The organism is Acinetobacter sp. ANC 4470 (genome assembly GCF_002135335.1).
Taxonomy (GTDB): domain Bacteria; phylum Pseudomonadota; class Gammaproteobacteria; order Pseudomonadales; family Moraxellaceae; genus Acinetobacter.
In genome coordinates this window covers 1-57,671 of record NZ_NEGC01000011.1, presented here as the reverse complement: position 1 = coordinate 57,671, position 57,671 = coordinate 1, and the positions used below count along the sequence as shown (strand labels likewise).

56 protein-coding genes and 1 pseudogene (1 of these 57 running past the window's edge) are annotated in these 57,671 nt (G+C 38.8%); 29 read left to right on the top strand and 28 right to left on the bottom strand.

The features are described from left to right. Together B9T25_RS13570 and gmtY are read right to left on the bottom strand one after the other, a co-directional pair. Positions 1 to 770: the start of an integrase family protein gene (locus B9T25_RS13570; RefSeq protein WP_086188949.1), read on the bottom strand. The gene continues 1,849 nt to the left of window position 1, outside the view; only the first 770 of its 2,619 coding nucleotides appear in the window; it begins with the start codon at positions 768 to 770; the stop codon falls past the left edge of the window. A 13-nt stretch (positions 771 to 783) separates the two neighbouring features. After that, positions 784 to 2,235 carry a gamma-mobile-trio recombinase GmtY gene (gene gmtY, locus B9T25_RS13565; protein ID WP_086188943.1) on the bottom strand — a complete coding sequence of 484 codons (1,452 nt, stop codon included), beginning with the start codon at positions 2,233 to 2,235 and terminating at the stop codon, positions 784 to 786. Positions 2,236 to 2,508: 273 nt separating this feature from the next. Here gmtY and B9T25_RS13560 point away from each other — a divergent pair, with 273 nt between their 5' ends. From B9T25_RS13560 to htpG, 7 genes are all read left to right on the top strand, one after another. Next, positions 2,509 to 3,051, top strand: coding sequence for a hypothetical protein (locus B9T25_RS13560; RefSeq protein ID WP_086188942.1), 543 nt, complete (start codon positions 2,509 to 2,511; stop codon positions 3,049 to 3,051). 152 nt (positions 3,052 to 3,203) lie between these two features. Continuing rightward, on the top strand, positions 3,204 to 3,560 hold the full coding sequence (locus B9T25_RS13555; RefSeq protein ID WP_086188941.1) for a DNA transfer protein p32: 357 nt from the start codon (positions 3,204 to 3,206) through the stop codon (positions 3,558 to 3,560). Positions 3,561 to 3,921: 361 nt separating this feature from the next. Next, the gene (locus B9T25_RS13550) at positions 3,922 to 4,794 is read left to right on the top strand and encodes an alpha/beta fold hydrolase (RefSeq protein WP_086188940.1); all 873 of its coding nucleotides are present in this window, start codon (positions 3,922 to 3,924) and stop codon (positions 4,792 to 4,794) included. Between the two features lie 129 nt (positions 4,795 to 4,923). Continuing rightward, on the top strand, positions 4,924 to 6,336 hold the full coding sequence (locus B9T25_RS13545; protein WP_086188939.1) for a Na+/H+ antiporter family protein: 1,413 nt from the start codon (positions 4,924 to 4,926) through the stop codon (positions 6,334 to 6,336). 321 nt (positions 6,337 to 6,657) lie between these two features. Next, the gene (locus tag B9T25_RS13540; protein WP_086188938.1) at positions 6,658 to 7,257 is read left to right on the top strand and encodes an OmpW/AlkL family protein; all 600 of its coding nucleotides are present in this window, start codon (positions 6,658 to 6,660) and stop codon (positions 7,255 to 7,257) included. Between the two features lie 166 nt (positions 7,258 to 7,423). Beyond that, a complete protein-coding gene (locus B9T25_RS13535) occupies positions 7,424 to 7,768 on the top strand; it encodes a lysozyme inhibitor LprI family protein (protein WP_086188937.1) in 345 nt (114 codons plus the stop codon). 92 nt (positions 7,769 to 7,860) lie between these two features. Continuing rightward, positions 7,861 to 9,780, top strand: coding sequence for a molecular chaperone HtpG (gene htpG, locus B9T25_RS13530; protein WP_086188936.1), 1,920 nt, complete (start codon positions 7,861 to 7,863; stop codon positions 9,778 to 9,780). A 79-nt stretch (positions 9,781 to 9,859) separates the two neighbouring features. Here the strand turns inward: htpG and B9T25_RS13525 are convergent, their stop codons facing one another. The 5 genes from B9T25_RS13525 to B9T25_RS13505 form a co-directional block, all read right to left on the bottom strand. After that, positions 9,860 to 10,984: a hypothetical protein gene (locus B9T25_RS13525; RefSeq protein ID WP_086188935.1), complete on the bottom strand. Its 1,125-nt coding sequence runs from the start codon at positions 10,982 to 10,984 to the stop codon at positions 9,860 to 9,862. 83 nt (positions 10,985 to 11,067) lie between these two features. Further along, positions 11,068 to 12,669, bottom strand: coding sequence for a hypothetical protein (locus B9T25_RS13520; protein WP_086188934.1), 1,602 nt, complete (start codon positions 12,667 to 12,669; stop codon positions 11,068 to 11,070). Between the two features lie 10 nt (positions 12,670 to 12,679). After that, positions 12,680 to 12,859 (bottom strand): hypothetical protein, encoded by a 180-nt coding sequence (locus B9T25_RS13515; RefSeq protein WP_086188933.1) that lies wholly within the window; start codon positions 12,857 to 12,859, stop codon positions 12,680 to 12,682. A 343-nt stretch (positions 12,860 to 13,202) separates the two neighbouring features. Then, on the bottom strand, positions 13,203 to 13,388 hold the full coding sequence (locus B9T25_RS13510; RefSeq protein WP_086188932.1) for a hypothetical protein: 186 nt from the start codon (positions 13,386 to 13,388) through the stop codon (positions 13,203 to 13,205). 227 nt (positions 13,389 to 13,615) lie between these two features. After that, positions 13,616 to 13,831 carry a hypothetical protein gene (locus tag B9T25_RS13505; protein WP_086188931.1) on the bottom strand — a complete coding sequence of 72 codons (216 nt, stop codon included), beginning with the start codon at positions 13,829 to 13,831 and terminating at the stop codon, positions 13,616 to 13,618. A 240-nt stretch (positions 13,832 to 14,071) separates the two neighbouring features. Between B9T25_RS13505 and B9T25_RS13500 the strand changes: the two genes are divergently transcribed. Beyond that, on the top strand, positions 14,072 to 14,272 hold the full coding sequence (locus B9T25_RS13500) for a dodecin family protein (protein WP_086188930.1): 201 nt from the start codon (positions 14,072 to 14,074) through the stop codon (positions 14,270 to 14,272). A 74-nt stretch (positions 14,273 to 14,346) separates the two neighbouring features. On the opposite strand, the gene B9T25_RS13495 is transcribed toward B9T25_RS13500, so the two are convergent. Further along, positions 14,347 to 15,048 (bottom strand): DsbA family oxidoreductase, encoded by a 702-nt coding sequence (locus B9T25_RS13495; protein ID WP_086188929.1) that lies wholly within the window; start codon positions 15,046 to 15,048, stop codon positions 14,347 to 14,349. 181 nt (positions 15,049 to 15,229) lie between these two features. Between B9T25_RS13495 and B9T25_RS13490 the strand changes: the two genes are divergently transcribed. Continuing rightward, positions 15,230 to 15,979: a hypothetical protein gene (locus B9T25_RS13490; RefSeq protein WP_086188928.1), complete on the top strand. Its 750-nt coding sequence runs from the start codon at positions 15,230 to 15,232 to the stop codon at positions 15,977 to 15,979. A gap of 150 nt (positions 15,980 to 16,129) precedes the next feature. Here B9T25_RS13490 and B9T25_RS13485 read toward each other — a convergent pair whose 3' ends face one another. The 3 genes from B9T25_RS13485 to ompR all read right to left on the bottom strand — a co-directional run bounded on the left by B9T25_RS13485 (position 16,130) and on the right by ompR (position 20,378). Continuing rightward, positions 16,130 to 17,653 carry an acetyl-CoA hydrolase/transferase family protein gene (locus B9T25_RS13485; RefSeq protein ID WP_086188927.1) on the bottom strand — a complete coding sequence of 508 codons (1,524 nt, stop codon included), beginning with the start codon at positions 17,651 to 17,653 and terminating at the stop codon, positions 16,130 to 16,132. A gap of 203 nt (positions 17,654 to 17,856) precedes the next feature. Continuing rightward, on the bottom strand, positions 17,857 to 19,317 hold the full coding sequence (locus B9T25_RS13480) for an ATP-binding protein (RefSeq protein ID WP_086188926.1): 1,461 nt from the start codon (positions 19,315 to 19,317) through the stop codon (positions 17,857 to 17,859). A 296-nt stretch (positions 19,318 to 19,613) separates the two neighbouring features. After that, positions 19,614 to 20,378, bottom strand: a complete 765-nt coding sequence (gene ompR, locus B9T25_RS13475; RefSeq protein ID WP_004650626.1) for a two-component system response regulator OmpR — start codon at positions 20,376 to 20,378, stop codon at positions 19,614 to 19,616. Positions 20,379 to 20,714: 336 nt separating this feature from the next. Here ompR and B9T25_RS13470 point away from each other — a divergent pair, with 336 nt between their 5' ends. Then, on the top strand, positions 20,715 to 23,078 hold the full coding sequence (locus B9T25_RS13470; protein ID WP_086188925.1) for a Tex family protein: 2,364 nt from the start codon (positions 20,715 to 20,717) through the stop codon (positions 23,076 to 23,078). Between the two features lie 42 nt (positions 23,079 to 23,120). Here B9T25_RS13470 and B9T25_RS13465 read toward each other — a convergent pair whose 3' ends face one another. The 3 genes from B9T25_RS13465 to B9T25_RS13455 form a co-directional block, all read right to left on the bottom strand. Further along, positions 23,121 to 23,435 carry a hypothetical protein gene (locus tag B9T25_RS13465; protein ID WP_086188924.1) on the bottom strand — a complete coding sequence of 105 codons (315 nt, stop codon included), beginning with the start codon at positions 23,433 to 23,435 and terminating at the stop codon, positions 23,121 to 23,123. A 79-nt stretch (positions 23,436 to 23,514) separates the two neighbouring features. After that, positions 23,515 to 24,402 (bottom strand): SDR family NAD(P)-dependent oxidoreductase, encoded by an 888-nt coding sequence (locus B9T25_RS13460; protein ID WP_086188923.1) that lies wholly within the window; start codon positions 24,400 to 24,402, stop codon positions 23,515 to 23,517. A gap of 327 nt (positions 24,403 to 24,729) precedes the next feature. Further along, entirely contained in the window at positions 24,730 to 26,007 is a 1,278-nt protein-coding gene (locus B9T25_RS13455; protein WP_086188922.1) for an O-acetylhomoserine aminocarboxypropyltransferase/cysteine synthase family protein, read from the bottom strand. A 310-nt stretch (positions 26,008 to 26,317) separates the two neighbouring features. On the opposite strand from B9T25_RS13455, the gene ettA reads away from it, so the two are divergent. Beyond that, positions 26,318 to 27,979: an energy-dependent translational throttle protein EttA gene (gene ettA / locus B9T25_RS13450; protein WP_086188921.1), complete on the top strand. Its 1,662-nt coding sequence runs from the start codon at positions 26,318 to 26,320 to the stop codon at positions 27,977 to 27,979. A gap of 73 nt (positions 27,980 to 28,052) precedes the next feature. Here ettA and B9T25_RS13445 read toward each other — a convergent pair whose 3' ends face one another. Next, a complete protein-coding gene (locus tag B9T25_RS13445) occupies positions 28,053 to 28,853 on the bottom strand; it encodes a DUF4198 domain-containing protein (protein ID WP_086188920.1) in 801 nt (266 codons plus the stop codon). Positions 28,854 to 29,024: 171 nt separating this feature from the next. On the opposite strand from B9T25_RS13445, the gene B9T25_RS13440 reads away from it, so the two are divergent. Beyond that, on the top strand, positions 29,025 to 29,984 hold the full coding sequence (locus tag B9T25_RS13440; RefSeq protein WP_086188919.1) for a cation diffusion facilitator family transporter: 960 nt from the start codon (positions 29,025 to 29,027) through the stop codon (positions 29,982 to 29,984). A 31-nt stretch (positions 29,985 to 30,015) separates the two neighbouring features. Here the strand turns inward: B9T25_RS13440 and B9T25_RS13435 are convergent, their stop codons facing one another. Further along, a complete protein-coding gene (locus B9T25_RS13435) occupies positions 30,016 to 30,357 on the bottom strand; it encodes a hypothetical protein (RefSeq protein ID WP_086188918.1) in 342 nt (113 codons plus the stop codon). 251 nt (positions 30,358 to 30,608) lie between these two features. Between B9T25_RS13435 and B9T25_RS13430 the strand changes: the two are divergent. Beyond that, positions 30,609 to 31,371, top strand: a pseudogene (locus B9T25_RS13430) (IS5 family transposase). Here B9T25_RS13430 and bfr read toward each other — a convergent pair. The 6 genes from bfr to gmk form a co-directional block, all read right to left on the bottom strand. Then, positions 31,368 to 31,832: a heteropolymeric bacterioferritin subunit Bfr gene (gene bfr, locus B9T25_RS13425; RefSeq protein ID WP_086188917.1), complete on the bottom strand. Its 465-nt coding sequence runs from the start codon at positions 31,830 to 31,832 to the stop codon at positions 31,368 to 31,370. The pseudogene B9T25_RS13430 and the gene bfr sit on opposite strands and share 4 nt — an antisense overlap. Positions 31,833 to 32,081: 249 nt before the next feature. Further along, positions 32,082 to 32,276, bottom strand: a complete 195-nt coding sequence (locus tag B9T25_RS13420) for a bacterioferritin-associated ferredoxin (protein ID WP_004650582.1) — start codon at positions 32,274 to 32,276, stop codon at positions 32,082 to 32,084. A 165-nt stretch (positions 32,277 to 32,441) separates the two neighbouring features. After that, positions 32,442 to 32,825: a RidA family protein gene (locus tag B9T25_RS13415; protein ID WP_086188916.1), complete on the bottom strand. Its 384-nt coding sequence runs from the start codon at positions 32,823 to 32,825 to the stop codon at positions 32,442 to 32,444. 67 nt (positions 32,826 to 32,892) lie between these two features. Beyond that, positions 32,893 to 34,998 carry a RelA/SpoT family protein gene (locus B9T25_RS13410; RefSeq protein WP_086188915.1) on the bottom strand — a complete coding sequence of 702 codons (2,106 nt, stop codon included), beginning with the start codon at positions 34,996 to 34,998 and terminating at the stop codon, positions 32,893 to 32,895. Positions 34,999 to 35,220: 222 nt separating this feature from the next. Next, the gene (rpoZ, locus tag B9T25_RS13405) at positions 35,221 to 35,502 is read right to left on the bottom strand and encodes a DNA-directed RNA polymerase subunit omega (protein WP_086188914.1); all 282 of its coding nucleotides are present in this window, start codon (positions 35,500 to 35,502) and stop codon (positions 35,221 to 35,223) included. Positions 35,503 to 35,581: 79 nt separating this feature from the next. After that, positions 35,582 to 36,202 (bottom strand): guanylate kinase, encoded by a 621-nt coding sequence (gmk, locus tag B9T25_RS13400; RefSeq protein WP_086188913.1) that lies wholly within the window; start codon positions 36,200 to 36,202, stop codon positions 35,582 to 35,584. Positions 36,203 to 36,336: 134 nt separating this feature from the next. On the opposite strand from gmk, the gene ispH reads away from it, so the two are divergent. The 12 genes from ispH to rplS all read left to right on the top strand — a co-directional run bounded on the left by ispH (position 36,337) and on the right by rplS (position 47,364). Next, positions 36,337 to 37,287 carry a 4-hydroxy-3-methylbut-2-enyl diphosphate reductase gene (gene ispH / locus B9T25_RS13395; RefSeq protein ID WP_086188912.1) on the top strand — a complete coding sequence of 317 codons (951 nt, stop codon included), beginning with the start codon at positions 36,337 to 36,339 and terminating at the stop codon, positions 37,285 to 37,287. Positions 37,288 to 37,447: 160 nt separating this feature from the next. After that, positions 37,448 to 37,900 (top strand): pilus assembly FimT family protein, encoded by a 453-nt coding sequence (locus B9T25_RS13390; protein WP_086188911.1) that lies wholly within the window; start codon positions 37,448 to 37,450, stop codon positions 37,898 to 37,900. Next, positions 37,900 to 38,403, top strand: a complete 504-nt coding sequence (gene pilV / locus B9T25_RS13385; protein ID WP_171262795.1) for a type IV pilus modification protein PilV — start codon at positions 37,900 to 37,902, stop codon at positions 38,401 to 38,403. Before B9T25_RS13390 ends, pilV begins: the two co-directional genes overlap by 1 nt. A gap of 1 nt (position 38,404) precedes the next feature. After that, entirely contained in the window at positions 38,405 to 39,493 is a 1,089-nt protein-coding gene (locus B9T25_RS13380; protein ID WP_086188909.1) for a PilW family protein, read from the top strand. Beyond that, a complete protein-coding gene (locus B9T25_RS13375; RefSeq protein WP_086188908.1) occupies positions 39,490 to 40,278 on the top strand; it encodes a pilus assembly PilX family protein in 789 nt (262 codons plus the stop codon). Before B9T25_RS13380 ends, B9T25_RS13375 begins: the two co-directional genes overlap by 4 nt. A gap of 14 nt (positions 40,279 to 40,292) precedes the next feature. Further along, positions 40,293 to 44,102, top strand: a complete 3,810-nt coding sequence (locus B9T25_RS13370) for a PilC/PilY family type IV pilus protein (protein WP_086188907.1) — start codon at positions 40,293 to 40,295, stop codon at positions 44,100 to 44,102. Positions 44,103 to 44,111: 9 nt separating this feature from the next. Next, positions 44,112 to 44,615: a type IV pilin protein gene (locus tag B9T25_RS13365; protein WP_086188906.1), complete on the top strand. Its 504-nt coding sequence runs from the start codon at positions 44,112 to 44,114 to the stop codon at positions 44,613 to 44,615. Continuing rightward, complete coding sequence (locus B9T25_RS13360) at positions 44,609 to 45,073, top strand: type IV pilin protein (protein WP_086188905.1); 465 nt, start codon at positions 44,609 to 44,611, stop codon at positions 45,071 to 45,073. Before B9T25_RS13365 ends, B9T25_RS13360 begins: the two co-directional genes overlap by 7 nt. A 145-nt stretch (positions 45,074 to 45,218) precedes the next feature. Beyond that, on the top strand, positions 45,219 to 45,476 hold the full coding sequence (gene rpsP / locus B9T25_RS13355) for a 30S ribosomal protein S16 (protein ID WP_086188904.1): 258 nt from the start codon (positions 45,219 to 45,221) through the stop codon (positions 45,474 to 45,476). Positions 45,477 to 45,506: 30 nt separating this feature from the next. Next, positions 45,507 to 46,055, top strand: a complete 549-nt coding sequence (gene rimM / locus B9T25_RS13350) for a ribosome maturation factor RimM (protein WP_086188903.1) — start codon at positions 45,507 to 45,509, stop codon at positions 46,053 to 46,055. Between the two features lie 42 nt (positions 46,056 to 46,097). Beyond that, positions 46,098 to 46,838 carry a tRNA (guanosine(37)-N1)-methyltransferase TrmD gene (gene trmD, locus B9T25_RS13345; RefSeq protein ID WP_086188902.1) on the top strand — a complete coding sequence of 247 codons (741 nt, stop codon included), beginning with the start codon at positions 46,098 to 46,100 and terminating at the stop codon, positions 46,836 to 46,838. Positions 46,839 to 46,989: 151 nt separating this feature from the next. Continuing rightward, on the top strand, positions 46,990 to 47,364 hold the full coding sequence (gene rplS / locus B9T25_RS13340) for a 50S ribosomal protein L19 (protein ID WP_086188901.1): 375 nt from the start codon (positions 46,990 to 46,992) through the stop codon (positions 47,362 to 47,364). Between the two features lie 70 nt (positions 47,365 to 47,434). On the opposite strand, the gene B9T25_RS13335 is transcribed toward rplS, so the two are convergent. From B9T25_RS13335 to B9T25_RS13325, 3 genes are all read right to left on the bottom strand, one after another. Beyond that, positions 47,435 to 48,406, bottom strand: a complete 972-nt coding sequence (locus tag B9T25_RS13335; RefSeq protein WP_086188900.1) for a lipase family alpha/beta hydrolase — start codon at positions 48,404 to 48,406, stop codon at positions 47,435 to 47,437. Between the two features lie 179 nt (positions 48,407 to 48,585). Next, positions 48,586 to 49,572, bottom strand: a complete 987-nt coding sequence (locus B9T25_RS13330) for an esterase/lipase family protein (protein ID WP_086188899.1) — start codon at positions 49,570 to 49,572, stop codon at positions 48,586 to 48,588. Between the two features lie 175 nt (positions 49,573 to 49,747). After that, positions 49,748 to 50,776: a lipase secretion chaperone gene (locus B9T25_RS13325; RefSeq protein ID WP_086188898.1), complete on the bottom strand. Its 1,029-nt coding sequence runs from the start codon at positions 50,774 to 50,776 to the stop codon at positions 49,748 to 49,750. 148 nt (positions 50,777 to 50,924) lie between these two features. Here B9T25_RS13325 and truB point away from each other — a divergent pair, with 148 nt between their 5' ends. The 3 genes from truB to B9T25_RS13310 all read left to right on the top strand — a co-directional run bounded on the left by truB (position 50,925) and on the right by B9T25_RS13310 (position 53,227). Then, on the top strand, positions 50,925 to 51,830 hold the full coding sequence (gene truB, locus B9T25_RS13320) for a tRNA pseudouridine(55) synthase TruB (RefSeq protein WP_086188897.1): 906 nt from the start codon (positions 50,925 to 50,927) through the stop codon (positions 51,828 to 51,830). Positions 51,831 to 51,869: 39 nt separating this feature from the next. Next, on the top strand, positions 51,870 to 52,640 hold the full coding sequence (locus B9T25_RS13315; RefSeq protein WP_086188896.1) for a sulfite exporter TauE/SafE family protein: 771 nt from the start codon (positions 51,870 to 51,872) through the stop codon (positions 52,638 to 52,640). Between the two features lie 128 nt (positions 52,641 to 52,768). Next, a complete protein-coding gene (locus B9T25_RS13310; RefSeq protein WP_086188895.1) occupies positions 52,769 to 53,227 on the top strand; it encodes a hemerythrin domain-containing protein in 459 nt (152 codons plus the stop codon). 47 nt (positions 53,228 to 53,274) lie between these two features. On the opposite strand, the gene B9T25_RS13305 is transcribed toward B9T25_RS13310, so the two are convergent. The 3 genes from B9T25_RS13305 to serA form a co-directional block, all read right to left on the bottom strand. After that, a complete protein-coding gene (locus tag B9T25_RS13305; protein WP_086188894.1) occupies positions 53,275 to 54,150 on the bottom strand; it encodes an EamA family transporter in 876 nt (291 codons plus the stop codon). 169 nt (positions 54,151 to 54,319) lie between these two features. Beyond that, positions 54,320 to 55,210 carry an EamA family transporter gene (locus B9T25_RS13300; RefSeq protein ID WP_086188893.1) on the bottom strand — a complete coding sequence of 297 codons (891 nt, stop codon included), beginning with the start codon at positions 55,208 to 55,210 and terminating at the stop codon, positions 54,320 to 54,322. 252 nt (positions 55,211 to 55,462) lie between these two features. Continuing rightward, positions 55,463 to 56,695, bottom strand: a complete 1,233-nt coding sequence (serA, locus tag B9T25_RS13295) for a phosphoglycerate dehydrogenase (protein ID WP_086188892.1) — start codon at positions 56,693 to 56,695, stop codon at positions 55,463 to 55,465. Positions 56,696 to 57,048: 353 nt separating this feature from the next. Between serA and B9T25_RS13290 the strand changes: the two genes are divergently transcribed. Continuing rightward, a partial coding sequence (locus B9T25_RS13290; RefSeq protein WP_143222480.1) for an FAD-binding oxidoreductase occupies positions 57,049 to 57,671 on the top strand: 623 nt, incomplete at its 3' end.

Sequence of the window (57,671 nt, the reverse complement as noted above, 5' to 3'; positions counted from 1 at the left end):
TGATAAGTACGAAGTGGAAGGTGTAGTTTTATAAAAATTAGCATTGCTTTGACGGGAGACCATATTTGAAAAATCTCTACCTTTTTTCCTTTTTTCATTACTTCTTTTGATCGCCATACACAATCAGGATCGCTTTTATCAATTTGATGGGTATCTACTTCAAACCAGTCTCCATTATAGCTTGATTGTTGTTGTGCCCAAATCCAATGTTTAAAGTGACAGTAGGAATAAGCTGCTTGAGCTGTTTCACTATTGGATAAGTTAGGTAGAGGGCAAAGAATTTGCCTTAACTCTTGAATATAACGATAAGGTAATGGTGTTCTAACCGTTTCTGTTAAGGAAGTTGATTTACTCAATCTAGTGAAGGGATTAAGAACTATTGGATAAAAGTGTCCTTCATTTGATTGAGTTAGAAAATAATTCTGAATTATCCAATCTATAAAATCATAAATGTAATTCATACGTTTAACTAAATGAACTGGATCTTTAAATCCTGTTTTTTTTACAGCATCATGGAATTCATCGGTTGAACATTTATGTCCATTTTGCCCCGTAAAGAGTTTATTTATATCTAAAGCGTAAGGAACATAATGAAGTAGATATGTCTCAAAAAATGAAATCAGTGCATGTCTTTTTTCATTAGTACCGAAATGTTGCTCTTTCATCCACTCGGCAGCAAATTTTTGCCACTGAGTCCATTCTTTTCCATGGGTGTTTAATAACCAAGAAAAAGTTATATCAGATGAACGTCCATCAGATTTTTTTGCCATTTTATTGAATCCACTATTTAAATTTTGGATATTTACCTGTGAAATAGCTATTAGGATCAATATCCTCTAGACCATACTCAGTAAGAGATTTCCAATCTATAGCTGAAATTTTAGAGTTAGGATCATTTAGTTGTTTTGTGGCGTGATCAAGAATGGAAGACACTTCCTCATTGTTTTTTTGAGTATAAGGAATTTGAGCTTCTAATGACTTATGGTGCATACATTTACGAATTAATAGAGGAGAAAGCTGTACTTTTTCTAATCTGCGACCATAGTTATGTCTATGCCCATGAGGATCAATTCCTTCACTTTTATTTGGGGTTAAATTGATACGTCTCAAAGCATTATTATAATTTTCATTGAATGCACTTTGTGTGTAAGGATTTCCAAAACTTTTTTGGCTAAAAGAAATAAATGCATATGGATGAAATGAATCAGATACTGAACGGTATTTGATGTAATTTCTCCATAAAGACATAAATACTTTTCCATAATCTGTAGGAAACCAATGAACCTGTAAATAGCCATCTCTATGGTCAACAACTTTTGACTTAAATCCTAAACGGTTTGTACCTAGTATGTGTTTCCTCGGAATGCGCCCATAATTTTCCTTTAAATAAGCCTTTCTTGTACTATCACCAATATGATTTTTCCAATTGTTAGGAGCCTTACCTTCTTCTTCACTATAAATTCTAACGATAGCTTTTTGAGGGTCATTTGGATCTTCAAACACATCTGTTATCCATAATAACAATGCTTCGCTAATACGTAATCCACCACCATGAATAAGTAGTAAAATGAGTTTATCTCTTAATGCAACTCTTGGATCTTTAGCACGTCCAATTCCATTTAGATAGAAGTTTTCCCAATACCGTTCTGGAAATGCAACAGCGTCATCTTCAGTCTTAATAAGAGGAGTACGTCCTTTTATGATACGAGCCTTCTTTGTTGTTGAGTTAATAGAGGTATCTTTTAAATGACCTAAGAAATCATTTTGGTTCTTTCTAAACCATGCTGCATAATTCAATCTTTCTTCATGTGGAGTAGCTTGGCGTAATGGATTTAAGCTAATAGTATTATTATTTTGTGCTAACCAGTCTGTTAAGCCCGTAAGTGCAGCAATAAGCAAACGGGATTCAGATATAGAGGTTGGAATCCAATACAAGCCAGATGAGTCAAGACCATCTTCGCCAATAGTTCCTGTGTAAAGTCTTTTGGAGAATGTTTGAAAAAGTAATTTGGGATCATCAAAAATATCACAATGGGTAGCCATAAAATCGACTAATTTGCTAGTAGCTCTGAGTACCCGATTTATAGTCCCGATGCTTTTTCCACTTGTTTCAAGATGAAGTAAATAGTCCGTAACAGTAGTTAACTCTCCTTGTTCTGTAATTAGAATGGGAATAGATGTTTTAATACCTGTATTGTCTTCTGTAATAGTCGCTTTGACTTTGACTGCAATCAAGTGAAGTAGCCTTATACATCTTATATAAAATACACTCTATAACTTGAATAAAATATGATCAACTTTTCTTTAAATCGTATTTGTAACTAAACTAAAATACATACTTTTAATTACTCTATAAAACTTCGGGCGTCTTTTTTTATTTTTGTTATAAAGAAGCATATTACCTATAATAAATTTCACATTTTTCTTATAGTGTTTAAACAAGATGTAACTTAATAAAATTATGTAAAAATTAAGTAAAGTAAATTTATAGCAATGAGGTTTAATTCGATGAAACGCGTACAAAAATTTTTAAGTATCACTATTTTTTCTACAGTCGCAGTGAGTGCATTTGCAGTGCCTTTGCCAAATAGTATTGTTATTCAAGATAAAGCTGTAGTTCCAATTACAAAAACTCAAGTGATTCGTACTATTAAAGGTCAAGAACCTGTACGTACTGTTGAGGCAACTATTTTTGAAGTAACGAATGGCGGCAAAGATATTGTTGCGCGTGAAGTGGTACTTCAAGACAACGAAACTCAATTTTCAGATAAAAAAATGTCAGCGCCTATCGTAAAGCATGGCGGTGTAATTGTTCCAACGTCAAAAATTGAAGTTAAATCGACAATAAAACAAGATGGTGTGGTGATTGCTGAAGCCAAAAAAATTGATGCTGCTGGGGTTGAGTTTAAAAAAGGACAACAGCCTGCTCATAAGACATTAAAGCTAGATCAGCTTAAAGATCCGAAAAATAATGAAAGTATTACTCATGCTGTGATTAAAGAGAATGGTGTGACCACTAAAGACATCGTTGTATTAAAAGAAGCAGAATAAGTGAATTGAATGTGGTGCATTATCGAAATTCTTGTAGAAATTTAAGGTATTTTTACAAAATGCTGCATTTCCTCTGAAATACGTAACATTTTCAGTTTATTGCTTGCATAAAATAAGCATAAGCTGAAAAGAGTGAAAAAAGAGGAAAGTCCATGAAAAAGTTAATAAGCGTTATCGTCGTGGCGACGATGTCGACTTTTATGTTGGTAGGCTGTGAAAGTATGTCAGCCAATGAACAACGTATTGGTGCAGCAGCACTCGGTGGCGCGATTGGCGGTGGTGTAGGTAGCAATGTTGGTGGTGGTACGGGTGCGACTATTGGTGGTGGTGCTGGTGCTGCTGTGGGAAGTAAAACTCAAAATGGTTCTAACCGTAATGCAGTTTATAGTGGTATAGGTGGTGCCATTGGCTCTGCTGTAGGTAAAAGTGTCATTGGCGGGAATGCAGGTGCTGCTATTGGTGGCGCAATTGGTGGCGGTGCTGGTGCTGCGATTGAGCAAAAACGCTAATTATTTAAATGCTTAGAACATTTGGAAGAGTCAAAAAAGTGCCTTAATGAAGGCGCTTTTTTTTGCTTTTTTACGGATATATTGCAAGAATATTCAGTGTATATTGGCGAATTATAAGAATATTATTATCAGTAAAGTCTTTTAAGATGTGTGATTTCAGCAGCATCTAAGCGAATATCTGCTTAACATGATTAATAAAAAGATTAGAGAGCAGGAATTGTCTATAGTTTTGTTAAAAGGCTTATTTTGGTCAATTGTTTTTTGTTCGCTTAAGATCATACTAGAACGGAATTTGTACGGCAGTATTGATGTCCTTGCCGAAAACATTGCAATAAATCACCAATAACAAGAAAGGAATAACATGGAAGCGCAGACTCAATGGGTACATACCCAAGACCAACAACGTCTTTATGTGAAAACATGGGGACGTGATGACAAACCAGCTTTGGTTTTGGTGCATGGTTATCCTGATAATCAAGAAGTATGGGAACCGATTATTCAGCAACTTGTGCAAGATTTTTATATTATTACCTATGATGTCCGTGGTGCAGGGCAGTCCTCTATTCCAACACGTATTCGTGATTATCGTTTAGCACAATTATCTTTAGACTTAGAAAGTGTGGTTAATGCTGTATTAAAAGATCGACCTTTTCATTTAGCGGCACATGATTGGGGGTCTCTACAGTCGTGGGAGTCAGCGACTGAACCCAAGTTAAAAGGTCGTTTATTGTCTTATACTACGATTTCAGGTCCATGTTTAGATCATGCGGCATTGTATTTGCGTGAGAAGTTTAAGTCTGCACCAAGCAATGTGTTAAAAATGCTTACCAAGTCTTGGTACATTGGTGCATTCCATTTACCCCTTGTTGCACCAACAGTATGGACATTGTTCAGTCCAGAAAAATGGGGCAAAATTTTAAGCAGGTTAGAGAGAAAACAAGGCTTACCCTTAAATGCAAATATTGTGGCAGATGGTAAATATGGTATTAACTTGTATCGTGCTAACTTTTTTCCATCTTTAACCCAACCACGTCAACGTTATGCACAATGTCCTGTTCAAGCCATTGTATTGCGTCGCGATGCTTTTGTTAATCCTGAATACATTACTGAATCAATGCCGAAATGGGTTGAAAATTTTGAATATGTAGAACTTGATGCCAACCATTGGGCAGTTTTAAGTCAGCCTAAATTGGTTGCAGATCATATTCGTAGCTTTGTATTCAAACAGCTTTAAAAGGTTATTGTTTTCTTTAATTATATGAATTTAAAGTAAAAAAATTCTGGAAGATAAAAGTGATCAATTTTCAGCTTCAATGATTTGAATCTGCTAAAATATCGGCTTTTCATTTTCCTGAAAATTTCAATGAATGCAGTAGTAATTGCGATTGCCGTGATGTTTATTCTATCACTGGCACGAGTTTCTGTCGTTTTGACTTTGGTCATTTCAGCGATTATTGGTGGCTTAGTTGCAGGACTAAGTTTATCAGATACCGTAACTGCATTTAATGCAGGTTTGGGTGATGGGGCAGAAGTCGCCCTTGCTTATGCTGTCTTGGGGGCTTTTGCTTTAGCTTTGTCAAAATCTGGTTTGCCTGATCTTTTAGCGTATAAGCTTATTGGCTTATTGGGTGCCGAAGCGTCACATCAAAAGGCTAAAAAAGTAAAATATTTACTTCTCACTATCTTATTAATTGCCGCAATTTTTTCGCAAAACCTTATTCCTGTACATATTGCCTTTATTCCAGTTTTGGTTCCTCCTTTATTAAAAGTGATGAATCATATGAATTTAGACCGTCGTGCGGCTGCATGTGTAATGACCATGGGCTTAGTTGGAACCTATATTTTTCTTCCAGTCGGTTTTGGTGCCATTTTTCTTGAACAAATTTTGATGGGCAATATCAATAAAGTTGGTGCTGCTTACGATTTACATGTGGATCGTTGGATGATGCCTATGGGTATGGCGATACCTGTGATCGGTATGTTCATCGGTATGTTAGTTGCGGTCTTCATCAGCTATCGTAAACCACGTCATTATATTGATCGCACAGTCGCACGTGTGACCAAGATTGATTTAGATAAGCCTATTCGTACAGCTGAAGTGGACTTTGCAGTTGATGCGAAAGAATTACAGCAAGAAGCTGAAAAAGCACCCGTGATTGCCAAAAAAACCATTTTTATGGCAGTGCTCGCGATTGTTTTAACCTTGATTGCACAATTGTACTCAGGTTCGATGATTTTGGGTGGATTGGTCGGTTTTGCTGTCTTGTCGGGCGCTGGAATTTTTAAATGGCAAGAAGCAGATGATGTTTTTGTGCAAGGTATGCGCATGATGGCATTGGTTGGTTTTATCATGATTTCAGCTGCTGGCTTTGCTTCAGTGATGACCCATACAGGCGATATTACGAGTTTAGTGAATGGCGTGGTGCATTTGATTGGTGACAATAAAGCCTTAGCTGCATTTTTGATGCTGTTTATTGGTTTGTTTGTGACCATTGGTATTGGTTCATCATTTTCAAGTGTGCCTGTCTTAGCCGTGATTTATGTCCCTCTTTGCGTGCAATTTGGTTTCTCTCCATTGGCGACTGTGGCACTGATTGGTACAGCAGCAGCGCTGGGTGATGCAGGTTCTCCCGCGTCTGATTCAACCTTGGGTCCTACAGCAGGTTTAGGTGTTGATGGTCAACATGATCATATTTGGGATACGGTTGTGCCGACATTTATCCATTTTAATATTCCATTATTGGTATTTGGATGGATTGCAGCAATGGTACTTTAACTGGAACTATTATTTTAATTTATTAGGTGTTATTTAGTTTTATATTTAATATTAATAGATGTATTTTAAATAAATATTTAAATAAGTTATTATAATAAAACCAAGTTTAATGCTCGGAATATAATAAATAAAGTTGATTAACTTGGTTGGTATTAAAACCAACCAAGTTGCTCTGGTTAAAATAAATATTAATTATTATCAACAACTTAAAAATAAATAAAATTATTATTAAATTATGGCTATTGCATATTAATTACACTCATGTTTATTATTAATTAATGTTTGAAATTATTTTTATTATTCTTTCTTTGAGTGTTTAAAATGTTAAAAAAAGCTGCTTTTATTATATTATTGGGAATGTCTGCTTCAGCGATGGCAGATGGTTGGCAAGTGAAAGTTGGTGCCTCTGCAATTGCTCCGACTAGTGATACTAATTTAAATGGCATTGGTGTTGTAGAAGCGGATAGTGAATTGGCTTTCACCCCATCTGTTGAGTATTTCTTTAACGATAACTTTTCTGCTGAACTATTATTAGCGACACCAATTAGTCATGATGTTGCAATTGGTGGTGCGAATGCAGTCAAAATTAAACATTTACCACCAACCATTACAGCTAAATATAACTTTAAAAACTCAACTGGTTTTACGCCGTATATTGGTGTAGGCGGTACTGCATTTATTGCTTGGGATGAAGAAACTAAGGGTCCATTGACAGGTACAAAAGTTAAAGTGAAAGAAGACTTCGGTTTTGCAGGTCAGATTGGTTTTAATTTCCAACCAGCCGATGCAAAAAACTGGGGTGTATTTGCAGACATTCGTTATGCACAGTTAAGTCCAGAAGTAGAAGTAAAGAATGTCACGACCTTTGATTTAGACATTGATCCAATCATTTATACGCTGGGTTATAGCTACAAATTCTAATATTTAGAATTTGAGTTAACCTTAAAAAAACCCATCTTTTGATGGGTTTTTTGTTGTACTAAAGTACTAGAGTAAACTGCTGTAATTGAGCAAAAATGCCTTATTGAATGATAGACTTGTTGTTAAAGTAACAGCGGAAAGATAATGAATAAAAAGGCAGAATAAAATGAAAATATTGAAATATGCTGTTTTGTTTTTGTGTAGTAGTTTTAGCGTTGCTATTTACGCAGCAAGTTTTAATTGTGACAAAGCACGAACACAGACTGAACATGCAGTCTGTGAATATCGGTTTGTAAATGATGCCGATGTAAAAATGGCGACAACCTATAATATTATTAAGCGCTTAGTGCCTATGGGAACGCGAGGCGTGATTCAGGATGATCAAGTAAAATGGTTACAGTTGCGAGATCAATGTGGTAGCTCTAGCAGTTGTTTGAGTGAAGTCTATAAAATGCGCCAGCAAAAATTGGATATGTATATGGATCGTGTTTATAAACAAGGTCCTTTTTAATAAAAATTTAGCAGACACTATTGAAAATTGCAGCAATCACTCCAATTCATTAAGCATTCGATAAAAGTGTTTAATGAATTTAAGGAATGATGATGACCGAACAAAGTGCAAAAAAACATAGTTTCCAAGCAGAAGTTGCCCAACTTCTACATTTAGTGACGCATTCACTGTATTCAAATCCTGAAATTTTCTTACGTGAACTGATTTCTAATGCTTCAGATGCGTGTGATAAGTTACGTTTCGAAGGCATCAACCATCCTGAATATTATGAAAATGATCCTGATCTACATGTTCGGGTCAGCTTAGATAAAGCGCATAAGACCATCACCATTTCAGACAATGGGATTGGCTTAACGCAACAAGAAGCGATTGATCACCTTGGTACGATTGCGAAATCGGGGACCAAAGACTTTATGTCTAAATTGTCGGGTGATCAAAAAGCCGATGCGCAATTGATTGGTCAGTTTGGTGTCGGTTTCTATTCAGGCTTTATTGTTGCTGAAAAAATTACTGTTGAATCTCGTCATGCGGGTGCAGATGCTGCCGAAGGTGTGCGTTGGATCAGTGCGGGTACCGGTGATTTTGAAGTTGAGCAGATTAATAAGGCTTCACGTGGAACAGACATCATTTTGCATTTGCGTGATGATGCACTGGATTATTTAGAAGCGTCTAAAGTTAAACAGATCATCAATAAATATTCTGACCACATTAGCTTGCCAATTGAAATGCAAAAAGAAATTTGGCAAGAAGATGTGGTTGCCGAAGGTGAAACATCTCAAGGCGGTCAGATGGTCAAGACAGGCGAGTGGGAAGCGATTAACTCTGCCAGTGCGCTTTGGACTCGTAATAAAAATGAAATCACTGACGAGCAGTACATTGAGTTCTACAAGAATTTGAGTCATGACTTTGAAGCACCACTGGCATGGGCGCATAATCGCGTTGAAGGGAGCACTGAATACACCCAATTGCTTTATGTGCCAAGCAAAGCAGCACAGAATCTGTTCACCCGTGAAGCGAAAGCGGGGATCAAACTGTATGTCAAACGCGTCTTCATTCTGGATGAAGCGGATAATTTGATTCCAAATTATTTACGTTTTGTACAGGGTGTGGTGGATAGTGCTGACCTGCCACTCAACGTCAGTCGTGAACTGTTACAAGAAAGTCGTGATGTTAAAACTATTCGCGAAGGTAATACGCGCCGTATTTTAACCATGCTGGATAATTTGGCGAAGTCAGAAGATGAAAAGGATCAAGAGAAATTCAAACAATTCTATGCTGAATTTGGTTCAGTGATGAAAGAAGGTTTGGGTGAAGACTTCGGAAATCGTGAGCGTATTTTAAAACTTCTTCGTTTCTCGACCTCGAACAATGATGATATTTCAACGTCATTGGCAGATTACAAAGCACGCATGAAAGAAGGGCAAAAAGCCATTTATTACGTGACGGCAGATAGCTTAAGTGCAGCGAAAAATTCACCACAACTTGAACTGTTTAAGAAAAAAGACATTGAAGTGCTCTTGATGGCGGATCGTGTTGATGAATGGGCAATGGAGTTCGTGAATGAATTTGATGGCACGCCAATGCAGAACGTCTCTAAGGGTGCAGTTGACTTAGGTGATTTGCAGGATGCTGAAGAGAAGAAAGCACTTGAAGCTGCGGCTGAACAATTCAAGCCAGTGGTCGATAAACTGTCTGATGCTTTAAAAAACAAAACCAAAGAAGTTCGTGTCACTACACGTCTGGTTGATTCTCCTGCATGCCTAGTCACCAGTGAAGGGGAGCTTTCGCCACAGCTAGTACGTATGCTGAAACAAGCAGGTCAGGCTATTCCTGAAAGTAAACCCATTTTGGAAATTAACCCAGAACATCCATTGGTGAAAAAATTGGAAGGCTCGAATCAGTTTGATGATTTAGCTCATGTGATTTTCGATCAAGCGGTGATTGCAGAAGGTGGTTTACCTGATGATCCTGCTGAATATGTAAAACGTATTAACAGTTTATTGTTGAAATAATTGAGATATTCACGCTTAAACTGAAAAGCCTCCTTCGGGAGGTTTTTTTATGAATCAACATCGCGATCTATCCTTGAGATTAAAATAAGGCTTCCAAACGAATAGAGGTGTTAATGAAATGACTACGATCATCACGATGGTCATTCAAATAATTTAAATTCCCGTGCACATAAAACCATTCACGCCATAAAGGTTGACGCCAAGAGACAAAAGGTCCCCAACTATTTAAACGCAAATTATTGTTATTTAAAAATCCTCCCATATAAATGCCATAACTGAAGCTATGTTCATGGAAAAATTGATGTTGTCTAAACAGGCTATTGTCCCAAGTTAAATCATCATCTTGATGATCAGAATAAGTGAGATTGAGTTGATTTGATAGAAAAGCTTGATTTGGGTGCGCATGGGTCAGCTCGATATTGGTCCTTAAATAATTTTTACTATCAATGCCATAACGATAAATTTGTTCGGCATGAAAACTAAAATTATTTTCTAATTGCCAACTTTTAGATGCTTTAAAACGCAGATAAATATCATCTCCTGAGCGTAGACCTAAATCTAAATCTGTTTCAAAGGGCACGTACTTAGAAAACTCTGACCAACGTAAGGCAAAAGAGCTGTTATTTTCTCGGGTACGTTGTCGGTCTAAGGTTTTATTATTACTGTTGTTTGGATTTTCATTGGTAATGGCGACATTATTGTCGAGTTCATTGTCTAAGGAATCATCCCCGAAGACTAAACTGATTTGACGTTCTAAAGTGGGAAGTTTAATTCTGCCTCGAATACGCGGTTTAATTTCATAACCATCATGTTTATTCCAGCTATTATCTACCATGACTCGTAATGTTGCAGTTGCAGGTTTTTTGGGATCAGTTTCACCAAACCAATGGTCAATTTTATTTGAAGTATTATCTGCCCAACTGCGAATTTGAAATTGTTTGCGATCTACCCACGTCCGATCTGCAGTTTCGAGGATGGGGCGCACCATGAGTTCATTTGATTGCTTTGGTAAAAACGTGGGTGCTGCATCAATCCAACTTGGAAGTTGATAAAGCAAATTGAAATCTTCATCCGTTGTTGCTAAAGGCCAGTTCTTTTGATCCGTTATAGGTTCTACGATTGTGGCACTAGTTGAGCTATACGCCAGTCCAGACAAGAATATGAATAAGAGCGATTTTGATAAATTTATTTTCATATCAGACATATCCTTGCCCTTCTATTTTTGACTATTGAATAGTCTTGTTAAAAATGCGACTAAAAAGCAAGCGTTTGCTACAAAAATAAAAATTAATCTGAAATATGCTGTTGAATGGCTTTATATAGTCGATCGCAGTCGATCGGAGACGCTAACTGGGTCAGGATGGTTTGGATCAGTTGCCAACTCACACCTTGATGACGCTCTAATAATAAATAAGGATACGCAGATTCAGTCTGTGACAGATTTAAGCGGTTTTGCCCATGAATCAGACGGATTTTATGTCGCTCTTTTAATAAAAGTAGTGGGGTCTTAATGTCCGCTGGGCTTTCCTCAAACTGAATAAACTTTTGTGTCTGGATCAGTTGTGCCGGAATAAAAGGGGTATAGCCTTCAATATTCCAAATTAAAGTGGCTTTTTGGCTATAGCTATAAAATAAAGTCTCAAGATGAGTCAAACTGTCCTGTAAATGATTCCAAAAAATTTCTTTAATCGCGGATGGATGATGTTGAGATGGATCGGTAAATGAATGTATTAAGCGAGTCGCTTGCATTTGATCTTCTGCACCCAATAACACTAAATATTTAATAAAGCGACCTTGGAGATTGATCTGCTCGGCGAGATAAATGGGTAATTGTTGCCAGCGCTGTACATTTGGGCCATGCAATAATAAATCTACATGTTGTGAGATTTCAGGCGAGTTAAGTATTTCTAAGCGATATAACGCTTGCTCAGGCGTATTGTCCTCATAAAGAGGCTGAATATGTGCAATATGTTGTTTGAGGTCTATCGTTTCTGGAACAGACTTTTGAGTTAATTTTGTAGCTGAAATATTTTCTTGAGTTGTTATATTTATAGTTGCAGGAGTTCCCTGCTGGTGATCACTCAATACTGGTGGAGGTTCTAGATGCAGAGCAGCATCTAATTCATCTGGCTGTACAAATGAATCTATGGCTAGAGTAGCCTGATGAGAGGCAAGAATTTCCATGACTTGCTCCATGTCATCGGGTGTATGAGGCTGATTTTGCTCTTGCGCGATATGTATTAATAAATTCAAATTGGTTTCTGTTTCTGTTTCTGTTTCTGTTTCTGTTTCTGTTTCTGTTTCTGTTTCTGTTTCTGTTTCTGTTTCTGTTTCTGTTTCTGTTTCTGTTTCTGTTTCTGTTTCTGTTTCTGTTTCTGTTTCTGTCAATGCTTTAATCCATTGATGCTCTAAAAGGGCTTGTTGTTTTAATTCGTGGTCAGTTTGCAAACAGCTATAGATTTGTTGCTGTGTAAGCATCCAGTGATAAATATCTTCTAAATAACCCCATTCACTCACTAAGGCTGTCCGGTTTGGTGCTGGAATTAACCAAATTTGCCAACCATTTTTGGCATGATACAAAATAGCCCAACCTGTATCGGCATTTTGATACAGCGCTTTCTCTAAAATATTATCCTGTAGAAATACACCACGAAAAGAGAGTCGATACAGGGTATTCGCGGCGAAATCATCCGCGGCCTTTTCAGGTTGAGTATGAGATTTAAATTTCAAAATTTGTTTTTTGAAAATGGGCTCATCACATAAGCCAAAAATTTCGGTTAAACGAGATTTCGATTTTGCAATTTCAAAGAAAGATAAAGATCGATGCTCTAATCCATCAATTAATAGGGTTAATTCTTTAATTAGCAGCGCTTTTTCTAGGGCATTCATGAGCTGACCTCTAAAGATGTGTTTGTGCTTTTTCGAGATAACTTGCCAAGACAATATTGATCGCAAGTTCAAGTAATTTATATTCAGCAGACATCGGTTTAGGGTGGCGTTCAGCAAGCACAATCAACTGATCAATATTGATGGCTTGAGGAGGAATTTTACCTTGAATCAGCGCTTGAAGTTCTTGCATAAGAAAATGTTTTCATTTGATGGAATTATGAAGATCATGCTTTTGATTATATGGATTTAAAAAGAAAAATCATGCAAAAAATTGTCATGTTTTGAGATTTTATAGACATAAAAAACAAAAATTGTAAATTTTGAGTAATAAATATTCAATTTTTTTTTATTATAGCTGAAGGAATTAAATGCTGATCATGAGTTGAATTGTTCAATTAACAGATTGGTAATCGGTTCAATTTAATTTGAATTCGAGATTTTTATTGATGTATTTTTTAACAGCAGCTGTTTGATGCAGAAATAAAAAAACAGACCGATTTAAGCGGTCTGTTTTTTTGAAAAGAATAGTTGCTTTAAGCTACTTTCTTAGCTTCAGATGCTCCTTGAGCCACAGCTTTAGCAGCAGGTACGTTTTGGTCTGCATTTACGGTTTCAACAGCTTTTTTAACAGGAAAATCAGGGGTAAAAACAATTTGTGCAGATACGTTTACAGAAACAGCCAAAACAGCGACAGCCAAAAGAGATTTAATGACGTTCATCATGATGTCCTTTAAGGAGAAAAGATGCCCAAATAAGATGGACAAAAGGGAGAGAGTATAAAAATTAGACTTCATGTGAATAATAACAAGAAATGATCAAATTGGCTAAGAAATTGAAGCATAAAAGATGAATGGTGAGTTTAAATAGTTATATAAATCATATGTTTAGAGTTTTTACTCTAAGACAGGTTGCGTTTTAACAATCTGTCTTAACTGGTTTAAAAATATCAGTTTTTGTGGCATTTGTTTTTACACTTTTTCTCGTAAAGTTTACCAGAAATACCACCAATAATAGCGCCACTAAAAGTGCCAAGTACGGGTAATACGCTACCAGCAACGGCACCAATTAATACGCCTTTTACCGTAGGTGAAAAACATGATTTTGAGCATGAGTGATGTTTAGGGGTAGAATCAACAGTAGGATTTGCGGTTTCAGTGTCCATATTTACCTCTTTTAAGTTGCATGATTCAGAACTTAAGTGTTCTATCTATTAGCCTAGCGAATTGTTCGTGTAAGTATGTCCAAGCCTTGTATAGATAAGTTGTAATTTGTAAGGCTTGAAGATGAGACCGCCATATTGTTTTTCTTTGTAAGTTTTTGCGGTGTAATGTTAAAATGGAATATTTTGTTTAAAAAATAGCCTATTATAGGGTTTCACAATAATAAAATTTGAGGTTTAAAAATGACCATAGCTAAAGTTGTTGAAGTTAACTCGAGTAGTAAGAAAAGTTTTGAAGATGCTATTCAAACAGGAATTACCAAGGTGACGGAAACGGTAAAAAATGTACAAGGTGCTTGGGTTAATGAGCAGAAAGTGATTATTAAAGATAATAAAATTATAGAATATCGAGTTAATTTGAAAATTAGTTTCTTGGTCGAATAAGTTGATGAATCGTACAATAAAAAATCCCCGAACTCGGGGATTTTTTATGGGTAATCTAGATTAGAAAAAGAGCATTATTTTTCTGGAAGATCACAAGCATCATCTTTACAAATAGCTGCATCTTCCGCAGCAATCGTGGCTTGTTCCGGCGCTGCTAAAGCCTTCTCAAAGACTTGTAAAAATACTTCGCGTGGTTGTGCACCCGCTAAAGCAATGCGTTGATCAAACACAAAGAAAGGGACACCTGTGACTTTGAGTTGATCTTGAGCGACCTCTTTATCAAATTTAACAAAGTTCGCATATTCTTCTGAATCTAGAACATCCTCAACTTCAACAGGATTAAGGCCAATGCGTGCAGCGACATCTTCAATTGTTTCACGTTCGCCAATAGATAAACCCTGGGTCATATAGCTATAGAAAAAGGCTTCTTTTGCTTCTGAGCCTAAACCTTTGCTTTGGGCTAAATGGATAATACGATGTGCATTGAAAGTATTCCCTGAGTTGGCATTTTCCCAATTAAATTGGATGCCTTCTTCAGCTGCCATAGTGGCAATATTGCGTTGCATCTCTTCAACATCGGCAACTGTGCGACCGTATTTTTGCGCGAGGCGTTCAGAATTTGAAACTTCCTGACGAGTGGGTGCTTCTGGATCAAGTTCATAACTGTGCCAATGAACTTCAAGTTCTACACCCGCTTGTTGAGCTGCCGCTTCCAAACGTTTTTTACCAATATAACAAAATGGGCAAACCACATCTGACCAAATATCTACGCGCATGAGCAAATCTCTTCTCTTTTCTTGCCTACATTGATGGGGGTTGCTCGCAAAATTTAAAGCATGAAAATTGAATTAAAAGATCATTTGGCACGAAAAATTTGAAATATTTTAGCTGAATAAATAACCAGTTGTATTCTGAATCGCGTTATTATATTGAAAAGTCAATCTAAGGGAGTCTCGTATGCCAAAGATTTTTTTAATCTTAGCGTTAGCGACATGTACCGTATTTGGTTGGATGTTTTATCAGTATTCGGTACAACAAGAAGAATTAAGCCAAATTAAAGACTATCAAACTGTATTGTATGACAAAGCAGAATTAATTTATCAGCAAGCCCAAGATTGGTCTGAACCGATTAATATTAATGTGTCGGATAATCCCTTGCAGGGCGATTATAAAGTGATGGCAGATTTTGTCCTGAGCGATATGATTCAAAATGCTGAAGCAAGGAATCAGTATTTACGTGAACTAAAAGCACTGCATTGGGATCAGTTTTTAAATATTGATCGCTTGGATAAAGATCGTAAACAGAATTTTATCGAAACCGAACAAATGTTAAAACAAGTGCATCTTTTGACAGCACAGTATCAACAACAAACGCAGCAACGTGAAGAAGCCACCTTAGATCGAGCGAAACAGCTATCGATCAAAGCCAATCTGAGAGACCAGTTGGCAGATAGCTTACGTGCAAGTCGGGACAGTGATCAAACTCATGCTTTATTTGCATTAGAATTGCAGATATTAAGCAAAGCTGATGCTCTATTTGAGATTTTGAAAAAGAATAAATGGCAGAAAAACAAGCAGACGTTTATGTTTTATGAAGATCAACCCTTAAAGCAATTTAATACTTTATATGGGGAGATATTACAGTTGAATGCAGAAATAGAAAAAATTAAAAAGCAAAATCGTAAAGCGATTGAACAGAGTTTATAGCATTTGAATTCGCTATGATCTGGAATAGAACGTTGGATTGAATTGAATCGTCAGGCATTGTGATCGGAAATCATGCATTTCAAACGCTTATCTCGGCAATAAAAAAAGCGTACCGAAGTACGCTTTTTTTATACGAATTTATTATGCTGCTTAAGCAATTTTAGCTTCGACTTCTGGTTGAGCGAGCAGCATTTGACCTTGTTCTTCAAAGTTTACATGCCATGACAATGCTTCACGCAGAAGGTGAGGGGTATGTCCGCCTTTTGCACAAGAACGATCAAAGTAGTCATTCAACGCATCACGGTACATTGGATGTGCACAGTTATCAATAATCGCACGAGCACGTTCGCGTGGCGCTAAACCGCGCAAATCGGCAAGACCTTGCTCAGTCACAAGAATATCAACATCATGTTCAGAGTGATCGATATGCGATGCCATTGGTACGATTGAAGAGATGTCACCACCTTTTGCAATTGACTTGGTCACAAAAATCGCTAAGTGAGCATTACGCGCGAAGTCACCTGAACCGCCAATACCATTCATCATTTTAGTACCGCAAACGTGAGTTGAGTTTACGTTGCCGTAAATGTCAAATTCGAGCGCAGTGTTAATGCCGATAATGCCTAAACGACGAACCAATTCAGGATGATTCGAAATTTCTTGTGGACGAAGTACCAATTTGTCTTTGTAAGCATCAAGGTTATTAAATACTTTTTCGCCATATTTAGCAGAAAGTGTAATTGAGCTGCCTGAAGCAAATTTCATTTTACCGGCATCAATTAATTCGAAAGTACAGTCTTGCAGTACTTCAGAATACATAACTAAATCTTCAAAGTTTGAGTCTTTAAGACCAGTCAATACTGCATTGGCAATAGAGCCGATACCTGCTTGTAATGGGCCCAAATTTTTCGGTAAACGACCTTCAGCAACTTCTTGTTCGAAGAAATTAATCAAGTGGTTGGCAATACCTTGAGTCTCATCATCTGGTTCAGTCACAGTGGATGGAGAATCATGATATTCATTGTTAATCACGATACCGACAATTTTAGATGGATCAATATTGATGGCATGCGTACCAATACGTTCATCGACCTGAGTTAGAGGAATCGCTTGACGTGTTGGACGATAGCTTGGGATGTAAATATCGTGTAGACCTTCAAAAGCAGGGCTTAAGTTGGTGTTGATTTCTACAATCACTTTTTCAGCAAAAATGGCAAAGCTTGCAGAGTTACCCACTGAAGTGGTTGGAATAATACCGCCATCTTCAGTAATCGCGATTGCTTCAATGATTGCAACATCTGGTTTTTTAAGCTGAAGATTACGCATTTGTTCAACTGTTTCAGACAAATGCTGATCGATGAACATGACTTCGCCGTTGTTGATAGCTTTACGTAAAGTATTGTCTACTTGGAACGGTAAACGACGCGCAAGAACACCAGCTTCAGTCAATTGTTTGTCTAGGTCATTACCTAGACTTGCACCCGTAATTAACGTGATTTTTAAAGGATTTACCTTAGCTTGTTTCACGAGTGCTAAAGGTACAGCTTTTGCTTCGCCTGCACGAGTAAAACCACTCATACCTACAGTCATACCATCTTGGATAAAAGTGGCAGCTTGTTCTGCACTCATGACTTTGTCATGAAGTGATGCTAAACGAATACGATCTAAAGACATGGTTTGCGCTCAATTCTTGTTCAAAACTAGACGGATTGTACCGCCCTAAAGACAAATTGTGCATGCCTGTTAGGCTAAGGTCTAATTTTTTGAAAAAATGTGGGTATAACAATTTTTTATGGTTTTTAATTAATTGATTTTAATCATCTAAAAATAAGCAACAAACAGTTAAGTAAAACTGTTTGTTGCTTATTTGTTCGTTGCTAAAAGTGCTCACTGAATGTTTGTTTAATTTTTCCTAATGTGGTGTGGTGGATATTCTCCTCAATTTTATTTTGAAGAATAGGTAAAGAAATGAGAGCTTCTAAACCACCTTCAGGGCGATTATGTAGCGTGAGTTGTCCTTGATGGATGTCGACAATACGTTTGACAATGGCTAAACCCAAACCACTTCCTTGTACAGTGCGAGCTTCATTTCCTCGTACAAAGGGTTGCATTAGGTCTTCAATTTGATCCTCAGGAATACCTTCACCATGGTCGGCAACACTAATAAAAATATGATCATTTTCAACTTTTGCTGACAATTCGATTGGTTCAGCACCATAGTGTTTTGAGTTATTAATTAGATTGCCAATTAGGCGTTTTAGCGAGAGACTCCGTGCTTGAATCACTGGGACTTCTTCAGCTTTAAAGCGAATATCTAAAGGTTTGAATTGAATAACCAATTCCTGTAACAACATATTAATGTCAGTGTCTTGTATTTCCTCATCTGAACCATCGCGCATATAAGAGATGAACTGATTCAAAATAGCATCCATATCCTCTACATCATAAATTAAGCCTTCTTTGAGAAAGTCCTCATCAGGCATCATTTCTGCACTTAAGCGAATACGGGTTAAGGGCGTGCGTAAGTCATGGGAAATACCCGCCAGCATAATACGGCGGTCGCGTTCAGCTTGATCCAAGGTATAGATCATGTGATTAAATGCTCGGTTAACCTCGCGGATTTCTTGTGGGCCATGATTGGTTTCAAGATAAGGTGCAGAGCCCGTTTTACTATAATTATTAGCGGCATTTTGCAAACGACGTAAAGGGCGGTTGAGCTGACGCACCAGCGTTAAAATGATGGCAGCAGCAATCAGTGGTACACCCAGCAACCAACCAAAGACCAGTTCTGGACTATAGTTGGCATAGGTTTTCAATGGTTCGCGCACCCAGTGACCATTCATTTCTGGTGTTTGAATCCAAATACGTGGACTGGGTTTAAATTGAAAATAGACCGTCACATTTTCAACTTTCAATTCTTTGGCCAGCTTTTTTTCAATTTGATTGGTAAAAAACTCAGCAATGACTTTGTTACGCACATTTGGATATTCTTTGGGATCGGTGATGTATTCAATACCGACCCGATTTTTTAACCAAGTGTCGACATCGACTTCGGCATCATTATGGAAAATACGTAAATCGGGATTGTTAATGATTTCAAGTTCAACACCCAAATATCGAGCATGTTGTTGAATTTCTGGAAGGTAAAGTGTGCGCCAAAAGAACCACAAGGACATAAATAAACTGAAAAATACAATGAATAGCACCAGTACTGTGGTACGCATTGCAGCAGAACGTGGTTTTATTTTGTCTAGAAAACGTTCCCAACGAGTCCGTTTCTTTTCTGAATACGTTTCGTAATCTGTAAATTTCTGTGGGTCGATGGGTTCGAGTTTCACGGATCAATCCTGAATTGATGCATCAATATTTTATGCTTTTAATTTTATCTGATGCTGCTAGTTATGGCGGAGTCTTGCAGTCATGGATTTAAGTAATTGCATAATCTTCGTTTTTGCCTACTTTTGTTTCGGCAAAAGTAGGCAAAAACGCTTCATTCGCAAAACTCGATCTATATCAGCAATTGATAAAATTCATCGCAGAAACATTTGCTGCGGATGCCTCCTGCCTCGAACAGTTGCGAATGAGTTGTCACGTAATTAATAAAAACAGAGTTTATTTAATTGCGTGAAAATAATTACTCCGCGCCATCTGGAACAAAGACATAGCCGACGCCCCAAACGGTTTGGATATAACGTGCACGGGCAGGGTTTTCTTCAACCAGACGACGTAAACGTGACACTTGCACGTCAATTGAACGCTCCATAGCCCCCCATTCACGACCACGCGCCAAATTCATTAGCTTGTCGCGAGTAAGCGGTTCACGTGGATGTTGTACTAAGGCTTTAAGCACGGCGAATTCACCTGTGGTTAAAGTTACCACCTGACCTTCACGTGTCAGGGTGCGTGTTGATAAATCCAGTGACCATGGACCAAAACTAACCACTTCCATGTGTTGACTTGGCGCGCCCGGAACTTCACGGACCTGACGGCGTAGTACGGCACGAATACGTGCTAACAGTTCATTTGGATTAAAGGGTTTTGGCAGGTAGTCATCTGCACCGGCTTCAAGTCCTGCAATGCGATCAGAATCACTGCCACGTGCTGTTAGCATAATGATGGGAGTGTCGATATTTGATTGACGTAAACGGCGACAAATACTCAAACCATCTTCAACAGGAAGCATGAAGTCGAGCACGATGAGGGAGAAAAGTTCACGCTGTAATAAACGATCCATTTGTGTCGCATCGTGTGCAGTTTTCACTACGAAGCCTTTATCTTCTAAAAAGCGCTGCAATAAGGTACGCAATCGCACATCATCATCAACAACGAGAATGCGTTCGACGCGATCAGTTTCGGTGTGTACTGGATCTGTTTTTTCAGCAGGTACAACTAAACTCATGATGTGCTCCTTTATTCTTTATTGTCATCGTAAACAAAAGTTTGGATAGTCTTGAGTATACGATTCATTTGCATCTGTTTACTATGCTCTAAAGCAACAAATATTGCAGATAAAATCAAGACATAGATACCAAATGTATACATCTAAATGGTCATTGATTTTGCTAAACATGCAGACTAAAAATTGACTTATCCCTTAATTTTGCAGGGAAGTATTAAAAAAACATCGATTGGCAATATTGACCACTTATAAATTTAATCAAAACAATTGTGGATTTTATAGTCTTGGTCTTTATAATCATGCCATTTAGTACTTATCCTTGTAGGATCAAACACGATGACTGACTTAGTTCAGCAGTTAGCAAAAGAAATTGCCGTACGTCCAAATCAAGTAGAAGCTGCCATCAAGCTAATTGATGAAGGTGCAAGCGTTCCTTTTATTGCACGTTACCGTAAAGAGGTAACTCAGGGCTTAGACGATACGCAGTTACGTCAACTCGATACGCGTTTATCGTATTTGCGCGATTTATTTGAACGCCGAGAAAAAGTGATTGAATCTCTGAAAGAACAAAATAAATTATCAGATGATTTATTAACGCGGGTAAATGCTGCTGAAACAAAGAATGTTTTAGAAGAACTGTATGCACCGTATCGCCCAAAACGTACCAGTAAATCATTTAAAGCCAAAGAAGCGGGTTTAGCGCCGATTGCGGCAAAAATCTTTGCAGAGCAAGTCGATCCAACTGAAGCTTTGGCTGGTTTTAGTCATGAAGATTATGCTGATGTTGAAAGTCAGCTTGATGCGATTCAACATATTTTAATTGATGACTGGGCGCAGAATATTGCTTTAACCACAGAACTTAAAGCCACTTTTGCCAAAACAGCGGTGCTTAAAAGTTTAGTTGCCAGTGATGAGAAAAAAGAAGTCGGTAAAAAATTCCGTGATTACTTCGATTTTTCTGAAAACTTTAATAAGGTGCCATCACATCGTTTACTTGCGATGTTACGTGGTCGTCAAGAAAATGTATTGAACTTAAAAGTAGATGGTGAAGATGATGCGCCACTGAGCCGGATTGAAACTGAATATCATCTTGATTCAGTTCAACCGCAAGCGCGTGCAGATTACTTAAAACAAACGGCAAAACTGTTTTGGTTAGGTAAAATTCGTCCACAAATAGAACATTCATTATTAACCGAAAAACGTCTTGTCGCTGAAGCTGAGGCGATGGATGTATTTGCTGAAAATTTACGTCATTTATTACTTTCAGCGCCAGCTGGCTCTCGTTGTACCTTAGGTGTAGACCCTGGTATCCGTACTGGTGTTAAATTGGCTGTGGTCAATGCATCGGGTGATGTGGTTGCGCATAGCACCGTTTACCCATTTGCACCGAAAGAAGACAAAGCAGGTTCAATTGCTGAACTTGCACGTTTGTGCCGTGAGTTTGATGTTGATTTAGTCGCCATTGGTAATGGAACTGCAAGCCGCGAAACAGAAGCAGTGGTTGCAGACATGATGACACAAAATCCTGATTTGAAATTGACACGTGTTTCTGTGAGTGAAGCAGGGGCATCAGTTTATTCAGCGTCTGAATTGGCATCTGCTGAACTACCTGAATTAGACGTTTCTATTCGTGGTGCAGTATCCATTGCCCGTCGTTTACAAGATCCGCTTGCAGAACTGGTGAAAATTGATCCGAAATCCATTGGTGTAGGTCAATATCAACATGACGTGAACCAAGCGGGTTTAGCGAAAACGCTTGAAGCAGTGGTTGAAGACTGTGTGAACTCTGTAGGGGTTGATGTGAATATAGCATCAGCGGCAATTTTGGGTTATATCGCAGGTTTAAATAAATCCATCGCGCAGCAAATTGTAGAATACCGTAAAGAACATGGTCGTTTTGACAACCGTCAGGCATTGAAAAATGTACCACGTTTAGGCGAACGTACTTTTGAACAGGCGGCAGGTTTCTTACGTATTCAAGAAGGCTCTGAACCACTGGATGCTTCAGCTGTTCACCCTGAAAGTTATGCCTTGGTCAGCAAGATTGTTGCAGCCAAAGCGACTACAGTGAAAGATATGATTGGTAATTCTGAAATCATTCGCCAAGTGAGTGCAGAAGATTTTGCCGATGAAAAATTTGGTCTGCCGACAATTCAAGACGTACTCAGCGAGCTGGATAAACCGGGTCGTGATCCACGTCCAGAATTCCGTACGGCAAAATTCCGTGAAGACATTACTGAGGTATCACAATTGACTGAAGGCTTACAGCTTGAAGGTGTGATTACCAATGTCACTAACTTTGGTGCATTTGTGGATGTTGGTGTGCATCAAGACGGTTTAGTGCATATTTCTGAACTGGCGAATGAATTTGTTGCGGATCCACATAAAGTGGTGAAACCAGGTCAAATCGTACAAGTACGTGTATTACAAATAGATGCTGAGCGTAACCGTGTCAATTTGTCGATGCGTCCTGAAGGTTCAGAAGCGCCAGTAAAAGCACAGCGTCAACCACGCCGTGAGCAAAATGGTCAAACTGAACCACGTGGTGAACGTAAGCCGCAAGCGAAACGTCCGCAAAATGCACGTCCTCAAGGCGACCGTCCACAAGTGAAGAAACCACAATCGACTAAACCCCAAGAGCAAAAAATTGGTGGTTTAGGTGCGTTGTTATTACAAGCAGGGATTAAAGGTTCAAAGTAATCTTTAACTGCTAAAAGAAAACCTCCCTAATGGGAGGTTTTTTTATGCGAGTTTTGGCACGATCCAGCTACAAATAATCAGCATAATGCCCAAATGACCCAACTTACGGGTGATTTTTTCCAGTAATGAAACATGAACTGGGGGTTTTTGAGGCGTTGTTTTACTTTTGATTGCTGCAATTGACTTGTTGAAATGTAAAAATATGCCTAAATCGATACAAATGAGAATCGTACCGACATTACTGACGATTTCCATCAATTCATAATTTTGTTGATAAATAGAACTAGAGATTTGGTAGCCGAGAAACAGGGCAAAAGCAAAACAAGAAAATTGGAAAATAACAGCAGCAATGCGCATAAAAGTCTAAAAGAAAAAAGGATAGCTGTTTATAACATAAAAAAGCCAGTCTTATGACTGGCTTTCATTTGTCGCAATCTTACCAATGCTCGCCTGGGAATAGACGTGCATATGCTTTTTGCACCCAATTAAGTTTTTGTGAGTCCCCGATTGAAGCTGAAGAGCTTGGGAATAAGTTATAACCAATTGACATCAATTTATTATTGATATCTGGTGCAATTGAGTAGGTGATAGAAGCCAAACGACCTAGATGAGTCGCTACTTTCTTCGGACGTTTGACAATTGCATAAGCAATTAAGTCAGCTGCTTGTTCTGGCGATAACGTCGGTACGTACTTATAAATTTTAGTTGGTGCAATCATTGGTGTGCGTACCAATGGCATATAAACTGAAGTAATGGCAATTTTATGTGAGTGAACTTCTGCAGACAGACAACGGCTGAAAGCATCTAATGCGGCTTTAGAGGCAACATAGGCTGAAAAACGTGTTGCATTCGCCAATACACCAATCGAGCTGATGTTAATGATATGGCCATCACGACGAATCATCATTTGTGGCAGAATATTCATCACTAAACGTATTGCACCGAAGTAATTGAGCTGCATAGTTCGTTCAAAATCATGAAAACGATCGGAAGATTCATGCACCGCACGACGAATTGAACGTCCCGCGTTATTAATTAAAATATCAATATGATCAACAGATGCTAAAATTTGTTTAGATACGTCATCAATGGATTGCATATCATTTAAATCACATGGGAAAACGGATGCTTTTCCACCTTTAGCTTCAATTTCTGCTTTGACTTCGTCTAATGTGTCTTTGGTACGCGCGACCAATAAAACATGCGCACCTGCATCGGCAAGTTTATGTGCTGAAGTTAAGCCAATCCCGCTCGATGCTCCAGTGATTAAAACGACTTTACCGTTTACTTTATTCTGAAAAAGTTTCTCTAGTTTTGAATTCACTCTGTGGTTTCCTTATCTGCATAGAACAAAATTCTAGATTATGTTTTTTATAGTCGATTATTTGGCTCAAATGCTGAGGAGTCGAGCTGTTTCATGTGGCATGAAATAACCAATGTTTAAAAAAAATCTATAAATAAGTTGTTGAATTTATAAATGTAATTAGAGTAATTGCTCTATTATTGTTCACTCTGTCATTGGATTATTACATAGACATTCTGATTGGTGAAGAACATAAATGAAATTAAAGAGAAATAATATAAAAGTGAAAGGCTAAGAAACCTTCTTCCTGTCAGAAAGAAGGTTAAAAATATGCCGCAATGAGAAGTATTAAACTTGTGCCAGTGCTTGTGCTAAATCGGCAATTAAATCCTCAATGTGTTCAATACCGACCGATAAGCGAACCATATCAATACTGACACCCGCAGATTTCAACTCTTCTTCATTCAACTGACGATGGGTGGTCGTGGCTGGGTGGCAAGCTAAACTTTTGGCATCGCCAATATTGACTAAACGGGTAAATAATTGCAGCGCATCAATAAAACGTGTGCCGCCCGCTAAACCGTCTTGCACCCCAAAAGATAAGATTGCAGAGGGCTTGCCTTTGACATATTTTTGTGCCAAAGCATGCTGTGGGTGATCTTTTAGACCCGCATAGTTGACCCATTGTACTTTGGGATGTTGCTGTAAATATTCAGCCACTTTCTGCGCATTTTCAGTATGACGTTCCATACGCAAATTCAAGGTTTCTAAACCTTGCAGGATTAAAAATACGCTGAGTGGGCTAATGGCTGCACCGGTATTGCGTAAAGGCACTACACGGGCGCGTGCGATGTAAGCGGCTTCACCTAAGGCTTCAACGTAGTTCACGCCGTGGTAACTTGGATCAGGTGTATTCAACACTTTAAAACGCTCAGGATATTTACCCCACAGGAACTTGCCACTATCCACAATGGCACCGCCAATCGAGTTACCATGACCGCCAATATATTTGGTCAGTGAATGCACCACAATGTCTGCCCCATGTTCAAAAGGTTTGAGTAGGGCAGGTGTGGCAACGGTATTATCGACAATCACTGGTACGCCATATTCATGGGCAATTTTTGCAATGGCTTCTAAGTCGATAATATTACCCAGTGGATTGCCAATCGATTCGACAAAGACTAGTTTGGTTTTATCATCAATTAAGCCACGCAGCGCTTCTGGATCTTGATAGTCAAAGAAACGCACTTCAATGCCTTGTTTTGGTAAAGTATGCGCGAATAAGTTGTATGTACCACCATATAAGGTTGAAACAGAGGCAATATTGTCACCAGCTTCAGCAATGGTCTGAATAGAATAAGTAATTGCTGCCATACCTGAGGCTAAAGCCAAAGCTCCAATCCCACCTTCAAGCGCAGCCAAACGTTGTTCTAAAACAGCGGTGGTGGGGTTCATAATACGGGTATAGATATTGCCCTGAACCTTTAAATCAAATAAATCAGCCCCATGTTGTGTACTGTCAAAGGCATACGATGTGGTTTGATAAATAGGCACCGCCACCGCTTTTGTTGTTGGGTCTGGGCTATAGCCTGCATGAATGGCGAGCGTTTCATCTTTATAGGTCATGTTTACATCATCTGCGTGAGTTAAATATGGATCGAGTTTAGCATTCCTGTATATGAATCAAAGTGATATTTAAATGAAATTGTTATCTTAAATACTTATATCAATACTGTTTTTTCAAAATATGCTGAAAGAAATTAAGCAAGTCTGAATGTGTTTAAAAAATAAACATACCTCGAGTTGTAACATTCTATTGAAGATGCACGCTATGCCTTATTTTTTCGCTGCTTTCATCGTATAATGCCCCGAATATTTGTTCGCATAATGTTATTGAGATTGTGCGAATGTTGCTTTTTCTATAGAGGAGTCCTACGTGGCCCAATATATTTACACGATGAACCGTGTGTCGAAGATGGTTCCGCCTAAGCGCGAAATCTTAAAAGACATCTCTTTATCATTTTTCCCAGGTGCAAAAATTGGTGTACTTGGTTTAAACGGTGCAGGTAAATCTACCTTGCTTCGTATTATGGCTGGCGTAGATAAAGATTTCTCAGGTGAAGCACGTGCTCAACCGGGTATTAAAATCGGCTATCTTGAGCAAGAACCACCATTAGATCCAAATAAAGATGTTCGTGGTAACGTTGAAGATGGTTTGCGTGAACCGCTTGATGCTTTGGCGCGTTTGGACGAAGTATTTGCTGAATATGCTGCTGAAGATGCTGACTTTGATGCCCTTGCAAAAGAGCAAGAAAAATTAGAGTCGATCATTCATTCTTGGGATGCACATAACTTAAGCAACCAAATGGATCAAGCCGCAGCTGCATTGAACCTTCCTGCTTGGGATGCCGATGTAAACTTGCTTTCAGGTGGTGAACGTCGCCGTGTTGCACTGTGTCGTCTGCTTTTGTCTAAGCCAGACATGTTGCTTCTTGATGAACCGACCAACCATTTGGATGCAGAATCTGTCACTTGGTTAGAACGTTTCTTGAAAGACTTTGCCGGTACAATCGTGGCAATTACGCATGACCGTTATTTCTTGGATAACGTGGCCGAGTGGATTCTGGAGCTTGACCGTGGCATGGGTATTCCTTACCAAGGTAACTATACCAATTGGTTGGAACAGAAAAATGCCCGTTTAGAGCAAGAGAACAAGCAAGAAGAATCTTTTGCTAAAGCATTGAAAAAAGAACTTGAATGGGTTCGTTCAAATGCTAAAGGTCAGCAAAAGAAAAACAAAGCGCGTATGGAACGTTTTGAAGAGCTTAACTCTAAAGAATTCCAACAACGTAATGAAACTTCAGAAATCTATATTCCACCTGGCCCACGTTTGGGGAACAAGGTGGTAGATGTTGAAGGCATCAGTAAATCGTTTGATGGTCGTTTATTGTATGAGAACTTAACCTTCTCTGTTCCACCGACTGCGATTGTGGGTATTGTGGGGCCGAATGGTGCGGGTAAAACCACACTATTCCGTATGATGACAGGCGAACAACAACCAGATACCGGTACGGTAACATTGGGCGACTCGGTTAAAGTTGCTTATGTCGGTCAGTTGCGTGACACCTTAGATGATAAGAAAACGGTTTGGGAAGAAATTTCTGGCGGTTTAGATATCTTACGTATTGGTGATTACGAAATCGCATCGCGTGCCTATATCGGTCGTTTTAACTTCAAAGGTCAAGATCAGCAAAAACGTGTGGGTGAATTGTCAGGTGGTGAGCGTAACCGTTTACAACTTGCGAAAATCCTACAAATGGGCGCAAACGTTATCTTACTGGATGAGCCATCGAACGACTTGGATATCGAAACTTTACGTGCACTTGAGGATGCAATTCTTGTATTCCCAGGTACAGTGATGGTGGTATCGCATGACCGTTGGTTCCTAGACCGTATTGCAACGCACATCTTGTCATTTGAAAACGATCAACCTGAATTCTACGCGGGTAACTATGCTGAATATGAAGCATACCGTCAGTCACGTTTAGGTGATACTGGTGTACAAAAGCGTTCTAAATACAAAAAAATTGGCGGTTAATCTTCAGTTTTAAATTAAAAAACCAGCCTAAGGGCTGGTTTTTTTGTGGGCTATTCATCCTTTGTTTTATATATTAAGCAGCAGGCGTTTTAACCCCTAAGCTGATAATGGTGTAATACTGATTTTGGGGCGTGCTTTTACTGTCCATTTTTTCACTGACTTCCAGTAAATAGCTCCCTGCATTTGGAAAAGTGAGTGTCGCTGTTCCATTGGGATTTACAGCCACCGTTTGCGCCTGTTTATCGGTCGTCCCTTGCGCGCGAATCAGTACTTCTGCATGGGCAAGTGCTTTACCTGCTTTGTGTAATTGAATCTGAACAGGTTGCCCAGCCACAATTTCATTCGGGTGGGTTTGAAAGGTGACTTGAATCGGTGCTGGAGTCGCTGCAATTGGCGACGTGGTTTCTTTACTGATATAACTTTGAATGCTCCACTCGCGAATAGTGTCGATCTTCTTTGGTATTTTTCCTTTAAAGTCACTTGGAATAGCATAGTCACGTTCACTCAGTGCAGGGACTTTATCCGCAGCAACATCTGCAAAAATTTTCCACTGTTGATTATGTTTTACATACTGAATTGGATAAGACGTTTTACCATAAACCGTATAAGTACCTTTTTCAGCTAATTTGAGATCGAATGCAGTCACCGATTGCAACTGACTTTGCGCTTGAATACTGATTTGGCTCTGATTGGGTTGAGTCACGCTAAACTGAACATCTTTCAATGCATATTCAGCATTTAATGCTTCTTCTGCGTAGCCACTGAACATCGCAATTTGTGTATTTGCAGTCAGGTAACTTAAGGGTGCAATATAGGGTTCATGCGCTTGGCTATACGAGCAGGCGAGTAAAGCCAAAACTAAATATTTTTTCATCAGTAGCTTCCTGAATATTTCTTGTGCAGTTTCATGGGATAATGGAATTTCATGCAAGCAAGTATATCGAGGAATGGATTTAATTGATAATAGTAATGATTATCAATAATGAATTTAAGAGTAGAAGAATTGAAATTTAAAAAAAATCAATGAAACAATAAGAGGTGAGTAATGAGTAGCCCTCATGGACATGATCATAGTCATGCTGTTGTGACTGAAGACAATGCAAAAAAACTAACCTTTGCTCTGGCACTGACCACGACGTTTTTAATTGTTGAAGTAATTGCTGGTTTTATCACTCAAAGCTTGGCATTACTGTCTGATGCTGCACATATGTTTACTGACGCAGCAGCTTTGGCGATTGCGTTGGTGGCGATTAAAATTGGCAAACTTCCAGCAGATGATAAACGAACCTTTGGTTATCAGCGGTTCGAGATTTTAGCAGCGCTATTTAATGCCTCTATGCTGTTTGTGGTGGCGATGTATATTTTATATGAAGCTTATCAGCGCTTTTCACATCCGCCAGAAATCCAAAGCTTAGGCATGATGATTGTTGCAGCAATTGGCTTAGTCATTAACCTGATTTCAATGCGCATTTTATTTTCCAGTTCCAAAGATAGCCTAAATATTAAAGGGGCTTATCTAGAGGTTCTAAGTGATGCAGTTGGATCGGTTGGCGTGATTATTGGCGCAGTAGTGATTTATTTTACCCACTGGATGTGGGTCGATACTTTAATTGCGGTGCTGATTGGTTTTTGGGTGTTACCAAGAACATGGATTTTGCTTAAACAAAGTATCAATATTTTGCTTGAAGGTGTACCTGAAGAAATTGATATTGAAAAATTACGCAATGATCTTTTGAACTTACAAGATGTAGAAAGTATTCACCAACTTAAAGTTTGGGCAATTACCTCAAAAAATGTGCATTTGACTGTACATTTGTATGCACCTCAGGCAGATCATAATGTGCTTTATCGCGAGGCATTGGAAATATTAAGCCATGAGCATGGCATCACGGAAATGACACTACAGATTGAAAATGATGAATGTCTTGCACAGTCACATTGTCAGCCCAATAAAGGTCACAAGGAACATTTACATGATGAGCATTCACATCAGCACCTAGGTTGAACATGGGGCTGATGTGAAAATTGATTTTATTTTAAATTTCCCATTCGTGATCACATTCACGACATTTCCATTTCTTTTGTGATTGCATAAAACCTTGCATAGAAATTTTAAAATCGGGCAAATCACGATAAAATAGGAAGCCCAAAATTAAGCACAATATAAATACAACCACTGTTGCAGCTTGCAAGGTGGTTCCTGCACCATCACCAAAAATCCACATGGCAATACTGATTAGTACCAGCAGCAATAAGATGAAAATAGCAGAGATTAAAAAGACTAAGCTTTTAGGGACGACAGGTCGAGTCGTTGGTCCGTCAGCTTGTGCAACAGGTATAATTTTAGGGCTTTGGCATTTTGGGCAACGGTATTGCATTACAACTCCACAATTCTAATCTATGCTTTATTTTAATGCTAATGCAGCAGAAAGCAAAAATATACTTGGTATCATCATAGTATGAGTGGAATTTATATCGCAGAAGGGCTTAATTCGAACAGTCCTGTTGATATATTTTGTGTGATTGAAATATGTACTAGGGCGTGTCCTCATTTGAAGTATACATATTCATCACTTTAAATTATTCGACTAAAATAGCTGATCTCCCTGTCCAAATGAAGTTTTCGAACATGTCGCGTAGAGTCATAACTGATGAAATTTGGGTGAAAATCCAACAAACCATGCAATTTTATGGCTGCTACCGTTCACGCAATAGCAAAGACATTATGGAAGCCATCTTATGGAAACTTCGAACAGGTGCTCCTTGGCGTGATATTCCTAATGATTTTTGCCCATGGCAAACAGCATACAACCGCTTTAATCGTTGGGCCAGCAAAGGATTATGGGAGAATTTTTTTTAAATTACGAGGCATATTGGATACAGAATGGAGCTTAATTGACGGAAGCTACATTCGCGAGCATCAACATGCAAGTGGAGCTCGGCGTGGTGAAGCTAGAGCAATTGGAACATCAAGAAGTGTAGCGGCTACAAAGATTCACCTTGCTGTCGATGCGCATGGACATCTGACTGATTTTGAAATCACTGGGGGGGAAGTCCACGACAGTCAAGTTGCGAGTCAATTGATTGAGTTGGTCGGTGAAGCAGATTATTTGGTCGCAGATAAAGCTTATGATTCAGAGCAGATTCGTGAGGTCGCTCGGAAGAATAAGCTAATTCCTATTATTCCAAGAAAGTCTAATAGTAACAAACCCAATATAGAATTTGATCATAATCTTTATCGCTTAAGACATCTAGTTGAAAATGCGTTTGCCCACTGAAAGCATTTTCGTGGTATTGCAACTCGTTTTGATAAGTTAACTCGCAATTATAAGTCTATGTTATTCTTGGCTTGTTTGTTTATCTGGCACAAACCAAATAAGGAAACGCCCTAGATCTGGCTTTGAATATAGTTTTCGATACCCACTTTTTCAACCAAATCAAGTTGAGCTGTGGTCCAGTCCCAGTATGCTTCTTCTTTTTCTAAAATTTCTTGCAAAAGATCACGGGTCACATAATCCAGTTCTTGTTCCGCTAAGCTGACGGTTTTTTGTAATGTTTCAATATTTTCTTTGACTTTACGCACATCACAATTGAGCACTTCAATGGTGTGTTGACCAATATATAATTTACCTAAATGTTGTAAATTCGGTAAACCTTCTAAAAATAAAATACGTTCAATAATTTTATCTGCATGTTTCATTTGGTGGATCGATTCTTTGTATTCCGCAGAACCCAGTTGTTCGATTCCCCAGTCATTAAACATACGTGAATGGAGGAAATATTGGTTAATAGCGGTTAAATGGTGAAATAGCACCTGATTTAACTGATTAATTACATCACGATTGCCTTTCATGGGAAATACTCCATTAACAATTTCTGCCTTAACTATTTGTCAGGCAATCAAAAATTATTATTGCCATTATTTTAAACAAGAACAGAAATAATGGCGAGTAATTTATGGAACGGCAAATGAAAATCGCAATCAAGAGCAATTAAAGTGCTAATTCAGCATTAGAAAAGAAGAAAAAACCCGCTTAGAGTCATAAGCGGGGGAGGAGTGATCTTTCGATCATTAAAACAGTATTATTATAAGAATAGTACTTTAAGCAGCATAAGATAAACGGGCAGCCAGATCTGAAAGTTCATCACTAATAATTGCACGGGCTTCTGGTGCACAGCGACCACAACATGTCCCTAAATCAAGTAAATCGCGAATTTCACGATAGCTTTCAGCACCATTTGCTACGGCATCTTTAATATCTTGATCGGTGATACCACGACATAAACAAACGTACATTTGAGACTGGCCATAGGAGTGAAATGGGATAGGTGATATTATTGATAATTGTTATCGTTTGTCAATGTATTTCATTTGAAATAGTATTTATTTTAATTGGATTTTTGAATAAAAAAACACCACCTTATTGGTAGTGTTTGATAAAAATATTTAACGATATGATTTTTAAATATTAATAATGACAATGCCGTCCATTTCGACTAGAGCACCTTTAGGCAAACTTGCGACCCCTAATGCTGCGCGGGCAGGGTACGGCTGTGCAAAGTACTCACCCATAATCTGGTTTACCAGTTGGAAGTGTGAAAGATCAGTCATGAAAATGTTTAGTTTGGCAATATCAGCCAAAGAACCGCCTGCTGCTTCACAGACTGCTTTTAAATTATCAAATACGCGACGAATTTGTGCCTCAATACCTTCAACCAATTCCATACTATAGGGATCTAAACCAATTTGACCTGACAGGTACAGCGTATTTCCCACTAAAATTGCTTGAGAATAAGTACCAATTGCTGCAGGTGCATTTTCAGTATGGATGACTTGGCGGGACATTGATTTCTCCTTATATTATCTTCAAACATCATAGCGTATATCCATGAATTAAGGAGATATGATTGAATTAACTTGCTTTTGATGCTTCTGAAATATTAATCGGTTGAGCTAAACGGCTAATACGTGGAAAGCCAAAATGCATGCGTAAATCACGAATGATTTGTGCAATTTGCTTACGATTATGCACCACAATGTTGACGTAAGTTTTGCCTTCATGGTTGTGTACCATTTCTACACCCGTTTTTTCCTTGCGGCATTGATAGATGAGGTCAGAAATTTGTTCATCGTTCATGGCCATATCAATACTTAAATAGGCTGTAAAACTAATATCATTCGCACTATCAGAAGTCCAATGTAGTGGCATGATATTTTCTGGATGCAAATGTTGTTCATGTAAAAGGTTGTGGCAACGAGCACGATGTACGATTAAGCCGCGACGGGATAAATGCCCTTGAATCGGGTCACCAAGAACAGGGTTACAACAATGTGCATATTTGACATCAACGCCTTCCGTGCCTTGAATCAGGCGAGTGGAAGCTTGAGAGTCTATGTTTTGACCTTGTGCAAATAGATGGTTTGCAACCAATTGAGGCAGTAAGTCACCTACGGCAATTTGTTCAAATAATTGTTCTTGCGATTCAATATGCCGCCATTGCAAGATATCCAGCCAATCAGCATCGGTTAAATCTGTGACTGAACGATTAAAGAGTTTTAAGGCGCGGTTTAAGGCCTGTTGACCAACCAGTTGTTGCTCTTCAATATCCTGATCGCGCAAAATATTTTGAATCGCACGTCGGGCTTTTTGAGTATTAATAAAGCTGAGCCAATCTGGATTGGGTGTTGCTAAAACATCAGTAATAATTTCAACCACTTGTCCACTAATGAGTGGTGTTGAAAGTGGCTTAGTTTCACCATTTATTTTTGCGCCCACAGCATGGTTGCCTAAAAATAGACTGGCTGAATATGCAAAATCGACTGCTGTCGCGCCTTGTGGAAGTTCATGTAAATGACCCTGTGGGGTATAGACCCAAATTTTCTCTTGATGTAAATAATCTAAAAGGTCGCTAAACGTGGTCTTTGCACAGGCATCATCAATTAGGACGTTGAGATTTTGCATCGAGGCTTGAATGGCTGAACGACAAGCTTGGGGGGCATTTTCACCTAAAATTACACCGAAACGGGCTGCTTTACGCATTAGCTCAGTTTGAATGGTCAGTGATAAGGTGGTTTTTTCACCTTTTAAACGCATCATGAGTGATTGATTGCCGCCAGGAAGTGGACGACGAATATGATCTTCATAATGTAAGATTTGGAAGTTTTCACGCAAAATTTCTGCTAAACGGTCACAGTCCGCAATACTTTGTAAAATAATTTCAAAAGCATGACTGTGTGTAAGTTCCTGTAAATCAATATTATTTTTTACAAAGTAACGTAGTAATTCAATATTGTTATTTTTCTTTTTAATACGCCCAGAAATTTGATGTTGTTGCAGCAGTTCAGTTAGATTTTTTTCCCAAAGACTTTGATATTCACAGCGCTTAGGTTTGGTCTGTAATAGTGCTTCTTGCACATTATTAAACATATCTAAATCAAGATTTTGATAACACAGATGTTCTAAATTATCCGCCATTTCGTTCATACCGACGATACGTGCCATTGGAACAAAAATATCCGATGTTTCTTGTGCGATACGCATGCGTTTATCTGGACGTAATGAGCCCAAAGTGGTCATGTTGTGATAACGGTCTGCAAGTTTAATAATAATGACACGAGGATCTTGTAGCGTTGCTTGCAGAATTTTACGGAACGAGGCTGCCTTATTGTATTCTTTATCGCTGGAATGGCTAAGTTTGGTCACACCATCGACCAATTCGGCAACGGTACGGCCAAATTTTTCAGCAATGTCATCTTTGTTGAATTCTGTATCTTCTATCACATCATGTAATAGTGCAGCCATGAGGGTTTCAGCATCTAAGCGCATATGCGAAAGAATGCTACTGACTGCAATGGGGTGTAGAATATAAGGTTCACCACTTTTACGTGTCACGCCATCATGTGCAAGATCTGCATAATCGCAGGCCGCAAGCACGCGCTCGACATCGCTTGCATCTAAGTAAGCATCGATAATGATTTTGAGCTGTTGTCTGGCTTGGCTGACCTGTGGGCCTGGCATATAACACCTTTACTACTTAAGTTTCTACAATTTAAATCGCTAGATCTTTAATGAAAAACATATTGCATGACGTGTCAAATTTTTCATTCAAAAAAAAGCAAAAAAGATACCGTTGAAACAACGTATCTTTATACTTATGTTATAACGGTTATTGAGCAAATATAAAAGTTATCCAATAAAAAAAGCCTAGTTAAAAACTAGGCTTTCATAAGATTTTCTTTCTTATTGGAAAGAAAATCCATCTATACTCAAGTTGTTTGCAGAAAGTGCAAGGTCAAGGCTCGAGGTTTGATAGTCTTGATCACGTTGTTTCAAAATATCTTTCGATACATGACCCGCAGCAATTTCACGTAAAGATACTACAGTCGGTTTGTCGTTATCCCACTCTACAGTTGGTTCGACACCTTGACGTGCCAATTGACGCGCGCGCTTGCTTGCCACTAGTACAAGCTCAAAGCGGTTGTCTACATGGTCTAAACAATCTTCAACGGTTACGCGTGCCATAAGAATTCTCGTTTGAATATTAAATTTGAACAGACTGAGCAGTATAAAAGGCTTTGACTGTAGACTCAAGTTTTAATCACTACTCAATAGGCGTTATTAATTTTTGAATCAATTCTTGATGACGATTGGCTTGTTGTGACAAACGCAAACGATTGGCAATAATCACCGACTCTAAGTCGTGTAATGCCTTATTAAAGTCATCATTAATAATGAGATAGTCAAAGTTTAGATATTGTTGCATATCTTCAACCGCGCAGCTTAATCGGTGTTCAATCACTTCAACAGAGTCTGTGCCCCGATTTGACAAACGTTGACGTAAATCAAATTGGCTTGGCGGTAAAATGAAAATTTGTTGAGATTCAGGAAAAAGTTTACGAACTTGTTCTGCGCCTTGCCAATCAATTTCAAGTAAAACATCATGACCTTTAGCCAATTGTTGTTTTACCGTGGCTTGAGCTGTACCGTAATAGTTACTAAATACTTCAGCATATTCAATAAAACCACCTTGCTGTACTAAAGCAAGGAAATCTTCTTTTTGAGAAAAATGATAATGCACACCGTCGAGCTCACCTGGGCGTTGACCACGAGTTGTGTGTGAGACAGAAACGTGTAAATTATTCACACGCTCAAGTAGGGCTTTAACCAGAGATGTTTTGCCTGTTCCAGATGCAGCAGAAACGACAAACAAGAGACCCGACATGATATTTTTCCTGATATGATAAAATATCTTCTCTATTTTAGAGCAGACTATCGTCAAACTAAAGAGCTGATCGTAGTTTGTTTGCATTTATTTCAAATTATTCAGTTTAAATTCGAGTGAACATTGAGGGTCTTATGGAAATTGTATTGGCCAATCCACGTGGTTTTTGTGCAGGTGTCGACCGAGCAATTGCGATCGTTAATCGTGCACTTGAGTGTTTTAATCCGCCCATTTATGTGCGCCATGAAGTGGTACACAATAAGTTTGTAGTAGATGATTTACGTCAGCGTGGGGCAATTTTTGTTGATGAGCTGGATGAAGTTCCAGATGATAATATTGTAATTTTTAGTGCGCATGGTGTATCAAAAGCCGTACAAATTGAGGCAGAGCGCCGCGGTTTAAAAGTATTTGATGCAACTTGTCCATTGGTCACTAAAGTACATATTGAAGTGACGAAATATGCCCGTGAAGGTACGGAAGCGATTTTAATTGGTCATGAAGGCCACCCAGAAGTTGAAGGCACTATGGGGCAATATGATAAAAAAAAGGGTGGGGAAATTTATTTGGTTGAAGATGAAGCAGATGTCGCTGCATTAACCGTTAAAGATCCTGAAAAAGTGGCTTTTGTAACGCAAACCACATTGTCGATTGATGACACAGCCAAAGTCATTGATGCTTTACGGACGAAGTTTCCGCACATTCAAGGGCCACGGAAAGATGATATTTGCTATGCCACGCAAAATCGCCAAGATGCCGTACGTGATTTAGCCAATCAATGTGATGTGGTTTTAGTGGTAGGTTCACCAAATTCATCAAATTCAAATCGCTTGCGTGAACTTGCTGAACGTATGGGTAAGCAGGCTTATTTGGTTGATAATGCCGACCAACTAGATCAATCATGGTTTAATGAAGATACTAAAATTGGGGTCACTGCTGGCGCATCTGCACCCGAAATTTTAATCAAACAAGTCATACAGCGACTGCAGGATTGGGGTGCTAAAGCGCCAGAAGAACTGGCAGGACGTGAAGAAAATATTACATTTAGTTTGCCGAAAGAGTTACGTATCTCTGTAATTCAGGCATAACTGTTAAAGAGGTAACATTCTCTTTAAATTCTTAATTTGACAGGTAATTGTATTTTGGCAATTATCTGTTTTTTTATGCCTTTTATCCTTTATGTGTTTAGTTTGTAATTAAGTTAGGTATTATTTTTAATAGGGTAAAATTTTGTTATCTGGGGGGAGTATGCAGCAAACAAAAAAAAATCAAGGGTTCACCTTAATTGAGTTGATGGTGACCATTGCGGTAATGGCAATTATTGCAATGATGGCTGCGCCTTCTTTTGGGGACATGGTTTTAAGTCAAAATTTAAATAGAAGTGCTCAAGACTTAATACTTACTTTAAATGAGGCTCGTTCTAAAGCTGCTTTAGAACGCAGAAATATTGAGGTAAATTTATTCGTCGATGAACACAACTCCCTGCCTATAAATACACCAGGGATAGTAAATTGGAAGCCGAAAGGAAAAGCAATTCTACAATCTGCTACGTCTATTACTTTCGATATAACTGGAGTAGTTTCTGGAGCGAGTACGGATACGACATTTCAGATTTGTGATCAATCTGGCGGTGTGAAATCAAAAATAATAAGTATTTCTAAGATGGGGACTATTCAGCAGACGACAGAGGGGACTTGTTAGTGAAATCAATTATAAATCAGAAAGGTGTCGGCTTAGTTGAAATTCTTATAGCTCTATTAATATTGGCGATAGGTGTATTAGGTTTTGTTGCATTGCAATATCGAGCGGTAGAGGCGACGTCTGAAGCCAGTTCGCGCGTGCAGGCAATTAATATAGCGCGAGATTTAGCTGAAAGAATTCGTGTTAATCGTTTTGCTGTTACAGAATATCAATCTCAAATAGAAACTCCGGTAAATCAAAAAGCATATACAACAAATTGTTTTACATCTAATTGTTCTGAGACTGATCTTGCAGATTTTGACGTAGCCCAAGTAGCAAATAAGGCTGCATCTTTTGGCATGACTATAAATATTATGGACTGTCAGGGAAATAATAATAACCGTAACTGTGTATATGTAGCTTGGGGAGATTCAAGTGCTACTGATGGAACAGGAACTGGAGATTGTACGAATGGTAATGCCTACAATCAAACTTCAACCTGTGTAATCATGGAGGCATATTAAAATGATCAGACAATCAGGTTTTACTTTAGTTGAGCTGATGCTTTCTTTAACATTGGGTTTGATTATTACTGCAGCTGCAATTTTATTATTTTTAGCGAGTCAAAGAAGTTTGTCTATGCAGCAGGGTATGTCTGATATTCAAGGTAATGCAAATTTTGGCTTAAATTATTTAACGAAAGATATTCGGTTAGCAAACTTAAATAATCAGAAATCAATTTTAAATGATGAAACGGCATTTGGTGGAATAGCTCTTACCTCATCAGTAAATGCAACTAAAGATACAAAAACTGTCCCTGCTACGCCTTTAAGTAATTTTGTTAATACTATTGCAGGCAACACGGCTGCGGTAAATTTACTTTCAAGAAGTAATGGGATGCCTGCAGGTACAGCACCAGCTTGGTCTGGTGCATCGAATGTACAAATTAGTGGCTCTGATATATCAAGTGATCAACTGGTGATTCAATATATTCCGCAATATATTACAGATCAAAAAAATACGCCTACCAATACCAGTGATGATGTTTTATTTGGAGGCTTTGATTGTGAAGGTAATCGATTAGAATTTTTGTTAAATGATCCTAATTCGACAGAACCAGATCCAACAAAAAAAGCGCCATTTGGGCCACAAGTAATTGTTCAACGCTATTTTTTACGTGCGGATACCAACAATCAGCAAGCAGAACCGAATCAACCGCTAGCACTTGCTTGTGATTCAGGGTTTTATTCAACTACAGGTAATCCTACTGCTGTCACTAGATATGGCGATGCAGGCGAAATCATTATGAAACGGGTTGACCATTTTCGTGTGCTAATGGGCGTTCAGAATGATACTCAACATAGGTATATATCGATAAATGACTATATGGGACTAGCTATACCAAGACCACGAATAGTTTCGGTACAAATTGGATTGTTAACCCGCTCTTCTCAAAATGTCGGAAATGAGACTTTGATTAAAGATGACCAAGAGTTTGTAGTATTGGATCAAACTGTAAAAGTGAAAAAACCAGCTACAGCAACCAAATACGTGCGTCAAGTTATTTCACAAACAGTGGCCTTAAGAAATTCGATAGGGGAACGTGGAGAATGAGAAAAACTCAATCGGGAGCTGCCTTGATCGTTGTGCTTATTTTTCTTGTGGCCATTATGGTTATTGGGACAATTGCTATTCGTCAAAGTGTGGTGGGTTTAAGTATTGCAACAAATAGTCAGGTTCAGCAGCTACTAACTCAGAACTCAGATTCGGCATTTTTTAGTACCGAAGAGGTCAATAATTTAGCTCAAGCTTTGAGTGGAAGTGGGATGTTTGGTTATGTGAGTAATGTGAATGATAAGAATAAGGAGCTCGTTTTTTGTTATCGCGGAGATCAAACGAGCTTTTTTGATATTGCTCGAGCAAATATCATTGAATGGGAATCTGGAAAGTTTAAACCAACAAATAATAATTTTGGTATAGATGGATATTGTGATGCTAGTCAAAGTAGCAGTAACAACTGGTTTACAAGTGGGCGACGGGCGATTATGACTCAAGTTTCAGTCAAATTTTCAACAGTGGAAGAGCTTGATCCCTTTTACGACCGGACACGTACTACAGATAGTAAAACAGGGCAAGTTGAAGATACTAAACGCGTAAAAATATTTGCTGTATCTCTGATGCCTGCTATTTCAAATGTTCCTCGCGCGGACATTAATACTTGTCTTCAATCTCATATGAATGAGGTCACTGTACCTAGTGATACGACAAAACCAATAATTCCTTCAAGCACACCAGCTGTTAATAATCCTTTAACAAGTGTGACGGAGTGCTTAACCAGTTTAAATGTACCTTTCACGACTCAGGTGAGTGAGTACACCATTGCGCAGAACTTTATATAATGGGAAAAAGGGAAATGAAAACATTAAATAATAAAGTGAAGTTCAAAGAATATAGTCAAAATTTATTGGCTACGACGATTACTGCATTATGTACAGGCCTTATTGTTAGCAGTAGTGTTCAAGCTAGTGATATTGATATTTATCAGGAAGCAAAGTCGGGTGAAATTACACTCATGCTTATGCTTGATATTTCCGGAAGTATGGATACACGATCAATTAGTCCTGACTATGGGATTAGTAATAACTGTAATACAGATACTGCTCCAGGTGGTTATAGTCGTAATTATTGCTCTGTTAGTGTAAGCAGTGCCTCAGCAAAAGTAAAAAATCCAAAGACTGGATGTACGTTAGTTGGTACTTCGTATCGTTGTTATGATCGAATTTCAAGACTTAAAGATGGGGTTTTTGATCTCTTACAAGGAAATACGGCCAAAGGAATAACTCGACTTGATGATCAGAAGATCATTGGACTTTCCACTTTAGGGGTGTATACCAACACCGCCTATAATACAGGGCGTATCTTAGTACCAGCACGTGTGTTAGGGGCTGACGTTGGGAATCAAAAACAACGGGATATTCTATTAAGCTACGTTAAAGGACTTTCTGCATCCACAAATACACCAACAGCCCGTTCTTATGCTGAAACAGTGTCCTATTTAATGGGAACGACGACTGCATCTAGACAACGTACTGTTTCTGATATGCCTTATTATAGATCTTATGAGTATAGATCGAAGACCTCTAATTCTTGGGTGCAACATGTTAGCAAGTGTACAGCATGGAATTCGAGTTATTCGGCATGTAGTACCTGGAGTAGTTTTTCTAGTACGGAAAACTTACCCGTATTGAATGATTCTATTAGTAGCTCTGCGTGTACAATTAGTACCTCGGGCAATTATTATCAAAATAAAACTTGTTACGATTATTCAGGTATCATTGATATTCTTAATAATAATAGTGGTTTTAGTTATTCTTTGGATCCAACAAAAAATACGACTAAAACTTTATATGTACAGCCTTCTTCATTAAATCAAACAGATGATATTAAAAAGTGTAGTGGACAAGGTGTTTATGTATTAACAGATGGAGAGCCAACCCAAGATACTAGTTCCTTACCATTAATGCAGGGTGCATTAGGTGCCAAAGGTCAGAATTTTACTTGTGATGATAGTGGAAGTTGGGATTGCTTAAATAAATTGAGTTTGGCTTTGCTTGATCCAAGTGCTAATCCAGCAAATTTGAAATTGAGAACAGCAGTTGTAGGATTCGGAAGTAGCTTTAATGATGTCGCTTCTTATAGTAAAAGTTTAACTCAAGAACAAAATATTGCTAATCTAGGCGATATTAATACAAACGTAAAGAGAGCTGCTTATTGGGGAATTATTGGTGAAGGGGGATGGTACTCTGGTTCAAGTTCGCAGGATGTTGTTGATAGTGTTAATGAATTTATCAATAGTTTGAGTGCGGATATCCCTGCTGTTACTACAGGTTCTCCAACAGTACCTAGAGATAGTCTTAATCCATCAGTTTTGCAAAAAGTAGCTTATTATCCACAATTTCAACCAACCCCAGATAAAACTTATCAACTGTGGGCAGGGAACCTTAAAAAATACAATGTAATAGAGGGTTTATTAAAAGATAAAGGTGGTAATAAAATTGTCGATAGTAAAGGTCGTATCATTGATAACTATGATTTATGGGCTCCTGCTGTTGATGAAAGTGTTAAAGATGCCGATGAAACAACGTACGGGAGTACTAAGTTTTCATTAATGGGGGGGGTAAAGTCACAACTTAAATTACGCACTGATGCAAACACAGAAAATCGTAAGTTACTCACAAATCGCATAGCAAATGGTTCAGGAACGTCAGCAACTTTTGTTAATAACACCACTTTACGCCAAGTTAGAGTTGCAGATTTAACCGATGCGACTTATAAAAATGATTCGAATCGCGGTTACCTCATTAGTTTGTTAGGTTATGGTGTGGATGCCGTTAATCCAACAAATATTAATTTGACAACAGCACCAGAGTTGCGTCAGGTTGGTGCTGTTATGCATTCATCACCAATACTGGTTACAAACAAAGGTAAAATCACCTATAGCAATAACATTTTAGCTTCGACAAATCGTGAGGATTATGTTCTTTTTGGTACGACCCAAGGGCTTTTACATGTGGTTGATGCCACAACAGGTAAAGAAAAATTTGCATTTGTGCCGAATGAAATGGTTGAGAATCAAAAAGAGACTTTCTTAAAGTACGATAGTACAAGTGGTGGTTTGAGTAAGTTGTATTATGGTGTTGATGCTCCATGGGCAACTTATACTGAATATGTTGTTGATAGTTCAAGTAATTTGACAGTCGGTACTGGTCGAAACTCACAAGAAGGCAAACAGATTGCTTATGGTGGTTTGCGTATGGGGGGGCGTAGTTATTATGCTTTAGATCTGGCAAATATGAATAACCCTAAACTTCAGTTCCAAATTTCTCCAGCAGATAAAAAAGTGTATTACAACGGAAGTAGTAAAACCGTTGATGCTTTACAGTATATGGGTCAAAGTTGGTCCAAACCTGCAATTGCATGGGTAAAATGGGGTAAGAGCCGCAAACGTGTCATGTTTGTGGGTGGTGGATATGATGCAGGTGGTGATGACGGCGATGCTCGTACCAACGGTGTTAAAGGCCCATATGCAGGTTATGAAAGTGATACATATGATCAAACCAATGCAAAGGGTGGTGGTGTTTATATGTTCGATGCCGATAATGGCGACCTACTTTGGTGGGCGAGCAAAAATGCAACAACCAGTTCATCTTCAACAGACAGTGGTGTCATTGGGTTAAATGATGACAACTTAAAATATAGTGTGGTCAGTGAAATTCGTACTGAAGATAGGAATAGTGATGGCTTAGTCGATCATCTTTATTTTGGTGATTTAGGTGGTCAATTATTCCGTATTGATCTTAATAATAATGCAGCAACACTAGGGGTGTTTGCGAAGATCCCAAGAATGTTATTAAACTTAAACGCTGCCGCAAAAAGTCCAAGATTTTATGATATGCCTGGTTTTTCTATCTATGATTATGCGGGGAAAACTTTTGCTGCAATCTCTATTGGAACGGGTAATCGAAGTCAACCTTTAAAAGATTATACAGTAGGTACATCGGGTTATGATTATGATGCGGTTTATAATATTTACGATAAAGATGTGGCACGTAAAGATTTATATACGGCAACAACATTTACGAAGACATTGATAAGAGCAGATTTAGGCGAAATTACTCAAGACAATCGAAATGATGATACAACACTCGTCGCACCATATTCGGGTAATGGTTGGTTCTATCGTTTTAGGTCATCAGGTTCGAGTGCCAAGCTACAAAGTGCGAAAGTCTTTGCTACCCCGATTGTTTTGAATTCAAGAATGTTTGTTTCAACATTTGATGGGAGTAAGCCCGGTTTATCTGGAGATTGTGGTGCTGGGGTAAAAGGTGAAAGCTTCTTACAACAGTTCTGCATGCCTTATGGTCAGTGTGTTAAAGCTGATGGAGGTGGAGGAGGTGAAGATCCACCACCTCCATCAGAAGAATGTACATCACCAGATGGTTGTACAACAGGTCCAGGTATTCAAACGACAACTGTTGTTGATAATAAAGAATGTGATCCTACGGTTGAAAATTGTGGTGGTGGTGGTGGTGGTCCCAATAATAACTATTGTATCTCTACAGGAAATCGTGGATTAACGACAATATCGGGTATTATTTCGGCAGGCAGCAGTAAAATTTGTTTAGTGCCTCAGCGCTGGTATGAGTTTTCTGGTATTAGATAAGGATGATGAATGATAAATTTTAAAAAAAAGCATCCTGTATCTGGTTTTACACTCATTGAGTTAATGGTCGTGGTTGTAATAGTCGCAATTCTTGCGGCTATTGCAATCCCCAGTTATCAGGAATATATACGACGAACATTTGCTTCACAGGCTCAACAGGAGATCCAACAATTAGCAAATTTACTTGAAAAAAATAAAACACGTAATTTTAATTACTTGGGTTTTTCAACGACACCCGACCCACTTGTATTACCTAATGGTGCTACAGGCAGCGCCATTCAATATAGAGTTACTGTAAGAGATGGGGAGAATACAGGAAGAGCTCTTACCAGTAATGCAGCTTCGGGACAGAGTTGGGTAATTCGTGCTGAAAGTACAGATGCCAATAACTTTAGCTTTTTGATGACGAGTGCAGGTTTACGTTGTAAAAATAAAACAGTAGCAAATATCACTGCAACTAATATTACAGATGCTACCTGTGGAGCTGATATTACAGGGAGTGAAGAATGGTGAAAAATCTTAAAGGCTTCACTCTGATTGAATTGATGATCGTTGTAGCTATTATTGGTATTATTGCGATGTTTGCTTATCCTGCATATCAAGAATCAGTGCGTAAGACTAAGCGAATTGATGCACAAGCCTCTATAATACAAATTGCAGGGCAATTACAGCGTTATAAAATTGCAAATTTTACCTTTTTTAGAGTGGGAACAAGTACACCTATAATATTAGCTGATGTAGGAGTACCGTCCGTACTTCCAACATCGGCTTCACCATTATATGATCTAGCCTTAACAAATGTTACGGCAGGTACATGGACTTTAGTAGCTACTCCAAAATTAAGTACAACTCAATTTGGTGATGGTCATATAGTTCTGAATCATCGAGGTGAGCGTTGTTGGACAAAAGGTTCAGATAAAGGTGGTTCAACGTGTATTCCATCTGCAACCTCAAACTGGGACGGACGTTAAAATATAAATTCAAACTGTGGATAAATAAATTTTGATCTTCCTTTCATAGAAAATATAAAGTAAAATATCGCCCTCTATGAAAGGGGTTTGAAGTGTGTCGATGGTCGACACAGGGATAATCCGTAAAAATTATAAGGTTTTTATCATGGTTGTAATTCGTCTAGCACGCGGTGGTGCTAAAAAACGTCCGTTCTATCAAATTATTGTAACTGATAGCCGTAATGCACGTGACGGTCGTTTCATCGAACGTATCGGTTTCTTTAACCCCACAGCTCAAGGTCAAGCAGAAAAACTTCGTTTAGATGCTGATCGTTTTGCTCATTGGGTTTCTCAAGGCGCTCAACCGTCTGAACGTGTTGCTTCTTTAGCTGCTCAAGCTAAGAAAGCTACAGCTGCTGCATAATTTTTTGCGAATTAAGTAGTAGGAAAGCCCATGACACCAACACAGAATGTTCCCGAAGATCGTATTCAGATTGGACAGTTACGTTCAGCATATGGATTAAATGGGTGGCTCTGGGTCTATTCCAATACAGAACCTATGAGCAACATCTTTGACTATCTGCCTTGGTACATTGAAACCAAAGCAGGTTGGCAAACAGTAGATGTAAAACGTTGGAAGCCGCATGGCAAAGGCTTGGTTGTTTCGTTAAAAGATGTGAGCGATCGCACTGCAGCGGATGGCTTGGTTGGAACCAATGTTTGGATTTCAAAATCGCAACTTCCGAAAGCAGGAATGGATGAGTTTTACTGGACAGATTTGAAAGGCTTAACAGTGTTAGGTTTGGATGATAATGAACAAGAAGTAAATCTCGGAAAAATCCATGAAATGTTTGAGACAGGTGCCAATGATGTGATGGTGGTTCACGCAACACCAGACAGCATTGATGCTGAAGAGCGTATGATTCCATGGCATAAAGATGTGGTGCAACGAGTTGATCTAGAAGCTGGTCGTATTTACGTCAATTGGGGCGTAGATTATTAATCCTTTAAGGATGAACGCAGCAGGAAAATAGAGGAGTCTGCGATGTTTTTTGCAGTCATTACGCTTTTTCCTGAAATGTTTGAAGCGATTACAGCCTACGGTATTAGCGGGCGTGCAGCAAAACGTGAAATAGTACAAGTCACTTGTATTAATCCACGTGAATTTGCGACGGGCAACTACAAAAGAGTGGATGAACGTCCATTTGGTGGTGGTCCAGGTATGGTGATGATGGCAGAGCCTTTGGCAAAAGCAATTCATCATGCTAAAGAGCTTGCTTTGCAAGCGGGATGTGTTCAGGTTCCTGTGGTGTATATGTCTCCACAAGGGAAAACCTTAGACGAAGCTGCGGTACAACAGTTTGTTGAATATGACGGATTGATTGTATTGTGTGGACGTTATGAGGGTGTCGATGAACGTTTGATCCAGCAATATGTTGATCAGGAATGGTCAATTGGCGATTATGTTTTATCGGGCGGTGAACTGCCTGCGATGGTTTTATTGGACAGTATTATTCGGAGACTTCCGGGGACCATGTCTGATGAGCAATCGGCGATACAAGACTCATTTGTGGATGGTCTTTTAGATTGCCCACAATATACTAAGCCAGACCATTTTGAAGGTTTGGATGTTCCTGAAGTGTTAAAATCAGGACATCATGCCAATATTGATAAATGGCGGTTTTTGCAGCGTTATCAACGCACTTTGGAACGCCGACCTGAGTTGGTGGAAAAAGTTGAGTTGAGCAAGCAGCAAAAAAAATGGCTCAAAAATTTAAATACTTAAACTTTTATGAGTTTTAAGTATCTATGAATAGGCTCTTTATTGGTTCGACTTTGTTCGGCTGTAAAGGGAAAGATAAACGGGTCGATACGCGCTTTAGCCTCTGTCCCCAGCGGTACAGACCTCTTCTGTCCCGCACATTGGAGATTCCCACATGAGTGGTAAACATCCTTTAGTTCAAGTTATTGAAAATGCTCAATTAAAAACTGATCTTCCAGCTTTTGCACCTGGTGATACTGTAGTCGTTCAAGTAAAAGTAAAAGAAGGCGATCGTGAACGTCTTCAGGCTTTTGAAGGCGTTGTAATCGCAATCAAAAACCGTGGTTTGAACTCTGCGTTCACAGTACGTAAAATTTCTAGTGGTATTGGTGTTGAACGTGTTTTCCAAACGCATTCACCAATCGTTGCTGGTATCATTGTGAAACGTCGTGGTGACGTTCGCCGTGCTAAACTTTATTACCTACGCGAATTGTCTGGTAAAGCTGCACGTATCCGTGAAAAATTACCAGCTCGTAAAGTTAAAGCTTAATTTTAAGTTTTATACGAGTCAAAAAATGCGCCTTATGGCGCATTTTTTATGTCTTAAATATCGACCAAGTTTATAAGCCTTGCAGTTTTAAACGGTTGGCATGTTGACGGTAGACGTCTACTGGATCAGGTGCGAATAGAGCACGTAAACCTAAGACTTGATTGACTTCGTCTAAGTGATTCCAGTTATAGTTGTCGCGAATCGTTTTACCAAATTTAGCACTGCAACGTGAAACAAGACCGTCATTATCTTTGCCATTATTAATCAGCAAACTTGTCACCTTTAATGCTGAATCTGGATCAAGTAGATTGGTGATGGTGCCTACTCCAGCAAATGAGTAAAAGTACATCCCATTTTTCTGAGCAGCGCCTTCGCTACATGCAGTCGTTGGCATGCCTAATGGAAATTGAGTATTAAATTTGGCGGAGCCTGCAAGAGTTAAGCTGTTACCACCTGCCAAAGCATCATGTGGGAAGCTATTTGGGTCTAAACCTTGTGCCCAAGTAATGGCCTTAGAAACTAAGTTTACCGCGCCAACTAATGGTGCTTCAACCACTGTACCTTCGGCTTTTAAGATCAGGTCAGCCACAGAAGAGCCCGTATTGGGTGCACCGATAGCCGTTAATGAGGCAACTTTATTGGGAATCACACCTGCGACATAACGGATGGTGGGACCACCATGTGAGTGTCCGACCAAATTGACTTTAGCAGCACCGCTAATGGCGATAATTTCTTCAACTTGTTGAAGCAGTTGTTCACCACGAATTTCAGATGAGTTAAAAGGGGAAACACGTGTTGCCCAAACATTTCCACCATTACGCGCTAAGTCTGGCAAAATTTGATACCAGTAGTCGAGTCCAAATTGATCCGTACCCACAGTAATAAAGCCCCCCATACCATGATTAAATACAATCGGATATTTGGTTTTGGCATAACTTGATGTGAGGGATTTCACTTCAACTTGCTGAGCTTGAGTGGAGGCATGTGTGGTAGAAAATGTTGCAGCAAGCATTACGCTGGCAAACAATGGTCCATATTTCATAGTAGTTCCTCTATTTTTATTTTATTGCTGATTTTTATGACAATGTGTATTGTCAATACTGAGTATAAAGTCTAAGGCATTAAAAATAAGCAGAAGGTGATAGAAGGATTTTATAAGTGTAACGAGTTGATTCAAGGTTAAGTTCCTATATGTGCAAGTAGCACATATAGGAATCAGTATTATAAACCTTGTAGTTTTAAACGATTGGCATGTTGACGATACAGTGCAACCGGATCTTGTGCAAAGAGACCTTTGAGACCGAATAGCATATTTGCAAGATCGGTATGGTTTAAATTGTAGTTGTCACGAATAACTTGACCAATATGGCTACTACACCGTGCGACCATGCCATCATTGTCTTTATTACCATAAGACAGTGGACCTAACTGCATCAGGATGGTGTCAATATCGAGTAGATTAGTCGTTTGTGCTGCCCCCCCCCAAGAATAGTAATAAATACCATCCGCAACTTTAGCCCCACTTTTGTTACAGTCAGTCGCTAAAGCCGTTGTTGGGAAGCGTTGATTGAAATCTGCAGAACCTGCCTCAGACAATGATGCCATTGATGCATCAAAGTTGTATGGCATATCTGGATTTCCTTCGGCCCAAGAAATTAGCGGTGCAACAATATAGTCACCGAGAATATTAAAGAAGGTACGACTGCCTGTGTTACCTTGAATGTCATCTGCAACTTTCGAACCACGGAAAGTACCGCCTACACCTGTTACGGATGCTACATATTGAGGTTTTACTGCGGCAACATAACGGACTGTAGGACCACCGTGTGAGTGACCAATGAGGTTGACTTTATCTTTACCCGTCAGGGCACGTACTTCTTCAACCTGCGCAATTAATTGTTCCCCACGGAACTCTGTTGTATGTGCAGGGGAAAGTTGTGCAGCAAAGACATTCGCACCATTACGTGCCATATCTGGCAAAATTTGATACCAATAATCAATATTAAAACTATCATTGCCAATACGTGACCAACCTAACCAACCATGAGTCATTACAATTGGGTATTTGGTTTTCGCATAGTCAGATTTTACTGTTTCTTTAACCTGTAAAATTCCTTTTGCAGCTTGAGTTTCAGCAGTTAATCCCATAGAAAGGGTTGCCATCACGGCAAAGGTTACTGCTTTGGTTTTTGTCGTTAAAATTTTCATAACCGATCCTTTGTTAAATTTTTTTTAATACTTTTTGTATAGTGAAAGAAAAAATAATCCTCCTGTATTGATAAATTGTGTTTTTAAATTTCATGAATGACTTTGTTTCATATCATTATTTTCTTGTTGTTTAGCATATTTTTCATCCTAAAAAATAGTTTTAATTTATAAGTGCTTATTCAGAAAAAGGCAGTTTGCCACCTTGATCATGGATCGACTCAAAAGTACTCACCCGAAGTTGTTCTTCTGATTTATTGAAATGCTGTTGACGTAATTGTTGCACTGCTTTTTGTTTAGCGGTATCACTCATGCCACTTTTCATCACACTGTCGCGCTCATTCAGATAGCCATCGACCTTGTTTTTCCAATCACTGCGCTCTGTATCCAAAGTTTCTAAGCGTTGTGTGACTTCAGGTCCGACTAAATTGGTTCGCATTTGATGAATCTCTTCAGCAGAACCACCACGCGCTTTAATGTCTGCGGTGAGCTTTCTTAAATCTTCGAGTTTATTGAGTTGCTGTAAGTTTTCTTTCCAGTCTTCAGGGAGTTGATTGAATAAATTTTTTAATTTTTCTGCCTTTTGTGCTTCAGTTAAGTTTTTGTCATCCAGAACGGTCATGCGATTTAACGTGTATTCATGGTAAATATCTTCAGTGCCAAATAAGCCGTCAATTTCGTAGTTCGAGAAAAGTTGTTGACGTAAATTTTTCATATTGGCAAATATGCTTTGATAATATTTGGGATCTTCTTTATCAATATTGGGTGCTGGTAAATGACCGAGTTTTTCACGGTAATCCATATAGCGATTCCATAAATCTAAAATTTGTGCTCGGGCAGGCTCTTGATAGCTTTGCTCAATATAAGTCTTAAAGTCAGCTTTAATTTGCTTGAGGTCTTTTTCACCATATTGAGTAATAAAGTATTCAAAACAGTTACGTGTTTGTTCATTTACAATTAAACGATTGGTGTGATCTAAGCGCAACTGACAGTTAATTTCAGTGTCTTGCTGGCTTTTACTCACAAGATTCTGACCCCGAATTGATTCTGTTGTATTGTTTTCTGTGGATAAATTCCCTTGTGTAGTAATGGTTTGTGCTGAATTTGTTTGGTCTGCACTGGATTGAGAGGGTGCTAACCAAAATAATACTGCGCCGATACACAACACAATAAGAGCCAAAATGACCCAGAGTTTATATTTCTGCATTTCCTATGCAACCTTCTATTTCTGTTTTTATTAGTCTAAAAATAGAGTCCAATTTGACATTAAATCAGTAAATGAAGCGTAGAAAAGTTGTAAATACTGACAAGCGGTTGTTACCATGTCATTCGTTTGAACTTGCTTGATCTTCGCTATGAAAAAGACTTCACCTAAAATTCAACGCCGTCATCTGAGTGGTGTTTTTTTACTTAATAAGCCTTTGGGTATTAGTTCTAATGCAGCATTGCAGAGAGTCCGTTGGTTATACCGAGCCCAAAAAGGTGGACACACCGGTGCTTTAGACCCTTTAGCTTCGGGTTTGTTGCCAATTTGTTTAGGTGAAGCGACTAAATTTTCACATTATTTATTGGATTCAACCAAGCGCTATCAAACCACCATTTATTTGGGGCATAGTACAACTACGGGTGATGTTGAAGGTGATATTTTGTTCGAGCAAGCTGTTCCTGAGCTGACTCAAGCAAAAATTGAACAGGTTTTGGCCACCTTTGTGGGGAATATTCAGCAAGTTCCACCGATGTACTCTGCCTTAAAAAAAGAAGGCCGTCCGTTGTATGAGTTGGCGCGTAAAGGTATTGAAATTGAACGTGAAGCACGTCCAATTACCATTGAGGCGATTGAATTATTATCTTTTACTGAAAATAGCCTGACTTTAGATGTAACTTGCTCTAAAGGAACGTATATTCGTGTATTGGGTGAAGATATTGCCAAAGCCTTAAATACTTTTGGGCATTTAATTTATTTGCACCGCATTAAAACAGGGCAATTTGACCTGATTCCAAGCTATACCATTGAATATTTAGAAAGCTTAACTGAATTTGAACGTGATGCTTTGTTATTACCTGCGTTTGCGCCTGTCGATCATTTTACTCGAGTGCAAGTTCCTGAAGGGCGTGCTGAATATTTTAGTCGTGGTATGGAAAGTAATATTGAGCATGCAGCAGAAACTGAAGTTTTGGTTTTTGATGGCGAGAAATGTTTAGGTCTGGCCGAAATTACTGATAAAAAGCGTTTAGTACCGAAACGTGTTTTAAATCTCTAATTATTCTTTAATCATTTTGTAGGAAAGCGATAAAGCCATATGGACATTGAGATTATCATTAGCCTGATTTTTTTTGCATTCTGTGCTGGTGCAATAGATGCGGCGGTGGGCGGTGGTGGTTTAATCCAAATTCCAGCATTAATGAATACTTTCCCCCATATGGCAACGGCAATTTTGTTTGGTACTAATAAATTAGCATCGATTTGTGGTACGGCATCGGCTGCATTCTCCTATTTTCGCCGAGTAAAACTTGCGTGGAAATTACTGGCTGTAATTGCTGTGGCTGCTTTTATTAGTTCCTTTGCTGGAGCAGCTTGCGTCGCCATGATTCCGCAATCGGTTCTGAGACCCTTTGTGTTGTTTATGCTGATTGTGATTGCCATTTATACTTTTATGAAAAAGCAATTTGGGCAAGTCCATTTTCAGCAAAGTGTTACCACTAAAACATTAGTCTTGGCGGGTGTAGGTGGTTTAGTCATTGGTTTTTACGACGGCATTTTTGGCCCTGGTACGGGTAGTTTCTTTATTTTTTATTTTATTCGCTATTTAAAAGTCGATTTTTTACATGCTTCAGCATTGTCTAAAATTGGCAATTTTATGACCAATTTTGCCGCGTTAAGTTTCTTTATTCCAACGGGTCATGTGCTGTTTAGTTTAGGCTTAATGATGGCTGTAGCCAATGTTGCAGGTTCATTGATTGGGGTGAAAATGGCGTTAAAATACGGTAGTGGTTTTATTCGTATTTTATTTTTGATTTTGGTTTCAGTGCTGATTCTTCGCTTAAGTTATCAAATGCTTTTCGCAAGTTAATAGTAAAATGCACAAAAATTAACAGTGTCTTTGCGTATTGCTGCTTAAAAATAAGAGTCCCATATGGGGCTTATTCCTATATCTGTTGGTCACGATCATATAGCCCATAGCCAAAGGTGATTAGTATCATGAATATATTTGAAGCACTACGTAAAAGTCATGAAAAACAAAGAGATTTATCTGAGAAATTAATAAAAACATCTGGTGACAGCAAAGAGCGTCGGGAGCTATTTGAGTTACTCAAAAATGAACTTTTTGCCCATGCAGTAGGAGAAGATCGCTATTTTTATATTCCTTTAATGATGACTGATTCAGGTTTAAACATTACTCGACATGCATTATCTGAACATCATAAAATGGATGAATTGCTTGAGCGGCTCACTGAAACGGAGTTTAGCAATCCCAGTTGGCTTATGATTGCGAAGAAGCTGTGTGATACAGTACACCATCATTTAAAGGAAGAAGAACATAGTTTTTTCCAGCAAGCAGGTAAAATACTCTCTGCCGAGCAGAAAGAAAGCCTCGCTCAGCAATATTTAGCTGAATATAAGAAGTATAAAAAGGCAGAAAAAGACAGTTTGACTTGATGTTGTATAAAATTCAAAGAGGGGGGGAGCCCTCTTTGATTTGGTTTTTAACTGCTTTGAGGATTAGTTTTCTGACCTGATCGAAAGGTCACCCCAACCGAAGCGATCATAATACAAAGTAGCGCAACACTTTGTAGCAGGCTAATGTGTTCCTTTAATAATAACCAACCTGCTAAAGCACCCAGTGCAGGCGATAAACTTGAAAGTGTGCCATAACGCAGTTTACTTAAGCGTTTCAGTGCCATCAGATCCAGCGCATAAGGAATAGCCGTGGCCAATAGTGCAATCATTAAAGCCTGAGGCCAATATTGAAATTGCACCAATGCTGTTGGATTATGTACCACACTGATCGGTAACATTACTATCGCGGATAGGACGATGGCGATGCTGAGCGCATGCATACCTATATTCTGTCGTACAACACGTTGCCCAAAATAAATGTATATTGCCCAGCAGACACCTGCACCCACTGCAAAAGCTGCACCTAAATAGGAGAAGTTATGTTGATTGGCATCTTGCCAAGGAACCATCAGCGCCACACCTAAAATGGCTAAGCCAACCCAGATGTAATCACTTTTTTGCTTAATGGAAAGTAATGCCAGAGTCAGCGGTCCTAAAAACTCCAGACCTACAGCAATGCCTTGTGGTAATTTACCCAGAGAAGCATAAAACAGTACATTCATCAAACAGACTGAACCACTATAAAATAATAAGTCTTTCCATCTTAGATAGGGTAAACGTTTGATAATTTTCCAAGAACGAAACATCAGTACAATCAAAATAGCAGCAAAACACAGACGAAGGGTCACGACGGTCAGTGGGTCGAGGACTTCAATCAGTTGTTTGGCAAATGAGGCACTGATCTGATACGCCACCATGGATAAAACCATGTATAACACAGCAGTAAGTTGAGTATTGGACATATGCTCCGCGCTACAACCGGTTAAGGTAATCAGTTTGAGAAAGTGTTCCTATTATAGCAATTATGAAAAGAAGCAGTGATTGGCTATTTTCATAAAAATAATAATGATTAAATGAATGGCGCTCTAAACTTCTGATTCAGAATCAAAATATGAGAATGGCTACTATTTTTTATTGCTGTAATTTGGCTTCTATTTTTTGCTTGGCTTGATGCGTGGTATAGGTACAACCCACTGAGGCAGCAATGATGATCATCAGCGCTAACCACTGTGTCCAGAGCAATTGCTCATGTAAAAAGATAAAACCTGAAAGAGCTGCAATGGCAGGTTCTAAACTGGTCAATGTACCAAAAATAAAAGGACTTAAACTTCGCAGTGCTATCATTTCTAAAGAAAATGGCAATGCACTCGCCAGTATGGCCAAGGCAATAAAATAGATGAAATTTGAAGGTTCAAAAACGCTGCTTGGAATTCCTGAAAAGAGTGCAACGGGCATTAAGCACAGCATGCCAATAAACATCCCTAAGCACACAGTATGATTGCCTGAAATCCCTGAAGGTTTCTGCCCAAAGATAATATACATTGCCCAACATGCACCCGCAGCTAAGGCAAAGGCAATGCCAATCGGGTCTAGACTTTGTGAAGTTTGATCGAATGGAAACAGTAAAACCAAGCCTAAAATGGCCAGTCCAACCCAAATGAAATCGTATCTTTGCCGCGCATAATACAGAGCCACACCAAGTGGGCCAATAAACTCAAAAGAAACGGCAATCCCAAGGGGGAGGCGTTCAATCGACAAATAGAACATGGCATTCATACCCGCTAGAGCAATGCCATAGCTGCTAATGGCACGCCAGTTCACCTGTCTAAAATTGATATGCCAAATTTTAAAAATCACGGCCAAAATAAGTGAGCCTAATAATAGGCGCATGACTGAAACGGTCAGTACAGGAAACTGACCGAACAGGATTTTGGCAAGCGAGCCACTGCTTTGCATACTGATCATGGCAATAAACAATAAAATTAAAGCTTGAGCATGTGGCGTATTTTTAAAATTAGGCATTCATTTCTATAACTAAATTTGTTTCGATTGTTCGAATAAAGGGAGATTCACAATAAGCGGTAAAATGACTGAAAACTTTTGAAAATAAAGTGTGAGGACAGTATCTTACATTCGGATGATTACATGTCTATTTGCCACAAACAACTGTAATTAGTGTAATTGTAAAGTTTTTATTTTCTTAAACTCTATTTTTAGATGCCCAAAATCAAAAAACCACAGCACGGATGCTGTGGTTTTGCGTTCTAAATTAAATTAGAACAATACGCGAACTCGGATTGTACCTTCAACTTCGTTTAGGGTATCCAAAGCTTCTTTAGAAGCAGTTGCGTCAACGTCCATCACTAAGTAACCAACGTCACCTTTGGTCATTAATGATTGACCCGAGATGTTGATGCCGTGTTCAGCAAACAAGTTGTTGATTTTAGAAAGAACGCCAGGAATATTTTTGTGAATGTGTAGTAAGCGGTGTTTACCTTCAGTCAACGGCAAAGCAATTTCTGGGAAGTTCACTGCAGATAAAGTCATGCCTTTATCTGAGTAAGCAACAAATTTCTCTGCCACTTCTAAACCGATGTTTGCTTGCGCTTCCATGGTAGAACCACCCACGTGAGGGGTTAAAATCACGTTGTCTAAGCCACGTAGTGGAGAAACAAATTCTTCACCGTTTGCTTTAGGTTCTTTCGGGAATACGTCAATTGCTGCACCGGCAATGTGACCTGATTTAATCGCATCAGCAAGATCTTCAATGATTACACATGTACCACGTGCAGCATTAATGAAGATAGAACCTTCTTTCATTTCAGCAAATTGTTTTTTGCCAAAGAAATTACGGGTAGATGGTACGTCTGGTACGTGTAATGATACAACGTCAGCATTGGCAAGAAGTTCAGCCATAGAACCGACTTGACGTGCATTACCCATAGGTAATTTCGTCACTGCATCATAGTAAATAACATGCATCCCCAAGCTTTCAGCAAGAACTGAAAGTTGAGAACCGATTGAGCCGTAACCCACGATACCTAAAGTTTTGCCACGTGTTTCGAACGAACCAACTGCAGATTTGTTCCAACCACCACGGTGCGTTGAAGCAGATTTCGCAGGAACACCGCGAAGTAAAAGGATTGCTTCAGCAAGTACCAGTTCAGCCACTGAACGTGTATTTGAATATGGTGCGTTAAAGACTGGAATACCACGAATCATGGCAGCATTCAGATTAACTTGGTTGGTACCAATACAAAAACAGCCAACAGCGATAAGCTTGTTGGCTGCTTCAAATACTTCTTCAGTCAGCTGAGTACGTGAACGAATACCGATGAAGTGAGCATCTTTAACCGCTTCTTTCAACGCTTCACCTTCAAGCGCAGTTTTACGGGAATCGATGTTGGTGTATCCAGCAGCATTTAATGTGTCGATTGCGTTTTGGTGAACGCCTTCTAACAACAAGAAACGAATTTTATCTTTAGGTAGAGAAAGATGTTGGCTCATTACGGCTCCGCTACAAAGGCCAAATTTAGTCGCGATATGATAACATACGAGAAGGGTCTATATACATTTCCTTTATGACGCAGAGGATCGGTATTTTGGCAATATATATACTATGAAATTCAGATTTTGGTCTAACTAAAACTGTGATTTGTAGGCTAGATTGTCAAAATGCTTATTTCCGCAGGGTTTCAGTAAAAATGTCTTATAATGCTGTGCAGTGAAAATCACCATAGTCATGCTATTGGTTTTGTGTTCATGCCCAGTCTAAGACAACATTCTTGTTTAAAATTTTCACAAATGAATGATCTATAGGCCATCCACCACTTGTATATTTCTTGCTAGGTCTGCAAACGATGAATGCTCCAGTCGCTTTAACACCTGAGTTATTAACCCAATTGACAGCTATTGTCGGTGAAAACCGCATTAAAACCGATGCGGACAGCCTCCAAAATTGGGGGCGTGATCATACGAAGCACTTCGATCCAAATCCATCGGTTATCGTTTTTCCATCGAGCACAGAACAAGTGCAAGCGATTGTTAAACTCGCGAATCAATTTGATGTTGCGATTACACCATCAGGTGGTCGTACGGGTTTATCTGCGGGTGCTGTGGCAGCCAATGGTGAAATTGTCGTTAGCATGGACAAAATGAACCAAATTCTTGAGTTCTTCCCTGCAGACCGTATGGTACGTGTACAAGCGGGTGTGGTGACTGAACAATTGCAAAACTATGCTGAACAACAGGGTATGTATTATCCAGTCGATTTTGCATCTTCGGGTTCGTCACAAATTGGCGGCAACATTGGTACTAATGCTGGCGGTATTAAAGTCATTAAATACGGCATGACGCGTAACTGGGTACTGGGTTTAACCGTCGTGACGGGTAAAGGCGATGTACTACGCTTGAACAAAGGCATGATTAAAAATGCCACAGGTTATGCGTTACAACATTTATTCATTGGCGGTGAAGGCACTTT

Excerpts from the sequence above, each read along its gene's own strand:
- B9T25_RS13560 (WP_086188942.1), top strand. The coding sequence starts at position 2,509 with ATGAAACGCGTACAAAAATTTTTAAGTATCACTATTTTTTCTACAGTC.
- B9T25_RS13555 (WP_086188941.1), top strand. The coding sequence starts at position 3,204 with ATGAAAAAGTTAATAAGCGTTATCGTCGTGGCGACGATGTCGACTTTT.
- B9T25_RS13550 (WP_086188940.1), top strand. The coding sequence starts at position 3,922 with ATGGAAGCGCAGACTCAATGGGTACATACCCAAGACCAACAACGTCTT.
- B9T25_RS13545 (WP_086188939.1), top strand. The coding sequence starts at position 4,924 with ATGAATGCAGTAGTAATTGCGATTGCCGTGATGTTTATTCTATCACTG.
- B9T25_RS13540 (WP_086188938.1), top strand. The coding sequence starts at position 6,658 with ATGTTAAAAAAAGCTGCTTTTATTATATTATTGGGAATGTCTGCTTCA.
- B9T25_RS13535 (WP_086188937.1), top strand. The coding sequence starts at position 7,424 with ATGAAAATATTGAAATATGCTGTTTTGTTTTTGTGTAGTAGTTTTAGC.
- htpG (WP_086188936.1), top strand. The coding sequence starts at position 7,861 with ATGACCGAACAAAGTGCAAAAAAACATAGTTTCCAAGCAGAAGTTGCC.
- B9T25_RS13525 (WP_086188935.1), bottom strand. The coding sequence starts at position 10,984 with ATGTCTGATATGAAAATAAATTTATCAAAATCGCTCTTATTCATATTC.
- B9T25_RS13520 (WP_086188934.1), bottom strand. The coding sequence starts at position 12,669 with ATGAATGCCCTAGAAAAAGCGCTGCTAATTAAAGAATTAACCCTATTA.
- B9T25_RS13515 (WP_086188933.1), bottom strand. The coding sequence starts at position 12,859 with ATGCAAGAACTTCAAGCGCTGATTCAAGGTAAAATTCCTCCTCAAGCC.
- B9T25_RS13510 (WP_086188932.1), bottom strand. The coding sequence starts at position 13,388 with ATGAACGTCATTAAATCTCTTTTGGCTGTCGCTGTTTTGGCTGTTTCT.
- B9T25_RS13505 (WP_086188931.1), bottom strand. The coding sequence starts at position 13,831 with ATGGACACTGAAACCGCAAATCCTACTGTTGATTCTACCCCTAAACAT.
- B9T25_RS13500 (WP_086188930.1), top strand. The coding sequence starts at position 14,072 with ATGACCATAGCTAAAGTTGTTGAAGTTAACTCGAGTAGTAAGAAAAGT.
- B9T25_RS13495 (WP_086188929.1), bottom strand. The coding sequence starts at position 15,048 with ATGCGCGTAGATATTTGGTCAGATGTGGTTTGCCCATTTTGTTATATT.
- B9T25_RS13490 (WP_086188928.1), top strand. The coding sequence starts at position 15,230 with ATGCCAAAGATTTTTTTAATCTTAGCGTTAGCGACATGTACCGTATTT.
- B9T25_RS13485 (WP_086188927.1), bottom strand. The coding sequence starts at position 17,653 with ATGTCTTTAGATCGTATTCGTTTAGCATCACTTCATGACAAAGTCATG.
- ompR (WP_004650626.1), bottom strand. The coding sequence starts at position 20,378 with ATGAGTTTAGTTGTACCTGCTGAAAAAACAGATCCAGTACACACCGAA.
- B9T25_RS13470 (WP_086188925.1), top strand. The coding sequence starts at position 20,715 with ATGACTGACTTAGTTCAGCAGTTAGCAAAAGAAATTGCCGTACGTCCA.
- B9T25_RS13465 (WP_086188924.1), bottom strand. The coding sequence starts at position 23,435 with ATGCGCATTGCTGCTGTTATTTTCCAATTTTCTTGTTTTGCTTTTGCC.
- B9T25_RS13455 (WP_086188922.1), bottom strand. The coding sequence starts at position 26,007 with ATGACCTATAAAGATGAAACGCTCGCCATTCATGCAGGCTATAGCCCA.
- B9T25_RS13445 (WP_086188920.1), bottom strand. The coding sequence starts at position 28,853 with ATGAAAAAATATTTAGTTTTGGCTTTACTCGCCTGCTCGTATAGCCAA.
- B9T25_RS13440 (WP_086188919.1), top strand. The coding sequence starts at position 29,025 with ATGAGTAGCCCTCATGGACATGATCATAGTCATGCTGTTGTGACTGAA.
- B9T25_RS13435 (WP_086188918.1), bottom strand. The coding sequence starts at position 30,357 with ATGCAATACCGTTGCCCAAAATGCCAAAGCCCTAAAATTATACCTGTT.
- bfr (WP_086188917.1), bottom strand. The coding sequence starts at position 31,832 with ATGAAAGGCAATCGTGATGTAATTAATCAGTTAAATCAGGTGCTATTT.
- B9T25_RS13420 (WP_004650582.1), bottom strand. The coding sequence starts at position 32,276 with ATGTACGTTTGTTTATGTCGTGGTATCACCGATCAAGATATTAAAGAT.
- B9T25_RS13415 (WP_086188916.1), bottom strand. The coding sequence starts at position 32,825 with ATGTCCCGCCAAGTCATCCATACTGAAAATGCACCTGCAGCAATTGGT.
- B9T25_RS13410 (WP_086188915.1), bottom strand. The coding sequence starts at position 34,998 with ATGCCAGGCCCACAGGTCAGCCAAGCCAGACAACAGCTCAAAATCATT.
- rpoZ (WP_086188914.1), bottom strand. The coding sequence starts at position 35,502 with ATGGCACGCGTAACCGTTGAAGATTGTTTAGACCATGTAGACAACCGC.
- gmk (WP_086188913.1), bottom strand. The coding sequence starts at position 36,202 with ATGTCGGGTCTCTTGTTTGTCGTTTCTGCTGCATCTGGAACAGGCAAA.
- ispH (WP_086188912.1), top strand. The coding sequence starts at position 36,337 with ATGGAAATTGTATTGGCCAATCCACGTGGTTTTTGTGCAGGTGTCGAC.
- B9T25_RS13390 (WP_086188911.1), top strand. The coding sequence starts at position 37,448 with ATGCAGCAAACAAAAAAAAATCAAGGGTTCACCTTAATTGAGTTGATG.
- B9T25_RS13380 (WP_086188909.1), top strand. The coding sequence starts at position 38,405 with ATGATCAGACAATCAGGTTTTACTTTAGTTGAGCTGATGCTTTCTTTA.
- B9T25_RS13375 (WP_086188908.1), top strand. The coding sequence starts at position 39,490 with ATGAGAAAAACTCAATCGGGAGCTGCCTTGATCGTTGTGCTTATTTTT.
- B9T25_RS13370 (WP_086188907.1), top strand. The coding sequence starts at position 40,293 with ATGAAAACATTAAATAATAAAGTGAAGTTCAAAGAATATAGTCAAAAT.
- B9T25_RS13365 (WP_086188906.1), top strand. The coding sequence starts at position 44,112 with ATGATAAATTTTAAAAAAAAGCATCCTGTATCTGGTTTTACACTCATT.
- B9T25_RS13360 (WP_086188905.1), top strand. The coding sequence starts at position 44,609 with ATGGTGAAAAATCTTAAAGGCTTCACTCTGATTGAATTGATGATCGTT.
- rpsP (WP_086188904.1), top strand. The coding sequence starts at position 45,219 with ATGGTTGTAATTCGTCTAGCACGCGGTGGTGCTAAAAAACGTCCGTTC.
- rimM (WP_086188903.1), top strand. The coding sequence starts at position 45,507 with ATGACACCAACACAGAATGTTCCCGAAGATCGTATTCAGATTGGACAG.
- trmD (WP_086188902.1), top strand. The coding sequence starts at position 46,098 with ATGTTTTTTGCAGTCATTACGCTTTTTCCTGAAATGTTTGAAGCGATT.
- rplS (WP_086188901.1), top strand. The coding sequence starts at position 46,990 with ATGAGTGGTAAACATCCTTTAGTTCAAGTTATTGAAAATGCTCAATTA.
- B9T25_RS13335 (WP_086188900.1), bottom strand. The coding sequence starts at position 48,406 with ATGAAATATGGACCATTGTTTGCCAGCGTAATGCTTGCTGCAACATTT.
- B9T25_RS13330 (WP_086188899.1), bottom strand. The coding sequence starts at position 49,572 with ATGAAAATTTTAACGACAAAAACCAAAGCAGTAACCTTTGCCGTGATG.
- B9T25_RS13325 (WP_086188898.1), bottom strand. The coding sequence starts at position 50,776 with ATGCAGAAATATAAACTCTGGGTCATTTTGGCTCTTATTGTGTTGTGT.
- truB (WP_086188897.1), top strand. The coding sequence starts at position 50,925 with ATGAAAAAGACTTCACCTAAAATTCAACGCCGTCATCTGAGTGGTGTT.
- B9T25_RS13315 (WP_086188896.1), top strand. The coding sequence starts at position 51,870 with ATGGACATTGAGATTATCATTAGCCTGATTTTTTTTGCATTCTGTGCT.
- B9T25_RS13310 (WP_086188895.1), top strand. The coding sequence starts at position 52,769 with ATGAATATATTTGAAGCACTACGTAAAAGTCATGAAAAACAAAGAGAT.
- B9T25_RS13305 (WP_086188894.1), bottom strand. The coding sequence starts at position 54,150 with ATGTCCAATACTCAACTTACTGCTGTGTTATACATGGTTTTATCCATG.
- B9T25_RS13300 (WP_086188893.1), bottom strand. The coding sequence starts at position 55,210 with ATGCCTAATTTTAAAAATACGCCACATGCTCAAGCTTTAATTTTATTG.
- serA (WP_086188892.1), bottom strand. The coding sequence starts at position 56,695 with ATGAGCCAACATCTTTCTCTACCTAAAGATAAAATTCGTTTCTTGTTG.